We start from the raw sequence: 55,185 nt of genomic DNA on the forward strand, positions 1-55,185 counted from the left end.
CGCCGGTGCGCCCGCCCGCCACCCGCCCGGTGACCCGGCCGCCCACGCCGTCCAGGCCCGCCGCGGTCGCGGCCCGGCAGACCGGCCTGGTCGGCTGGGGCACCCGCGACGGCGGCACCAGCGGCGGCACCAGTGGCTCGACCGTCACGGTGACCAGCCTCGCCCAGCTCACCGAGCAGGCGAAGTCGTCGGCCGCCCTCACGATCCGGGTGAACGGCACCTTCACCTGCGACGACGACGTACGGGTGACGTCGAACAAGTCGATCCTCGGGGTCGGCGCGGGCTCGGGGCTGACCGGCTGCGGGCTGAGCATCGTCAACGCGAGCAACGTGGTCATCCGCAACCTGCGCATCGCCAAGGTGCGCGCGGAGGCCGGCAACGGCGACGCCATCCACGTGCAGAACGCGACCCGGATCTGGATCGACCACAACGACCTGTCCAGCGACACCACGCACGACAGCGCCTACTACGACGGGTTGATCGACCTCACGCACGCGGTCGACTACGTCACCATCAGTTGGAACGTTTTACACGACCATCAGAAGTGCTCGTTGGTCGGCCACAGCGACGACAACGCCGACGAGGACACCGGGCGCCTGCGGATCACGTTCCACCACAACGTGTTCCGCGACTGCGGCCAGCGCAGCCCCCGGGTCCGCTTCGGCAACCCGGTCCACGTCTACAACAACTACTTCGTCCAGACGAAGGACTTCGACTACAGCTACGGCATCGCCACCACGATGGACGCGGGCGTGCTGCTGGAGGCGAACTACTTCGAGAACATCCCGGAGCCCGTCCACCTCGGCGAGGGCGACAGCGACGCCGGCAACCTCGTCGCCCGCGACAACTACGCCGTGAAGTCGGGGAAGATCCTGACGTCGGGCAGCGTGGCCGCCGTGCCGTATTCGTACCAGCCCGACAGGGCGGCCGACGTGAAGACGATCGTCACCGGGTATGCCGGCACCGGGAAGATAAAGCCCTGATCAGAGGCGTCGCACCCGGCGCACGACCACGACGAGCAGCAGCGCGGCCAGGCCGGCGAACAGGCCCGCCTCGATCAGCTGGAACGACCAGAACCGTCCGGTCGGCTGGTAGGTCACCCACCGGTGGTAGCCCTCGTCATGCAGGACCGTCGTCGGGTCCAACCCCGCCGCCATGGCCTTGTGCTGCACCATGGCGCCCTCCAGGTCGCTGAGGTGCCGGCCCGCCGGGTCCACCACACCCTGGCTGATGATCCCGTCGCGCAGGTCGGCCGTGCCGGTGCGGACCTCGCCCGAGCCGGCCGGGATGTCCTCGACCAGGGTCACCGGTGCGCGGTAGTGCGGACGCACCCAGCCGGCGACCGCCACCCGCACGGCGACGAACACGACCAGCGCCGCGCCGAGCGCCGGCAGGCTCCGGCGCAGCAGGGCACCGGCCGCGGTGGCCAGCGCGAACGCGAACAGCCCGTACCCGAGCGGGGCGATGCCGGACACGTCGAACCCGTCGATCAGGAAGCGGCCGAACAGGTCGAACGGCTGCCGGTACCACCCGACGAGGGCGGCGAAGGCGGCGTTGAGCGCCACGGTCAGCGCGCCGAGCGCGGCGAGCTTCACGGCCAGCCAGCGGGCCCGGGGCACCGACTGCGTCCAGGCCAGCTGCCAGGTGCCGGACTCCAGCTCGCGGGCGAGCATCGGCGCGCCGAGGAACGCCCCGATCGCGAACGGCACGAAGTTCAACAGGATCAGCATCGGCAGGGCGTACCCGCGAAGTTCCCGCAGTTGAGCGAAGCCGACCCGGCACGCCTGGTCGAGCGGCGGCGCCGCGCACCGGGCCACGCCCGAGGGGAAGAGCGCGTGCAGCGGCCCGGCGAGCACGACCACGACCACCCCGAGCGCGGCAACGAGCAGCGCGAGTACGAGCGCCTCGGCCCGGTGCTGGCGCCACACCAACCAGGTCATGCGTCTGCCCTCGCAAGGTCGCGGCGCAGGTAGGCCAGGACCAGGTCCTCCAGGCTCACCGGATGGGTCTGCCAGCCCGGCAGCACCGGCCCGCCGCCGTCGCGGACCAGCAGGGTCGTCTGCCGGCCGCCGTGGGTCGCCTCGACGACGGTGCCGGCGACGTCGGCCTCGACGCGCGGCCCGACCAGCAGGCGGTGCTCGGCGAGCAGGTCGTCGATGTCGCCGGCGAGCGCGACCCGGCCGTGCCGGAGCACGACCAGGTGGTCGCAGACGCGCTCCAGCTCGTGCACCGCGTGCGAGGAGAACAGCACGGTCATTCCCGTGTCGGCCACGGCGCCCATGAGTGCGCCCTGGAACTCGCGCCGGGCCACCGGATCGAGGCTGGCCAGCGGTTCGTCGAGGAGGAGCAGGTCGGGGCGCTTCGCCAGGGCCAGCGCGAGCGCCACCTGCGCCTGCTGCCCGCCCGACAGCGCGCCCGCGCGCTGGTTGACCGGGATGTCCAGCGCGGCCAGCCGCTGCTCGGCGAGGCCTTGATCGAAGCGCGGGTTGCAGGAGCGCCCGAAGCGGAGCAGGTCAGCCACCGTGAAGTGACGGTAGAGCGGGTGGTCCTGGGCCAGGAAGCCGACGCGGGCCAGGACCTCGGGCGTGTTCGCCGTGGGGGAGTCGCCGAAGACGGTCACCGACCCCTCGGTCGGCGTGAGCAGCCCCGCCGCCAGGCGCAGCAGGGTGGTCTTGCCGGCGCCGTTCGGCCCCACGAGCGCGATCACCCGGCCGGCGGGCATGGCCAGCGTGCAGTCCCGCAAGGCCCATGCGCCGCGGTAACGCCTGGCCAGGCCGTCAGTCCGCAACGCGATCATGCCGCCTCGTCCCGGGTCTCGCGGTGGACCGTGGTGAACAGCGCCGTGACGGCCCGCTCGTCGAGGCCGGCCTCGTAGGCGCGCCGCAGCCAGGAGGCCAGGCCGCGGCGCAGCGCCGTGTACGCCGCCGGGGACAGCCCCGCCGACGGGGCCTCGTTGACGAACGTGCCCTGACCCGGCCGCCCGGTGACCAGTTGCTCCTGCTCCAACTGCCGGTAGGCCTTGGCGACAGTGTTCGGGTTGATCGCGAGCGTCTCGACGACCTCGCGGATGAGCGGCAGCCGGTCACCCGGCCGGAGGAACCCCAGCAGCACGGCCTGGCGGACCTGGTGGACGAGCTGAAGATACGGCGGCACGCCGGAGCCGGAGTCGAGCCGGAACACGAACACCCTGCCTCCTTTACTAGGTCCCTAGTAAAGCACGAGGGTGGCTGGCTGCGGAATCTGCCAACAGCAGAGTTCCTTAGCTTCTGGCAGATTGCGTTGCCGCCCGCCGCCCCGGCGGCCGATCGTGGACCGCATCGGACCCCGACGCGGGAGGTAACCCATGAACACGGCGCTCATCGGCGCGGGCACGCTCGACGACCAGTTGGCGGCCCGGCTGCTGCACCAGCGCATCATCGTCCTCGGCGCCGAGGTCGACGACCCGGTCGCCAACCGGCTCTGCGCGCAGCTGCTGCTGCTCTCGGCCGAGGACCCGCGCAGCGACATCAGCCTGTACATCAACTCGCCCGGCGGCTCGGTGAGCGCGGGCCTGGCCATCTACGACACGATGCGGCTCATCCCCAACGACGTCAGCACCCTGGCGATCGGGTTCGCGGCCAGCATGGGCCAGTTCCTGCTCACCGCGGGCACCCGGGGCAAGCGGTTCAGCCTGCCGAACGCGCAGATCCTCATGCACCAGGGCTCCGCGGGCTTCGGCGGCACGGCCGCCGACGTGGAGATCTACGCCCAGCAGCTCGAGCGGGTGGGCGCCACGCTGCTGCGCCTGACGGCCGAACAGACCGGCCAGTCGGTGGCCACTGTCGAGCGCGACAGTCGCCGTGACCGGTGGTTCAGCGCCACCGAAGCCCTGGAGTACGGCCTCATCGACCACATCGTCGAGACCGTCACGGACGTGCGTCCGTCGCTGGCCCGCCAGATCGGCATCGCGGCATGAGTGGCTATGTCATCCCGACCGTGGTGGAGAGGACGCCCAACGGCGAGCGGGCCTACGACGTCTACTCCCGGCTGCTGTCCGAGCGGATCGTGTTCATCGGTACGGAGATCGACGACGGGGTCGCCAACGTGGTGATGGCCCAGCTGCTCTACCTGGAGTCGGCCAGCGAGCAGGAGATCGGCCTCTACATCAACTCGCCGGGCGGGTCGTTCAGCGCGCTCACCGCCATCTACGACACCATGCGCTTCATCCGGTGCGACGTGGCCACGATCTGCCTCGGCCAGGCCGCGACCGCCGCCGCGGTGCTGCTCGCGGCCGGCACGCCCGGCAAACGGTCCGTGCTGCGGCACGCGCGGGTCACCCTGCACCAGCCGTCCAGCCAGGCCCGGGGCACCCTGCCGGATCTGGCCGTGCAGGCCAAGGAGGTGGCCAAGGTGCGGGCGGAGATGGAGGAGATCCTCGCCGAGCACACGGGCCACCCCACGGCGAAGATCAAGGACGACATCGACCGGAGCCGCACGTTCTCCGCCCGGGAGGCCGTCGAGTACGGCCTGGCCGACCACGTGATCACCCGACGTGGCGCCGGCGCACCCGCCCTGGCCGGCGTGGGCTGATCAGGCGGCGAGCAGCAGCGCGTCCCCGGGCCGGTGGGCCAGGCGCCCGGGGGCGGGCGCCGAGATCCCGGGCGCGAGCCGCAGGACCGCGGCCCGGTTGCCGACGAGGTCGCGGCCGACCTCGGTCAGCACGTCGCCGAGCTCGACGCCCAGCGCGTCGCAGACGGCGGCGAGCACCTCGGAGCTGGCCTCTTTGCGGCCCCGTTCCAGTTCGGACAGATAGGGCATCGAGACGCGGGCGTCGCGCGCCACGTCGGCGAGCGTGCGTCGCTGGCTGCGTCGGTGGCGGCGCAGCGCGGCGCCGAGCGCCGTGCGCAGCAGGGGACGCCGTTCGCGGTCGCCCGGACCGATGTGTGCCACCTCCGCCATGTGGTCACGATACCGACAGCCGGGACGCGGTGTGCCCGCTTGACGTCGCGTTTCGCCGGCAGCGTAAGGCGGTGCCGCAAGGACAACTTCGCCGCCGACCGCGGGATGGCGCAGGGCATCGAGGGCGCGATCCCCAGCATCCGGTCCATGGCGTTGGCCAACCGCGACTTCGTGCTCCGCGCGGTCGAGTTCCGCACCCGCGAGCGGGCATCCGCCAGTTCATCGACATCGGCACGGGCATCCCGGCGAGCCCCAACGTGCACGAGGCGGCGCACGGCTGACGACCTGTCACGCCGCCGGCGTCACCAAACCACTCTCGTACGCGAAGATGACCGCCTGGACGCGGTCGCGCAGCTCCAGCTTGGCCAGGATCCGGGCGACGTGCGTCTTCACCGTGGCCTCCCCGAGGTGCAGCTCGGCGGCCAGCTCCGCGTTGGACAGCCCACGCGCGAGCAGCACCAGCACCTCACGCTCGCGGGCGGTGAGCGCCGACAGGCCGCCGAAGTCCTCCCGTACCCGGGTGGGGGTGGAGAAACGGTCGATGAGCCGGCGGGTGATGGCGGGCGCCAGCAGCGCGTCCCCGTCGCGCGCCAGGCGCACCGCGTGCACGAGGTGGTCGGGCGTGACGTCCTTGAGCAGGAACCCGCTCGCGCCGGCGCGCAACGCCGCGTAGACGTACTCGTCCAGGTCGAAGGTGGTGAGGATGATGACCCGCGTGGGCTCACCGGTCGTCGTGGTCAGGCCCGTGGCGAGCAGGCGGCGGGTGGCCTCGAGGCCGTCCATGACGGGCATCCGGATGTCCATGAGCACCACGTCGGGGCGCAGCCGGCGCGCCGTGGCCAGGGCGGCCTCCCCGTCGGGCGCCTCGCCGACCACCTCCATGCCGGCCGCGGTGAGGATCATCGTGAACCCGGATCGGACGAGCGCCTGATCGTCCGCGACCACCACTTTCAAGGTCATGCCGTCGCCTCCACTGATTCGCTCGCTGACGGTCGCTCATGTGGGGATCCTTGCCGTGAGGCGGAAGCCGCCGCCGAGGGTGCGCTGGGTGTCCAGGGTGCCGTTGTGCAGGCGGACGCGCTCGCCGAGGCCGAGCAGACCCCGGCCGGCGCCCTGCACGGCCGGGTCGACGGGCGGCGCGGCCGCGTTGCGGACCTCGACCACCAGGTCGTCGGAGTCGCGGCGGATGTCCACGTCGGTGGCCGCGCCGGGCGCGTAGCGCAGCGCGTTGGTCAGGCCCTCCTGCACCACCCGGTACGCCGTGAGGTCGACGCTGGGCGGCACCTCCGCATCGTCGCGGCTCAGCGTGACGGGCTGACCGGCGGCCCGCACCGCGTCGATGAGGACGTCGAGGTCGGCGAGGCCCGGCTGGGGGGCCAGCCGGTCGTCGGCCGGCGTCATGAGGCCCAACAGCTGGCGCAGCTCGGTCATGGCCTCCCGGCCGCTCGCCTCGATCGCGGTCAGCGCGCCCTGCGCCAGGTCAGGCCGGGTCTGGATGACCTTGCCGGCGGCGCCCGCCTGGATGACCATCACGCTGACGTGGTGACTGACGACGTCGTGCAGCTCGCGGGCGATACGGGCGCGCTCCTCGGCGATGGCGGCGCGGGCGGCGGTCGCCTGCTCCTGCTCCAGCGCGGCGGCCCGCCGGGCGGCCGCGTCGGCGCGGGCGCGGGCGTTACGTAGCGCGACGGCGGCGAGGCCGACGACGGCGAACACGACGATCGGCCCGAGCCAGCCGGGCAGCGACGGGATCGACCGGTCGAACGTCGCCGACGCGGCGATCGCGGCGGCGGCCAGCAGCGCCAGCCCGAGCACGGCGGACCGCCCGTAGGTCACCGCGGAGTACGCGCAGATCAGGATGGCCACGAACCCGGGCCAGAGCAGGCCCTCCTGGATGATGAAGATCCCGCCGATGGCGACGAGGAACGCCGTGTACGGCAGCCGGCGCCGCACCGCCAGCGCGGCGCCCGCGATGACGCTGGCGAGCGGGTCGAACTGCTCCGACTCCTCGTGGACGGGCGGCATCGGGACCGCCACCGGACCCTCGACCCGGAAGCGGATCGGCCCCTGCACGTCGCCCGACCCGGCCGCATCCGCCGCGATCAGCGCGGCCACGATGAAGACGGCCGCCAGCGCGAGATCGGTCCATCCGATCCCGATCCGGTCGAGCAGGCGGTTGAGGCGACGGCGCACGCCACCCATTGTGCCCAGGTCACCGGGGGTCGGCGTCCGCCGCGTTGCGGACCCGCGTCATCCCTGCGGCGGGCCGGGCGCGCCCGGTTGGTCCCCGCGCCGGACGCGATCGAGGCCGCCCGGTCCCTACGGTCGGTGTCGACCACACGACCGGGAGGAATGTGAGACATGAGTGAATTGATCCGGTTAGCCGGAGTGGAGAAGGCGTACGAGTCGGCCGGGCCGCCCGCCCTCGCCGGGGTTGACCTGTCCGTCGCGCGGGGAGAGGCGGTCGCCGTCATGGGCCCGTCCGGCAGCGGCAAGTCGACCCTGCTCAACGTCATCGCCGGCCTCGACCGCCCGACGGCGGGCGCCGTCGAGGTCGTGGGGGAGCGGGTCGACCAGCTCTCCGAGACCGCCCTGGCCCGGTTCCGCCGGGCCCATATCGGGATCATCTTCCAGTTCTTCCACCTGCTCGACGAGATGACCGTCCGGGACAACGTCGTGCTGCCGGGGCGCCTCGCCGGGGCACGTCCGGGCGTGGTGCGCCGCCGTGCCGACGAGCTGCTCGACCGGCTCGGCATCGCCGACAAGGCCGACGCGTACCCGGCCCGGCTGTCGGGCGGGCAGCGCCAGCGCGTCGCCATCGCCCGCGCGCTGGTCAATTCGCCGGAGCTGCTGCTGGCCGACGAGCCCACGGGCGCCGTCGACCAGGCGGCCGCCGAGGGCGTGCGGGAACTGCTCGGTGAGCTGTCCGCCGACGGCCTGACCCTGCTGCTGGTGACCCACGACCCGGCGCTGGCCGCCGCCTCGGGCCGCCGCCTCATCACCATGCGCGACGGCCACGCCAACGAGGCGGTTCCAGCATGAGCGAGCGCCAGCGAGCGAATCATCAGCTCAGGTTTGACCCACGGCGGCGCCGGAGCGAAGCGGAGGGGGACGGCGTGAGCGCCGTGTGGGCCGCCGCCCGGGCCGCGGTCACGCGCCGGCGGGTGCAGACCGTGATCATCGGGATGGTCGTGCTGTTCACCTCGGCTACCGGGGTGCTCGCCGTCGGCCTGGCGGCCGCGTCGCACGGGCCGTTCGACAAGGCGTTCGCGGCCGCCCAGGGCGCCCACGTCGCCGCGAACATCAGCGCCAAGGTCCCGGCGGACCAGGTCGCGCGGACCGCGACCGCGTCCGGCGTGACGGCGGCGGCCGGCCCGTTCGACACGGTCAACGCCGGCGTCGACGGCCCGGGTGGTGTCCACCGCTCCGACGGCCTGATCGTCGGCCGGTCCGAGGCGGGTGGTGCCATCGACAAGCTCTCCCTCGACGAGGGCAGCTGGCTGACCGGCCCGGGCCAGATCGTGATGTCGCGGCGGTACGCCGGCCCGCGCGGCAACGTCGGCGACACCGTCACCGTCGGCACGGTTTCGCTGAAGGTCGTCGGCATCGGCACCTCGGCCACGGGCACCGGCGACGCGTGGGTCTGGCCGACCCAGACCGACGTGCTGACCGGCGCGGGGCTGGCGCGGCAGATGCTGTACCGCTTCGCCGCGCACGACACCGACGCGCAGCTGCGCGACGCGCTGGCCACCGCCACGGCGGGCCTGCCGGCCGGGTCCGTCGAGTCGAGCACCAGCTACCTCACGGTCCGCACGGCGACCAACCGGGCGATCTCCGCGTTCGTGCCGTTCGTCGTGGCGTTCGCCGTGCTGGGCATCATCCTGTCGGTCCTCATCACCGCCAACGTGGTGTCGGGCGCGGTGGTCGCCGGGTACCGGACCATCGGCGTACTCAAGACGGTGGGGTTCACGCCGGCGCACGTCGTCGCGGCGTACGTGGTCCAGGTCGTGACGCCGGCCGTGGTCGGCGCCGCGATCGGCGTGCCGCTGGGCATCGCGGTCGCCCAGCCGCTGCTCGCCAAGACCGACCGCGTCTACGACGTGGCCTCCGGGCAGGGCGGCGTCCCCGTATGGGCGATCGTCACCGTGCTCCTGGCCGCGCCGGCGCTCGTCGCGGTCTCGGCCATCGGCCCCGCGCTGCGGGCCGGTCGGCTGGCCGCCAACCAGGCGATCAGCGTCGGCCGGGCGCCCCGCCTGGGGCGCGGCTTCCGGGCCCGACGCGCGCTCACGGCGAGCCCGCTACCGCGTCCCGTCGCCCTCGGGCTCGGCCTGCCGCTGGCCCGTCCGTCGCGGGCCGCCGGCACAGTGGTAGCGATCCTGCTCGGCGCGACCACGCTCGTCTTCGCGGTCGGCCTGGCGGCGTCGGTCCTGCGGGTGGACAGCGCGTTCACCCGCCGCGACGCGGTCCAGATCACCGCGGACGTACTGCCGGCCGGCGGGCCGGTGCGGACGATCGAGGGGCAGGGACAGTCCGTGCCGGAGGGCGGTCCGGGCGGGCCGCCGGGGATCACGGACCCCACCGACCCGGCCGTCGTGCTGAGCGCGGTCCGGGCGATGGACGGCACCGCGCACGCGACGATCGCCCGGCTCGGCCTGGTCAAGGCAACCGGCATCGCCCAGGAGATAGACCTTTCCGGGTACGTCGGCGACGCGCGCTGGACGGGCTGGCCCATCGTGTCGGGCCGCTGGTACTCCGGCGCGGGGGAGGTTGTCGTGTCGTCGTACTTCCTGCGGACGACGGGCCACCAGGTGGGCGACCAGCTGACGTTCGAGGGCGACCACGTCGTGACGATCGTCGGGGAGGTGCTCGCCGGCACCGGGAACCTGTTCGTGGTCGGCGACGCCACCCTGGTCGACAAGCCGGAGCACACGGTCGTCGAGATCGGTCTCACGGACGGCACCGACGCCGGGGCCTACGCGGCGGCCCTGCAGGAACAGTACCCCGACAGCAGGGGCGTCATCGTCGAGGACCGCAGCAGCGACTTCGACTCGGAGACGTTCATCGTCCTGGAGGCGCTGATCGCCACCCTCGCCCTGCTGCTCAGCTCGGTGGCGGCGCTCGGCGTGCTCAACACGGTGGTGCTCACCACCCGCGAGCGCGTCCAGGAGATCGGGGTACTCAAGGCGCTGGGCATGACCCCGCGCCAGACGCGGACGATGGTGATCACCTCGATGGTGGGTCTCGGCCTGGTCGGCGGCGTGATCGCGGTGCCGGCCGGCGTCGCCCTGCACCACTGGATCGTGCCGATCATGGGCGAGGGTGCCGGTACGCCGCTGCCCGACTCCGTGCTGGCCGTCTACGGCGTCCCGCAACTGCTCCTGCTCGGCTGCGCCGGCATCGTGCTGGCGGTGCTCGGCGCCCTGCTGCCCGCCGGCTGGGCCGCCCGCACCCGGGTGGCCACGGCCCTACGGGCCGAATGACGTGAGCCGGCGGCCCCTTCCGCGCACCTGGGGCCGCCGCCTCACCGGTATCCGGGGCCAGGGGCCCGCAGCGCGACCACGAAACCACAATGGACGCCAAGTCGGGCGCGCTTCGCGGTCTTGACGGGCGGTCCGCGTCACCGAACGCGGGCCGTCGGGCATCCACTTTGGATGATCACATTTGGGTGGGGGTGGAGATGCCGAGGAGGTCCAGGCTCCGGGCTAGGGTGCGGGCGGTGAGGTCGCAGAGCGCCAGGCGGCTCGACCGGGTCGCGGCGTCGGATCTGAGGACGGGACACCGGTCGAAGAACGTGGTGAACGCGCCCGCGAGATCCTGCAGGTAGCCGGTCAGCTTGTGGAACTGCAGCGTCTCGGCCACCTCGGCGACGACCGCCGGGAAGGCGAGCAGTTCCAGGGCGAGAGCGTGTTCGGCCGGGTCCTTGATCGTGATTACCGCCGAGGCGTCGGGGGAGACGTCGCCCCTGCGGAAGATCGACTGGATCCGGACGTAGGAGTACTGCAGGTAGGCGGCGGTGTCGCCCGTTGTGGCGAGCATCCGGTCCCAGGCGAAGACGTAGTCCTTGATCCGGTCGCTGGACAGGTCGGCGTACTTGATGGCCCCGATGCCGACCGCGTGCGCGACCGCCGCGCGGTGCGCCGTACCCAGGGAGGGGTTCTTGTTCTCGACGATCGACGCGGCCCGGTCGACGGCCTCGGACAGCAGCTCCGCGAGCTTCACCGTGCCGCCGGCCCGGGACGCGAGCTTGCGCCCGTCGGCGCCGAGGACCTGGCCGAACCCGATGTGCGCGGCCCGCGCCGGGGGCGCGAGCCAGCCGGCCTCCCGCGCGGTGGTGAACACCATCTCGAAGTGCCGCTGCTGCGGCGAGCCGACCACGTAGAGCAGCCGGGTGGCCTTGAGCTCCTGGGTCCGGTACCGGATCGCGGCGAGGTCCGTCGCGCCGTAGCCGTAGCCGCCGTCGCTCTTGCGGACGATGAGCGGCAGCGGCTCGCCGTCGCGGCCGACCTGGCCGGCCGGGAAGACCACCTTCGCGCCGTCGCTGTCGTGCAGCAGGCCCAGCGCCGCCAACTCCTCGACGACGGGTGCCAGCGTGGGGTTGTAGAAGCTCTCGCCGAGGAAGTCGGCACTGGTCAGCAGTGCGCCGAGCGTGTCGTAGGTGGCGAGGAGGTGCCGCTCGCTCTCGGCCACGAGCAGCCGCCACAGCCGCAGCGTCGCCTCGTCGCCCGACTGCAGCGCCACCACCCGCGCCCGGGACCGCGCCGCGAACGCCTCATCCGCGTCGAACTTCGCCCGGGCGGCCTGGTAGAACTCGTCGAGGTCGCGCAGCGACAGTTCGTGGACCGCCTCGCCCAGGTCGACCAGGTGCTCGATGAGCATGCCGAACGGGGTGCCCCAGTCGCCGACGTGGTTGACCCGGATCACCCGGTGCCCCAGCCAGCCCAGCAGCCGCGCGCAGGCGTCGCCGATCACCGTGGACCGCAGGTGCCCGACGTGCATCTCCTTGGCCACGTTCGGTCCGGAGTAGTCGACGACGACCGTCTCCGGGTCCTCGGTGACGCCGACGCCGAGCCGTTGATCCGCCCGTGCGGCGGTGACCAGGGTGGCCAGCGCGCCGTCGGCGACGGTGACGTTGATGAAGCCGGGCCCCGAGACGACGGCCTCCGCGATCAGGTCCGCGGCGCCGACCCGGGAGAGCACCTCGGCGGCGATGTCGCGCGGCGCCCGTCCCAGTACCCGGGCCAGCGGTAGCGCGCCGTCGATCTGGAAGTCCGCGTGCTGGGAGCGCCGCACCACCGGATCGGCGGGCGTGCCGGCGACCGCCGCGAAGGCGGGCGCGAAAACGTCAACGACAGCCTGTTCCAGACTGGTCATGGTGAACACCTCTACGAGTCGACGACGGCAGGATCCCGGGGGCGGTCCCGGGTCGTCGTCGCTCGTTCGCGGTGGTCATGCGGCGCAGCGTAACCGCACGGCAATCCGGGGGCACCCGAATAAACCGCGAAGCGCCTGAACGGCTGAGGACCCGGGTGACGGGGATCGATACTGTGGCGCGGTGAGTGCGCGAGCAGACGAGGTGGCCCTCGCGGCCGCTGCGGTCGCGGGTGTCGTCGCGATCGCCGTGGCCGATGGACCGTACGAGCCCTTCGAGTCGGTGATGGGCGTGGTGCTCGCCATCCTTCTGGCGGTGCTCTACCGCCCGCCGACGCCCGAGAGCGGGACGACCGCGTGGGTGAAGGCGGCCGCCGCCGCGGCCGTGGGCGCCCTGGTGCTGTGCCTGGTCCTGTCGTTCCCGGTCGACCAGGCGGTGCGTGCCGTCGCCGCCGACGGCGGCAACACCGACCTCAGCGTCAGCTGGGTGCTGTCCGCCCTGTGGCTGATCGGATTCCTGAACCTGCTGGTCGCGCTGCGTTTCACCGTGCTGCGCGTGCCGGCGGCGGCCGAGGACCCCGACAAGGACGCGCTCACGTCCGTGTGAACGCCGCGCGCTGCGGCCGTTACCGACATACCGTCGAAAGCGGACAGCAGTCACGCGACCTTCCCCGGGGGTGGCCATGAAAGACTTCTTCATCGCACTGCTCATCGTGATCGCCATCGCCTCGTTCATCGTCGCCCAGGACTCGAACCACGCGAAGTCCAAGCCCGCGCGGTGCGAGACGTCACAATGCTGATATGTCCGTAATCGACGACTACCTGGCGGGCCTCGACGCCGACGCGCGCGCCGCGTTCGAGCGGGTGCGGGACGTCGCGCTCGAGGAGGCCCCCGACGCACAGCCGGGCACGAGCTACGGCCTGGCCGCGTTGATCATCAACGGTAAGCCGCTGCTCGGGTTCAAGGCCGCGCGGGCGCACCTGAGCGTCTACCCGTTCAGCCCGCAGGCCGTGGCCGCGGCGCGCGCCGAGCTGGACGGGTTTGACCTGGCCAAGGGCACCGTGCGGTTCACGGCGGCGAAGCCGCTGCCCGACGGGGCCGTGCGGACCCTGGTGCGCGCCCGCCTCGCCGAGATCACCGCCTGAGGGGTAGCCGCAGGTCAGGCGTCCGTCTAGGGTGCCCCGCATGTCGACCTTCATGGCCTTCGCCAGCGTGGACCTGCGCTCGGCCGCCGACGCGGACGCCTTCCTGGCCGCCCTGCGCGACGCGGTCGCCGCCAACCGCGACGCCGACCGCCCGCTGCAGGCGCACCTTGACGGCGCGCGGGCCACGCTGCACGCCGACTACGGCAACATCTGGCTCGGCCACGTCCTGGCCCGGGTGGCCGAGAACACGGGCGTGGTGCGGCGCGCGGTCCTCGCCCTCGACCATGACGAGTACGGCGCGGAGCACGTGGTCCTCGACGGCACCGTGGGCGGGCTGCGCCGCGTCCAGCACGTGTACGTCTTCCCGCACGGCGAGCCCGACGAGGACCTCGGCCTGACCATCGCCGACGTGCCGGCCCACCCGGACGTGCCGGCCGGTGACAACGGCATGCTCGACGGCCCGGCCGCGTGGGCGGTGGCGGCCGCGCTCTACGACGTCCCCGTGGCCCGGTTGGCGGCGGCCGCGCGCCGGCAGGAGACCGCGTACGAGCACCTCGGGGCGGTCTTCAGCCCGTTCGAGGGGTGGTGGGACGCGCTCGGCGCCCCGTACGCCGGCGGCCCGGGCGGGCACGTCGTCACCATCGGCGGCTGAGATCCGCCGGGAACCCGGGCGCCGCCGCGGACAGGTACAGGTATGACCATGTCGCTGCGAGCCCGCCTGCGCGCGGGCGAGTCGGCCGCGTTCGGGGAGGTCTTCGACGAGCACGCCGACGCGATCCTCCGGTACGCCGCGCGCACGCTGGGGGACCGGGCGGGCGCCGAGGACGTCGTCTCGCTGACCTTCCTGGAGGCCTGGCGCCTGCGGGAACGCCTGCTGCCCGAGGGGGAGAGCGTCCGGCCCTGGCTGTTCGGCATCGCCACCAACGTGCTGCGCAACACCGCCCGGCGGGCACGCCGGCACCGGGCGGCGCTGGACTGGCTGCCGCCGCCCGACACCGTGCCCGACCCGGCCGACGAGGGGGCCGACCGGCTCGACGACGCCGAGCGGCTGGCCGCCGCGCGTCGCGCGATGGATGCCCTCAAACCGCACGAACGGGAGGTCTTCGTGCTGTGCGTGTGGGAGGAACTGGACTACGCGGCCGCCGCCGAGGCGCTCGGCGTGCCGGTCGGCACCGTGCGCTCCCGGCTCGCCCGCGCCCGCGCCCGGCTGCGCCTCGAAACCCACGGGAAGTCGCCCGCCCGACCGGACAGCTACCAGGTGACCGCGAGAACGCGGTTCGGTCTCAACCAGGAGGGAGCCCGATGAGCGAGCGCAGCGAGCGAATCATCAGGCTCGGCGCTGACACATGTCGGCGCCGGAGCGCAGCGGAGGTGGCGGCATGAACGAGCGTGAGCCACTGCCGGCCCCGGCGGTGCCAGGCCTGGGTCGCGACCGACACCGGACGTTGAGGGAGCACCTGATGCAGGAGATGGACGGCGCCACCGCGCCCGTGCCGCGGCGTACCCGTAGGAGGTTGTGGTGGAGCCTGGCCCCGACGGCGGTGGCGGCGGCCGCGGTGGCCGTGGCCCTCGTAGCTGGCGCCGGCGCGCCCGACGTGCCGACCACGACGGAGATCGGCCAGGTCAGCGACCAGGCGGCGGCGCCGCTGCTGCAGCAGTTCGCGCTGGTCGCCGAGCAGCAGCCGACCGGCCAGGTCCGCGACGAGCAGTACGTGTACGTGAAGAGCCTGGTGTCCTTCAGCAGTTTCCGGTTCGCCTCCGACGGGACGCAGACGGTGACGCGGGACGCGCCGCATGAGCGGGAGATCTGGGTGGCCGTCGACGGCAGCCGAGCCGGCCGGCTCGCCGGAGGCAACGGGCCGACCACGCTGGACCCGAACCCGACGCCGGATGTGGGCTCGCCGACCTACCGCTTCCTGGAGAGCCTGCCGACGGACCCGGCCAGGCTGCTCGCGAAGATCTACGCCGACACCAAGGGGCAGGGCAACACGCCCGACCAGCAGGCGTTCACGACGATCGGCGACCTGCTCCGCGAGTCGGTGGCCCCGCCGAAGGTGACCGCGGCCCTCTACCGGGCGGCGGCGCGCATCCCGGGCGTCGTCGTCGTCAACGACGTCGTCGACGCGGCCGGCCGGCACGGCGTCGGCGTCGCCCGCCTCGACGAGACGACCGGCTCCCGCACCGAATGGATCTTCGACCGCGACGAGAGCACCTTCCTCGGCGAGCGCGAGGTCCAGGTCGTGAAGAGCCCCGAGGGCCTCAAGCCCGGCACCCTGATCGGCATCTCAGCGGTCCTTACCCGGGCCATCGTCGACACCACCGACACACGGGGCTGACGCCCAGCGCTGTCTGCCGCTCAGCTTGCAGGTTCTGCTGCTACCGCCAGTCCGGGTAGCCGCAGAACCTGCAAGCCACGTCGTTGTCATGTGCCTACGTCGCGGTGCCGGTGCGATCGGCGAGTGATTTCTTCTGGACCTTGCCCATGGCGTTGCGGGGGAGGGACGGGACGAAGTGGATGCGGCGGGGGCGTTTGTGCGTTGACAGGCGGGCCGCGACGAAGTCGATGAGCTCGCGTTCGGCGACCCGCTCCGCGACCACGAAGGCCGTCACCACCTCGCCGAGGTCGGTGTCCGGGACGCCGATCACGGCGGCTTCCGCCACGGCCGGGTGCGCGAGGAGCGCGTCCTCCACCTCGCCGGCCCCGATCCGGTACCCGCCGCTCTTGATCAGATCGGTGGACGCGCGGCCCACGATCCGGTGCCAGCCGTCCGGGCCGATCGTGGCGACGTCGCCCGTCGCGAACCACCCGTCCGCCGTCATCGGCAGCCCGCCCGCCCGGCCCCAGTAGCCGCTCGCCAGCATCGGGCCGCGTACCTGCAGCTCACCGACCGATCCACCGTCGCGCGCCGCCGGCCCGCCGTCCTCGCCGACGAGGCGGGTCGACACGCCCGCCAAGGGGAGCCCCACGTGGCCCGGCCGGCGGGCGCCGTCCGCGCGGCTGCTGACCGTGATGAGCGTTTCCGTCATGCCGTACCGCTCAATGGGTTGATGTCCGGTGAGTGCCCGCAGCCGGTCGAAAACCGGCGCGGGCAGCGCGGCGCTGCCGGACACCAGCAGCCGCGCGCGGGTCAATGCCCGCGCGGCGGCCGGCGCCGCGCACACCCTCGACCACACCGTGGGTACGCCGAAGTAGAGCGTCCCGCCGGCCGCCGCGTAGGCCTCCGGGCGGGGGCGACCCGTGTGCCGCAGTCGGCCGCCCACCCGCAGCGGCCCGAGCACGCCGAGCACCAGTCCGTGCACGTGGAACAGGGGCAACCCGTGCACGAGGATGTCGTCGGGCGTCCACGCCCACGCGTCGACGAGCGCGTCGATCCCGGCCGCGAGCGCGCCGTGCGCCACCACCACACCCTTGGGGGGCCCGGTCGTCCCGCTCGTATACATGATCAGACCGGGGTGGTCGGGCGTGACGTCCGGACGGCTGGTCGCCGAGCGGCGGGTCGCGTCCACGGGCAGCGCCGGTGGCGTCGCGGCCGGCGGCGCGGTTCCGATGCGGTGCAGCAGAAGTTCAGCGCCCGAGTCGCGCAGGATGTGCGCCCGCTCGTCGACGCCGGCGTCGGGCGGCACCGGCACCACGGGCACCCCCGCCAGGAGGGCGCCCACCACGCCGACGACGGTCTCAAGCGCCGGCTCGGCGTGCACCGCCACCGCCGCCGCGCCCGCGACCTCGTCGGCGACCGCCGACGCGGCGCCGAGCAGGGCCTCGCCGGACATGACCCGCCCGGCGACCGAGACGGCGTCGGCCCGGTCCGGCAGGCCGTTGAGCAAGGACAGCACACCGCCATCATGCGCGCGCGGGTTGATCACCCCTTGGCGGGATGCCGATCAAGCCGGCATGATGCGGCGGTGACACAGGTGAACGTCTTCACACGTCCGTCCTTCTGGTGGCGGGTGGCGCTGGTCGCCGCCGGCCTGCTGGGCATCCTGTCCGGCAGCCACCGGCTGAACTTCTACACCGCCCAGAGCGCCGTGCTGACCGTCGGCTACTTCGGCGGCGTCGTGTACTGGATGGTCCGCCGCCGCACCACCGAACCTGCCGCGCCCCGGCTGCGCGGCGCGGTGACGCTGTGGATCCTGGTGACCGGTCTTGTGTCGCACTTCGTCAACAACCACGGGGAGAGCCCGATCCCCGGTCTGCTCGACGGCGACCCGGCGTCGCTGGTCGCGCGCCGGTCGGTGTTCCTGCTGCACTACGTGCTGCCGGTGATGGTGTTCGTCGACTGGGTCGCGTTCGGCCCGCGCCGCGTGTCGCCGTGGCGAGACCTGCCGCTGTGGCTGATCTTCCCGCTGTTCTACGTGGTGACCTCGATCGCCCGGGCGAACCTGCTCCCGGCCGCGCCCGACCGGTACCCGTACGCGTTCCTCAACCCGACCGCCCACGGCTACGGCTGGGTCGCGTGGTGGCTGGTCAAGCTCACCATCGGCATCACGCTGCTCGGCGCGCTCCTGCTCGGCCTCGACCGCCTCCTGGCCCGTCCCGGTCACTCATCGCCGTCCGACGGCCCGGCCGGGGCGGATGACCCGGCCGGGCCGTGGCCGGTCAGCGACGCGACCGCGAGCGCGCCGGCGGCGTGATGCGCACCCGCTCGGTCTGCGGGCGGGTCTCGATGTCGGTCAGTTGGGCGGTGACGGTCGCGCGCAGCTCCTCGTAGTCGTCGAAGGCGTGCTCCTGGAACAGGGTGTAGGCGGCCCACATGAGGTTGGCGCACACCTGCGGCGGCACCTTGCCCGTGGCGGCGCCCATGCCGACCAGCGCCACCGAGGCGATGCTGCCGGGCTGGCGCGCGTTCTGCATGTGGATGGCCTGGAACGCGGCGGCGCACGCCAGCGCGACGTTCAGCGTCTCGCGGACGTTCTCGACCGAGTGGGTCATCGTCGGCGACGAGATGAGGAACTTCGGGTTCGCGGCCCCGGACGGCACGCAGACCGCGCTGCCCACCGGCAGCGCGTCGCCGAACCCGGCCCGGATCGCCTTCTGCACGCGCAGCTGGATGCCGGCGCCGAGGTGCCGCTTGACGACCGCGTCGACGCCGCCGTCCATGCTGCCGTGGGAGTTGGTCGGGCTGACCCAGGCGTCGACGTGCTGGTTGAGGATCGACCCCTTGGAGATCTCGACGTCGGGCGTGTCGGCGAAGGCCGACAGCCACGCCTGCACCACCTTCGGGTTGACGTCGGTCAGCACCACTCTGAGCTGCGGCTTCACGGTCACGGGCACTCCAAGGTCGAGGGATGGTGGCGGGCGAGCACGAACGTACCGAGCCGCACCGACAAAACGAGTTGTCGGTCGGTCGCTCTAATGTCGACCCGCGTCAGACCCCGACCGATCCGGAGACCACGATGAGCGACACGCCAGACCCGAACGACCCGCTCGCCCTCGCCGAGCTCTTCGCCGGCGGCGGCGAGCCGTGGTTGCCGCTGCTCAAGCCGGTCATCGAGCGGCAGCCGGCCGCGGCGACGTTCATCGGCCCGGGCCGCGGCCCGCGGGTCGTGCCCGTACGGGAGCTGACCTTCCAGGCGCTCAAGCCGAACCCGCCGCACAAGTGGAAGGTCGTCGTCTTCGGCCAGAACCCGTACCCGCGGCCGGAGAGCGCCACCGGCATCGCCATGTTCGACAACACCTTCCACGACTGGGCCGACAGCCAGTTCGGCAAGGTGATCAGCATCCGCTGCATCATCAAGGCGGCGGCCATGTGGAAGCACGGCATCGGAAAGAAGACGCCGATCGCCGACATCCGTGCGCTGCTGCGCCAGCACGACACCGTGCAGCCGCCGGAGTGGTTCCAGGCGATGCTGACGCAGGGCGTCCTGCTGCTCAACGCGTCGCTCACGGCCAGCAGCGACGGTGCGATGGCCACCGACCAGCACACCGCGTTCTGGCGGCCCGTCGTCGAGAAGCTGGTGGAGGAGATCCTGCGCGCCAAGCAGGACGCCGAGGACGAGCAGGACCGGGGCGTGGTGTTCGCCTGGTGGGGCGCGCACGCCCGCAACCTCAAGAGCCTCGTGCTGCGCCTGCAGAAGAAGTACCCCGACGTCGAGGTGCTGCACATCGACCACCCGAACCCGGCGGCGCAGGGCGACATCTTCTGCGACGGCGACCACTTCGGCGCGGTCAACGAGGCGTTGCGCACCCTCGGTGCCGACGAGATCGACTGGCTGCCGAGCAAGGGTTGGAACGCCGGCGCCGGCGAGGCCGATCGGATGGGCGCGTTCATCGCCTCCACGATGGAGCTGCACAAGCTCTACCTGGAGCGCCTCGAGAGCGTCAAGGACGAGGGCCTGGCGCTGCCGGCGATCACCGGCGTGTTCGACACCCCGATCATGGACTTCCGGGAGGCCATCGCCCCGGCCGCGAAGGTGCTGTCGGGACTCGACTGGCACGTGGACCGGTCGCACCAGTTCGGCCGCAAGCACGCCGACGACGCGACCGAGGGCCCGTCGGCCGACGAGGTGGCGGCGCTGTACCTCTACACCTGCGAGTCCGCGTTCTACCGCCAGATCAACGCTGCCCTGCGCAGCCCCGACCGCACCCGGGTCGTGCCCTATCTGCCGTACCTGCGGCTGCTGTTCTCGGCCGTGTCGCGCCTGCCGGTGCGCAGGGACCCGCTGTGGCGCGGCGTGCGCCTGGACCTGCGGTCGCAGTACCCGGTCAACCAGACCGTGACGTGGTGGGGCGTGTCCTCGTGCACGTCGAAGCTCAGCGTCGCGCAGGCGTTCATGGGCGGGCGCGGCAAGCGGACCCTGTTCGAGGTCACCCCCGTGCGGGCCGTCGGCATCCGCAGCTTCTCGGCGTTCACCGGCGAGGAGGAGTTTATCCTGGCCCCGGGCACGCAGCTCACGGTGACCGACGTGAAGACCGAGCGCGGTGGCCTGTGCACCGTGAAGCTCACGGAGCTGCCGGACCAGACCATGGTGGCGTAACCGCTCCACGATCCGGCTACCTGGCCGTCCAGTAGTCCTCGGGGTCGCGGCCGGGGCGGAAGCCGTGGGCCTCGACCATGTCCCTCGCCTCGGCGAAGCCGTGCGCCAGCACCGCGGGGAAGTGGGCGTCGCTGCCGAACGTGACCGTCGACCCGCCCTCCTCGCGCCAACAGTGGAGGATGGCCGGGTCCAGCGGCAGCTTCGTGTTGACCTCCAGCGTGCGGCCGCTGTCGGCGAGCAGGCGCAGCGCGTGGCGGAACTCGTCCTCGAACGCGCGCACGTCGGCCGGCCCGGCGTCCGCCGGCCAGGTGCGCAGCGGGTAGTCGATGTGGGCCAGCACCTCGAACACGTCGCTGCTCGTGACCAGCTCGGCGACCTCGGCCAGGTAGCGGCGTATGACGTCGGCGGCGGCGTGCCGGCGGACGTGGCCGGGCGGCTCGGCGAACACGTCGCCGTCCGGCAGGGCGTGCACCGAGCCGAGGATCCGGTCGAACGGGCCCGCGCCGAGGACCGCCGCCGTCGCCGCCACGTGCCGGTGCGGTTCGCCGATCTCCAGGCCGCTGAGGATCCGCAGGCCCGGGAAGCGCTCGCGGCAGTGCTCGATCGAGGCCAGGTACCCGGCCGCGTCGAACGGCAGGGGCGTGATCGACCCGTCCGGCTTGGCGAGTGACGCGAGGTGCTCGCTCAGCTGGAGGACCTCGGGGGTCGCGACCCACACCGTGTGGTCGAGGTGCTCGGTGAACGCGATCGCCGGCAGACCGATCTCCACCGCCCGCGCGCAGGTCTGCTCCATGGCGCCGAGCGGCGCGTCCCACGACCACTCGCTGTGTACGTGACTGTCGGCCGGCAACGACATGACGTCCCCGTTTCGTTGGTGCGGCTCAAGTGACTGCCAAGTCGGCTCTGGTCGATGCCAAGCCGACGTCAAGCGCTCCCGGTGATGCTCTCCCCGTCGAAAGCAACCGCGTCCATTGAGGAGCATCGCATGAAAACTCTCACCGCCAAGATTGGTCGGGCCGTGGCGGTCGTCACCGTCGCGCTGTGCGCCACGCTGACCGTCGGCGCCACCGCCGCGCACGCCGACGATCCCGTCAAACGCACGATGGTGGTCAGCTCGGTGACTCTGGAGACGACCCAGGCCCCCTGTTCGGCCACGGCCGTCTGGGGTGTTGCCGCGGGGGACAGCGAGGCCGCCAAGTGGGGCAACTACCAGGTCTGCTGGTACCCGCGCAGCATCGTCGGGTCGGGCGTCGACTTCAGCGGCTTCGGTGGCCAGGCGGGCGCCGACCTGCTGACGGAGTTCCGCCGTCAGGCCCCCGAGACGGGTCCCCTGGGCGACGGCGTCAGCTACTGCGTCTACCGCATGCCGGCGGGCCCGAACCGCGCCGCGCTGATCACCTACCGCAACAAGCTCTACAGCGCGGTCGTGACCGACACCTACGCCGACGGCCACCGCGTCGTCCACCCGGCGGTGACCGGCACGTTCCGCGTCCAGCCGACGATCGCCTGGAACCCGGGCTGCTGGACCTGACGCCCGAGGGCTGTCGCGCAGTCGAACGCGGATGGATCTGGTCGCGATGACCGGATCCATCCGCGGTCAGGTCGTCAGCAGAAGACGATCGCGCAACCGCTGCGGAGGCTCGCCTGGCAGGCCCCGTGCATGGCCAGCCACACCGTCGACTCGACCCGGAAGTTGTCGTCGCCGGGCAGGTCGTGCAGGCGCTCGGTTTCGGCCTCCGGTAGTGAACCGTCCGGCGACAGCGTGATGCCGAGCGCGGGGGCGCAGCGGCGCAGCTCGGTCAACAGGCCCTGGGTCGAGCCGACCATCCCGCCGGACTCCTGTGGGAGGAAGAGCGGTTCGTCGAAGTAGACCGGCACATAGAAGCCGTGGTCGTCGGCGTGGCAGAGCAGATGCGAAGAGAACATCTCGGACACCTCCTCGACAACCTCCCGGTCCGCCTCCACCGGATGCGTCTCGTCGACGGGGGTGACCGGCAGGTCGCGGTCCACCAGCGCCAGCACGCGGCGCAGATGGTGCAGCCACGAGTACGGGAAACCGGCGCTGAAGGACTCGTCGGTCGTGGCCGGCTCGGACCAGGTCACACCCTCCTCAGCCAGCGCGTCACTCAGCGTGCGCAACTCGTTGAGCTCGTCATCCTCGGCGTAGCCGACCACAATCCCCAGTCCCACGGCGGGCACTGTACAAGCCCGGGTCACGGGTCCCGGGTGTCGCCGCGGAGCAGCATCGCGACGGTCCGTTCGATGCGGCGGGCGCGCGTGTCCGGCCGTTTGGCCTCCTCGATCCGGCCGATGATGGCGTGACGTTTGCTGCGGCTGACGGTGGCGAAGAACGCCGCCGCGTCCGGACTGGCGTCGAGGGCGCGCTGGAGATCCTCCGGCGGCGCGGGCAGCGGGAAGGCGTTGTCCCAGCGCTCCAGCTCGACCGCGAGTACATCCGCCACGAACTGATCCACCGTCCTGCGTGACAACTCGGCGGCCGACGCGACCTTTTCCACAACCTCCGTCGGCAACTCCAGGGTGAGTCGAACGCTGGCGCGACGTGGACGTTCGACCATGCCCACGAATCTAGTTGAACCACGCGTCCCGACGAGGCGGGATGGCTACGAGCGGCGGCGTCAGGTCGTCGACGAATGGACGCCCAGTCGTGGACGACTGAGGCGCCTATCCCGTCGGTCGGTCTGCTGGACCGCCGATGCGCCCATGTGCGAGCGCCTTCCGGCGGACTGTCGGACCCGAGCGACGACTGTGTCGGTGTTGCTGATCGCCATATTCTGCAACGGTTTCGGGCCGTGTCGGTGGGAGGGCCATGAGAGTTGTTTCGGTAATCAACTTCAAAGGTGGCGTAGGTAAAACGACGCTCACGTCCAACCTAGGCACCGAGTTGGCACGCCGTGGCCTCCGGGTGCTTCTCGTGGATCTCGATCCACAGAGCAGCCTGACGTTCAGTTTCTATTCCCCGGACATGGCCGCCGGCCGCCTCCCGCCGGACCGGACATTGAAGTCGTGGTACGACAGCTTCATCAAGGGCGTGCCGCACAGCCAGCTCGCGGAGTGCGTCGTCGAGCCCGCCGCCGTCAACGACGCGCTGGCTTCACCCGACGGATTTGTGCACCTCATTCCGTCGACGCTGCACTTGGTCAACCACGAGTTGTCGCTGCTGTCGAACGTCGGCCTCGGTGGAGTGGCCGCGGATGTGGAGATGTTTCGGCTACGGGGCGCGTTGAGCGAGGCTCTCCGCGATCCGCACTTCGCCGCCTGCTACGACATTGTGCTCATCGACTGCCCACCGAATTTCAACATCGTGACGCAGAGTGCGATCGTGGCCAGCGACGGCATTCTGGTGCCGTCCCGGCCGGACTACCTGTCGACGCTCGGCATCGAGGCGCTGTTCCATAACGTCCGCAGGCTCACGGAGATGCACAACCACGGGGTCAAGGACTTCGCGCCCGATCGGCCCGATCTGCTCATCGCACCGAAGGCACTGGGCGTCGTCTTCGCGATGGTCCAGTTCTGGTCGGGGGAGCCCATCGCCGCGCACCGCTACTACATGGACATGACGCGGACGCGTAGCCCGGGCGTGCCGATCTTTACGTCGACCATCAGGGATAGCAACGTCTTCGGTGCGCAGAACCCTGATGGCGTTCCCGTCATTCTCCGGGTGAACGTGACCGAGCGTATCTACATCGAGCTCATGGGGCTCGCGACGGAGTTTCTCAACAGTGTCCACATGAAAGTGGGAGCGGCAGCATGAGTGACGTGGCCAAGCAATCGTTGGCGGTGTTGCGGCGCATCACCGAGTTTCTCGAGTATCTCCCGCAGGATCAGGTCGACGACCTGGCCGAGGGTCGGGCCCGGCTGACGCTGATTCCCTGGGGTTCGAACGATCCGGTGGTACCGGCGTCGGCGAAGCCCGCGCGGGTGGCCAAATCGGCCAAGGCCGCGCCGATCGTCGATGTCGCGACGGTCAAGGCCGCGCTCGACGCGGCGGCGTCGCGGGACGAGGCCGCCACGGTGCTCGCGCCCTTCGGGGTGGGCGAGCTTCGTGTGATCGCTGCCGAACTGGGGCTGGGGGGCGTTTCCAAGACACCGAAGGCAGCCCTGGCGAAGCAGCTCGTGGATTTCACGGCGGGTGCCCGTCTCAGTGGCGCGGCCATTCGCGGCATGTAGGACGTTCCTGCGGCGGCCCGCCCCGGCAGGGACGGGCCGCCGTGACGTCATGGTGTGAGGCCTGACTTGAGCGCTGTGCGCCGGACCGCGTTGAGAGTCGGGTTCGATCCGTCCGGCAGTGCGACCCGCCAGAACGTCCAGCCGTTCCACGAGCCCCGGTTGAGGGCCCCACCAGCTGCCGACGACGGCGAGTCGAACAGTTCGCCGGAGTCGAGTCGGATCTGGCCGTCGTGGGTAACCCGGGCGTGGTAGTCGAGGTCCCTGAAGGTCCCGACCAGCGCTGCCTCCGGCGGGATGAACCCGCGCTCCATCAGACGCGAGATGGAGATGCCGAAGTGCGCTCGGGTGCGCTCGGTCCGGTGCCGGACCATCGGGGCCGCGACCGCCAGGCCGTACTGCGCCGGATCCCACACCAGGTGGCACAGCCGCTGATAGAGCGCCTGCCGTTGCGCGATGGCGTGTTCGTCGAACGCCGACTCGTAAGCCCGGAATGGCAGGTCGTAGTGCTCGATGACCTTGCGGAAGCCGGGGTTGAGGCGGTAACACTCGGGATGCAGGGACTTGGCGAGCATGGTGCCCTGGCCCCAGTACTGGTCGACCTTGTCCGCGTAGGGTTTGGCGCCGTAGGCGGCGTTGAACGGCTTCGTCAGCAGGAGCAGCCCGCCGAAGCTGTTGCGGAACTGATCGAACTGACGGGGCTTCACCTGGGGCTGGAGCTCGGGCTTGTTGGCCCAGATGTGTTCGATCTCGTACGACATGAATTTCTTCAGCAGCGGGCCGAACGCGGGCTCCGTGGTGATGCCGTCGTGCTGGATCTCCAGCCAGGCCGTCATGCGCGCGAGCAGGTACCGGACCCGGGTGTGATTGCGGGCCCGCAGCCCGTACGCGCCGACGGCGTCGAAGGTCTCGGGCAGCGACGCGACCTCGTCGCCGAGGCGCTTGGCGAGGGTGTCCACGTCCAGCCCGCGGATCTCGCGGGCGAGGGAGAAGACGCCGCTCGCCATGGCGTCATAACCGTAGTCGCGCCAGTTGACCATCCGCCGCGCGACGACGATGTCGAGGTAGCCGCCGACCATCCGGGCCTTGCGGGCGAACGTCGCGGCGTCGTCGTCCGGGGTAAGGGTGGCCAGGATCAGCGGCAGTTGGAGCGTGACCGAGTTGCGGCCGTTGGCGTACACGACATCGAGGCCCGCCTGCGGCTCCTTGGCCGCGCTGAGCAGGTCGACGTACCGGCGGGACAGACGGTCCATCTCGGCCACGAACGTGATGAACTCGCCGGGGTAGCGCACCCCGACGTTGGCGTGCTCGCGGCGCACCCACTTGTCGAACGACTTGCTGATGTCCGTGTCGTCGGCCGCGGTCCGGGAGTACCTGGCGCGCAGCCAGGTGCGCATGAAGCCGACGTGAGCGTTGTTGTCGGCCTCGGTGAGTGCGGTCATTCGGGCGCGCCAGGTCCGGTTGACGTTGCCTTGGTCGGCGACCCCCACCTTGCTCAGGACGAAGCTCTTCAGCAGGTCAATCGGGTTGAGCCGCAGACCGCGGTCGTTCATGGTCTCGAACGTCTCGAGGGCGAGCGGACCGCTGGCCGTCGAGATCTCCACCAGGTGGACGCGGTCCAGCAACCAGTAGATGAACGCGGGCAGGGCGTCGCCACGCAGCGCGTCCGGGAACAGGTCGTCCAGGTCGTGGTAGCGCGCGACGAGGGTGCGGTTGGAACGTGACGTGAGCTGGGTCGGGTCCACGTCCGCACCCGTCATGAGCGCGGTGAGGCAGGCGCGGCGCTCGTCGTAGTCGTCCTCGGGCTCGACCGCGAACCGACGCTGGCCGAACAGGTCGAACACGATGAGCGGCTCGATCCCGGCGACGGCGTCGTCCCGGTCGGCCTGCAGTTCGTTCAGCCACATCAGAAGCAGCATGAGTACGGTGAGCCGCTGCTGCCCGTCGACGATCAGTGCGTTGGTCTGGCGGACGTGGGTGACGATCGGCCCGAGGAAGTACGGCGGATAGTTCACGACCTCGGACGGCTCGTGGTCGGATCGCCACCGGTCGAGGAACCGCTCGGACAGGTCGGTAAGCAGCTCCTTGAGGTGCTCCTTCTCCCACGCGAACTCGCGTTGGTAGTTGTCCAGCCCGTACCGCCGGCCGCTGAAGAGCTGCCGGATCGTCCACGCCTGCCCGTCGATACGTTCGATCGCCCCACCCGACACCTGGCCGCCCCTCCGTCGCCGTAGCTGTTGGACGACGAAACGCTACGGTGCGTGGTCGCGACGGGCATCGGCGGTTTCGGCGGCGCGTGCCGACGCTGGATGTCCACTATGGCCGATCATCCGCCGCCCGCCGCCTGATCGGACGGTGGCGGGCGGTCCTACGCCCGGTCATCAGGGGGTACGCCTCCGCAGCAGGTCGGCCGCCAGGTGTTCGAGGTTGACGAGGAACCGGTCCGCGTCCTCGACGGTGTGCTGGACCGACAGGGTCCACTGTTCGCACTTGCCCCACGGCGGCAGGAACACGCCGCCGTTGTGCTGGTAGAGCCAGTGGGCGTTGCCCCACTGGTCGGGATAGTCGAGGAAGTCGCGGTAGTTCCGCAGCTTCTCGTGGAAGATCACCGCGCCCTTCGCGCCGTACGCCCGCACGTGCCCCGGCAGGCCGTACCCGCGCAAAATGCGCGTCGCGCCGGTGACCATGCGGGCGCGCAGGCGGTCGAAGTGCGCGTACGCGTCGGCCGTGAGTACCTCGGTGAGCACCACCCGGGTCGCGGCCATCGTGAGCGGGTTGCCGTTGAACGTGCCGACCTGCTCGTACTCGCCGGTGGCGATGAGGCCCATGAGCGCGGGCACCCCGCCGATCGCCCCGCAGGGCAGCCCGCCGCCCAGCGCCTTGGCCAGGCACACGAGGTCGGGCATGACCCCCGACCACTCGACCGCGCCGCCCGGCGCGACGGCCAGCCCGGTCTTCACCTCGTCGTAGGCCAGGTACGCACCGTGCCGGTGCAGCAGGTCCCGCAACGACGCCAGGTAGCCGGGCGGCGGGGGCACCAGCCCGATGTTCATCATGATCGGCTCGATGATCATGCCGGCGATCTCGTCGCGGTGCTCGACCAGGGCCCGCTCGACCGCGCCCAGGTCGCCGAACGGCACCACCACGGTCAGGTCCGCGACGGCCGCCGGAATGGCCCGACTGCCCGGCACCGAGCGCGGCCGCGACGATGGGCCGGCCGCCGCCAGGCTCGGATAGACACTCACCTGCACGCTGTCGTGGTGCCCGTGGTACGTACCCTCGACTTTTATGATCTTCGGGCGGCCGGCGGCGACGCGCATCAGGTGGATGGCGTCCATGGTGGCCTCGGTGCCGGAGTTGTTGTAGCGCCACAGGGGCAGCCCGTAGCGGTTGGCCAGGGCGCGCGCGACGGCCGCCGCGTCGGCCGTGGGCTGGGCGAAGTGGGTGCCGCGGCGGACCCGGTCGGAGACGGCCGCCACGATCGCCGGGTGGGCGTGGCCGACGAGCGCGACGCCGAACCCGCCGTGCAGGTCCACGTACTCGGCACCGTCCACGTCGATGACGCGCGAGCCGGCGCCGTGGTCGATCCACACCGCGCCGGGCGGCGCGTCCTGCCAACTGGAGGCGACGCCGCCGGCGAGCACGTTCGCGCTGGCCTCGCGCATGCGCCGCGAATGGGCGGTACGGGCGAGAAAGAGCTGTTCCTGTTCGGTGATCAGATCGTCGAGGAGGTGGAGGTCGGTGACGAGTTCAGGTGCCGGTCTGTTGCCGGACATGGGAACCATTCCGATCGGAAGACGTGACCGCCGGCAGCGCGCCGTCGAGATACGCGCGCGCCAGCACGGCGATGGTCTGAAAAACGGTGTCCTCGTGGCCCGGCGACAACGGCCCGGGCCGGTACCCGCGGGACGCCACGCCGCGCTGCACGCCAGCGCACGCGGCCCAGTCCTGCCGGTTGGTGACGTCCCAGAAGTCCACCGCGTACGCCGGGTCGAACCCGTCGGCCGCGATCGTCTCCGGGGGGAACAGCCACTCGCACACGACGTTCGTGCGGTCGGGCGCGAGCGGTTCGAGCACGTGCGTCATCACATAGTCGGGATGCACGGACAGCAGCAGGTTGGGGAACAGCTGCAGGTAGACCACGTCGCGCAGCTGCCGCCCGGTCAGCGCGCGCATGGGCGGGGCACCCGCGCGGCCGTCGAGCGACATGGTCGCCACCCCGTCGAGCAGCTCCATGTCGCCCCCGATCCACAGCCCGTCCGGTTCGAACGAGCCGCCGCTGTCGGGGGAGGAGACCCGGCACAGCTCCGGGTGGATCGTGGAGCAGTGGTAGCACTCCTGGTAGTTCTCCACGAGCAGCTTCCAGTTGGCCTCCACCACGTACTCGTGCCGGCCGGCCACCTCGATTCTTTCCAGCTCGTAGGGCGCGAACCGGGTGTCGAGGCTCGGGCCCAGATAACGGTGCAGCGGTGGGGCACTGCCGGAGGCGTTGACGAACACGAACCCGTGCCACTCGGCGACCGCGACCGGCACCAGACCGAGCCCGTCGCGCGCCGCGTCGTCGATGCCGGAGGCCTCGGCATACGGCACCTTGTGCAGCCGCCCGGCGTTGTCATAGACCCAGCTGTGGTACGGGCAGGTGAGGAACCGACCCGTGCTCGACGTGCCGCAGGGCAGCAGCTCGTGGGCCCGGTGCCGGCACGTGTTGTAGAACCCGCGCAGCACCCCGTCGTCGTCACGCATCAGCAGCACGGCATCGTCGCCGACGCCGACCGCCCGCCGGGTGCGCGCGGGCACGTCACCCGCCCGGCCGACGCAGACCCAGCCGCCCGCGAAGACGACCTTCCGCTCCCAGTCCAGGACGGCCTGGTCGGTGTAGGCGCCCTGCGGCAGCATGGTGCCGCTGCCCGCCAGGCATGCCTCGACCGCCGCGCGATCGAGTGGGGCCGGGTTCACCGCCGCCACCACCGGCGGTCCGCGAGGACCTTGCGGCTGCACAGGTAGCCGGCGATGCCGGTCACCCCGCCGCCGCCGTGGGTGGCCGACGAGCACTGGTAGAGCCCCCGGATCGGGCTGGTGAAGTCGGCGTACCCGGGGGCGGGCCGCAGGTGGAACAGCTGGTCGGGGGTCAGCTCCCCGTGGAAGATGTTGCCCCCGATCAGCCCGTACTCGTGCTCCATCTCGTACGGGCCGATGACCTGGCGGTGCAGGATCAGGTCGGTGAAGCCCGGCGCGTGCGCCTCGAACTCCGCGATGACCCGGTCGGCATACGCCTCCAGTTCGTCGCGGTGCGGCTCGGTCGCCCAGGTGTGCGGCACCCACTGGGTGAACATCGACATGACGTGGGTGCCCTCGGGGCACAGCGTCGGGTCCAGCGTCGAGGGGATGGCGCAGTCCGCGAACGGCCGCGCGGCGGCGCGCCCCTCGCGGGCGTCGGTGAACGCCCGCTCCAGATAGTCGAGCGACGGGGCCAGCTCAATCGCCCCGGAGTAGTGCTCAAGCGGCATGTCGGGCGCCGCCGCGAACCGGGGCAGCCCGGACAACGCGACGTTGACCTTGACGGAGCCGCTGCGCGTACGCCACCGTTCTATGTCCGTCACGAAGTCCGACGGCAACTGGTCGCGTGCGATCTGGCGGAGGAAGGTGATGGCCGGGTGGGTCGCGGCGAGCACGATCGGCGCGTGGTACTCCCGGCCGTCCGTGGTCACGACACCGGTGACCCGGTTGTCGGCCACGAGGATCCGCTCGACGGACGAGTCCGTCAGAACCGTCGCGCCGAACGACTCCGCCGAGGCGCGGATCGCGGCGCTGACCGCGCCCATGCCCCCGACGGGGTAGCCCCACTGGCCCATCGCGCCGTCGCCGAGGTCGCCGATGGTGTGGTGCATCATCACGTACGCCGTGCCGGGCGCGCACGGCCCGGCCCACGTGCCGATGATGCCGTTGACCGCCATGACGCCCTTGAGCTGCTCCGAGGAGAACCACTCGTCGAGCACGTCGGCGATGCTCATGGTGAACAGCCGCACCGCGTCGGCGGCCCTACGGACGTCGAGCCCGCGCATGCCCCACACGAGCCGCAGCTGGTCGATCAGGTCGCCGGGGCGGCGCGAGGCCACCTTCGGCGGCGTGCGCATCAGCAGCGGCGCGAGGATCTCGCCGATGCCGCCCAGCCAGGCGTGGTAGCGGATCATCGCGTCCGCGTCGTGCCTGGAGAACGCGGCGATCTGGTCGTAGTCGCGCGCCGGGTCCTCGGTGAGCAGCAGCGACCGCTTGTCCTCGTACGGCACGAATGTCGGGCCCATCGGAATCACGCGGTAGCCGTGCTCGCGCAGCCGCAACTGGTCCACGATGGTCGGTGGCATGAGGCTCATGACGTACGACAGCGAGGTCATTTTGAACTCGGGGCCCCAGGGCGTGTCCGTGCGCGCGGCCCCACCGGTGTCGGGACGGGCCTCCAGGACGAGAGGCTTGAGCCCGGCCCGGGCAAGGAACGCGGCGGCGACCAGTCCATTGTGTCCACCGCCCACGACGATCGCGTCGACGTCGTTGCCGGGGTCTTGTGACGTGGCCCGCATGGGCGACAGATTAACTGAACAGCCAGTCAGTTTGGCAAGAGCGAGATGGGATACCAGATGCGGTTCCATCCCCGAGAGGGCCGCGGCCCCTCACCGACCCGACGCCAGTTTCTGCGGCTCGGCGGCCTATCGTTGGTCGCCGCGACGGGCGCGCTGGCGGGCTGCGAACGACCCGGTCGGGGCGGCGGCCCCGGCACGGCCACCGTCGACCCGGTCGCGCTGAGCCGACCGGACCGACCGGCGCGCCTGCCGCTCTACCCCGACGCGCCCGCCATCGCCGACGGGCTGTCGCCCGAGAAGGGCGGCACGTTCAAGATCTTCAACTACGCCGAGTACCTCTCCCCGGACGTGACCAAGGCCTTCGGCAAGAAGTACGGCGTGACCGTCGAGGTGACCACGTTCACCACGCAGGACGAGGCCGTTGCCAAGCTGCGCACCGCGGGCAGCGCCTTCGACGTGTACTTCCCGACGCCCGATATCCTCGGCCGTCTCGCGGCCGGCAAGCTGCTGCAGCCGCTCAACCACACGTACCTGCCGAACTTGAAGAACGCGTGGCCGCAGCTGCAGGACCCGTTCTACGACCAGGGCGCGCAGTACACGGTGCCCTACACCGCCTACACCACCGGCGTGGGCTACCGCGCCGACAAGGTGAAGTCGGTGCCGGCCAACGGCTGGGACCTGCTCTGGGACCCCGCCTACAAGGGCAGGGCGTACGTCCTCGACGACTACCGCGAGGCCCTGAGCATGGCGCTGCTGCGCGCCGGCAACAAGGACCTCAACACCGAGGACCCGGCGGCTCTCAAGGCGGCCGGCGACGCGTTGCGTCAGCTCGTCGACGCGGTCAACATCAAGATCGGCATCGCGGCCTACCAGACGGTGCCGGAGGGCCAGGCCACGGTGCACCACTGCTGGTCCGGCGACATCATCAACGCCCAGTACTACCTGCCCAAGGACGTCGACGCGAGCGTCCTCGGCTACTGGTACCCCGCGGATCTGGCCGGGCCGGTGGGCACCGACTGCATGGCGATCCCGAAGGCCGCGACCAAGCCGGTGCTCGCCCACCTGTTCCTCAACCACCTGCTCGACAACGACGTGGCGCTGGAGAACTTCTCCTTCACCGGCTACCAGCCGGCCCTGGCCGCGGCCACGCCGGAGAAGCTGACCGCTGACGAGTTCATCGCGCCCAACCTCACCTCCGCCGTCGTCACCGCCGACCACTACGCCAAGGGCCTGCAGGAGCTGCAGCTCAGCCTCGACGGGGAGACGACCTGGAACAACCAGTGGGCGGCCTTCAAGGCGGGTCGTTGAGCCGGAGCGTCCGCGGCCCGCAGCGTCTGTGGGCCGCGTTCGCGGCGCCCGGCACCGCCTGGCTGGTGGTGTTCTTCGCGGTGCCGTTCTACGCGATCGCCGCCGTCGCCTTCGGCTACCGCGACCCGGTCTTCGGCTCGCCGATCCCCGAGTGGATGCCCTGGTACTGGGACTTCGGCGCGTTCAACGCGGTGGTGTCCCGGGTCGTCGACGGCGACCTGCGCGACGTCTTCCTGCGCACCGGCCTGTTCGTGGGGCTGGCGCTCATCGGGTGCGTCCTCATCGGCTACCCGGTCGCGTACTACCTGGCCCGGCATGCCGGGCGGCGGCGCGGGCTGCTGCTCGCGCTCATCCTCGTGCCCTGGTGGATCAACTACATCACCCGGATGCTGGCCTGGGTGAGCCTGTTGCAGGACGACGGGTACGTCAACGACGTCCTGCGGTGGTTCAGCTTCGATCCGGTGAACTGGCTCGGCGGCAGCCCGTACACGGTGGTGCTCGCGCTCATCTACGGGTACATCCCGTTCTTCATCGTGCCGCTGTCGGCGACGCTCGACCGGATCGATCCCCGGCTGCTCGACGCGTCGCGGGATCTCGGCGTCGGCGGCGTGCGCACGTTCCTGCACGTCACCCTGCCGCTGAGCCGGCCGGGGCTGATGACCGCCTCGGCGATCACGGCGCTGCCGATGTTCGGCGACTACTACACGAACTCGATGGTCTCCGGCTCGCCCACGACCACGATGATCGGCAACGAGATCGAGTTCTACCTGCTGGGCGGCTCGCAGAAGCAGACGGGCGCGTCGCTCGTGCTCATCATGTCGCTGCTGCTGATAGCGCTCATGATCTACTACCTGGTCGCGTCCAGCCGCGACCGCAGGGAGTCGACCACATGAGGCGACGGCCGTTCGTGCTCGCGACCCTGACCTGGCTCTACGTGGTGTGGTCGCTGTTGCCCGTACTCGTGGCGGTGCAGTTCTCGTTCAACGCGGGCCGCTCGCGCAGCACGTGGCAGGGGTTCTCGTGGCGGTGGTATTTCGGCGACAGCGGCTCGGTCACCGCCGATCCGACGCTGCGGCTCGCGCTGTGGAACACGCTGGAGATCGCGGCCCTCACGACGGTCATCGCGACGCCGCTCGGCGTGGCGCTGGCGCTCGGCCTGACCCGGTGGCGCGGCCGCGGCGCCCGGGGCGCCGACGTGCTCACCCTGCTGCCGCTGGCCACCCCCGAGATCGTCATGGGCAGCGCGCTCTACCTGGTCATCACCACGCTCTACCAGTTCGTGCCGCTGGGCCAGCCCGCCCAGGTGCTCGGCCACGTCACGTTCTCCATCTCGTACGTGGTGGTGATCGTGTCGGCGCGCCTGCAGTCGATCGGCGGCGGGTACGAGGCGGCGGCCCGCGACCTGGGTGCCACCCCGATGCAGGCGCTGCGCACCGTCCTGCTCCCGCTGCTCGCGCCGGCCGTGGTCGCCAGCTCCCTGATCGTCTTCGCGTCGTCCCTGGACGACTTCGTGATCAGCTCGTTCCTGTCGGCGGACGCGTCGTCGGTGACGGTGCCGATCCGCCTCTACAGCTCCGTCCGCAACGCCCCGTCCCCGGCCCTCAACGCCCTTGCCACGCTCCTGCTGCTCGGCTCCGCGCTGACCCTTTTGCTCGCCTGGTTGGTGCTGCGCCGCATGCGCCGCGGCAACGGCTCCGCCGCCCTCCAGGAACTCGCCTCGATCGACGGGTAAACGGGCCGGCCGATGCATCGCGCCCTTTCGGGTTGTGCGACAAGAGTGCTACCGCTGTTCAGCAGAGGTTCGACAGAGGTGCGCGCTTACCCCGCCGCCGTAGCACGGTCGGCGGGGTAGGCACGTCCGGTCACGGGTAGGGCAGGACGTAGGTGCCGAAGGCCGAGTAGTTGCCGAACTTGTCGAAGGCCCGCACCGCGTAGGTCGTCGTCACCGTGGCGTTCGGCACGGAGATCAACGCGTTGGACGTGACCGTGCGGTAGAGCGTCCCGTTGATGTAGACCTCGTAGCCGGACAGGCCCCAGTCGTCGGTCGAGGCCGACCATTTGAGGGTTGTGCCGGTGCCGACGCCCGGCCAGGTGGCCCGCCGGGCGATCACGTCTGCGGGGACGGTCGGCGGCTGCGTGTCGGTCAGCACGCTGTACGCGCACGGGTTCCCGTCGATCGTGCAGTTGGTCGGGTCCGCGGTGACGGCGCCAATGGGGACGTGGATGGTGAAGGTGGTGCCCGCGACCATCGGACTCGTGGACCGGTAGGTGCCGACCCAGTGGTTGGTGCCGGGGGTCTTGAACATGGGCAGACCGGTCCAGTTCAGCGTCCCGGCCCCGGGGGGCAGGTCGAACTCCAGCCGCCATTCGGTCGTCGGCGCGTTGTGGTCGTACGTGACGGTGACGCGGAGGGTGTAGCCGATGGTTCCTGGTAGTTGGGGCAGTCGGGACACGGAGCCCGTGGACGCGTAGGCGGGCGATCCGATGGCGAGGGTCGTGGCCGTTGCGAGGACGGTGGCAAGGGCGAGAATCCGCCCGCGCGCGCGAAGGCGTGAACCATTCATGAGCATCAATGTATGAGGTTCGAGGAATGCTGAGCATCGGTCGGATGGTCGCCCATACAGGACGGTCACCCGGTGTACCGGCGGGGCCGCGTTATGCGATGGGCCGGCGGTGGGATCAGGTTCCCGGTCAGCGCTGCGCCGGCATGACCGATACGTTGGTCCGATGCGGATAACGCACGAACCAGAGGGATACCGGTGTCCGCTGTGCGATCTGCTGGCCGGGCAGCCCGATGGGATCAACGTGGTCGAGGACATCGTGCGGCGAACCGAGCGCGCGGCCGCGCTGATAGCGCCGCGCTGGTGGCCCAACAACCCCGGGCACGTGATTGTCGTTCCGATCGGGCACCACGAGCATCTCTATGCCATCCCGGCCGAGGACTACCGGGCGGTCGGCGACCTGGTGCGCGAGGTCGCCATTGCGATCCGCGAAACGTACGGCTGCGACGGGGTCTCCACCCGCCAGCACAACGAGCCCGCCGGTAACCAGGACGTCTGGCACCTCCACGTGCACGTGTTCCCGCGGTACGAGGGCGATGACCTCTACCGCTCGCAGGCCCTGCCAGGGTGGCGCACACTCGATGAGCGTCAGCTGTATGCCAGGCGCCTGAAGACGTACTTCGACCGGTAACGTCAGGTGAACGCCTAGACGGACAGCGCCCCGCCCAGGTCGCCGGGAGCGTCAAGCGTTCGCGAGGTCGGCCGGATCGAGGCCGATCTCGCGCGCGGTGGCAACCCGGACGTGCTCCAGCACGCGGGCGTGGGTGACCGCGTCGGGGTGCAGGGTGAGGCGCACGATCAGGCCGTCGAGCATGGCGTCGACGCGTTCGGCCGCGGCGGCCGGGTCGACGCAGGTGAACTCGCCCTGCTCGACGCCCTCCCGGATGACGCGCTCGACCGCGTGGATCCAGGCCAGCTCCAGCTCCTCCAGGATGACCCGCAGGGCCGGCGTGCGCAGGCCGGCGGCCCACGCCTCGATCCAGAGCATCCAGCTCTGGTCGGTGCCCTCGCCCGGAATGTACTGCCGGATCACCCGGTCGAGCCGGTGCAGCGCGGTGCCCGGGCTGCCCACGATCTCGTCGAGCTGCGCGCGCTCGATGTCGGAGGTGGCCCGCAGCATGGCGACCATCAGGTCGTCCTTGGTGGCGAAGTGGTAATGGATCAGACCGCCGCTGACCCGTGTCTCCTTGGCGATGTCGGCGACGCGGGTGCTGGCGATGCCGCGCTCGACCACCACCTTGCGGGCGGCGCGCAGCAGCTCGGCGCGGCGCCGGTCGGCGAGGTGGGCGCGCGGGTTGTTCGGCGCGTCCGGATCCTTCAACACGGCGTGAGGATACCGCGCCGTAACATGGTCGGACCCCGTCCGCTTACTGGCTGTCAGTCAGCTTCCGCGGCGTGGACGGCCTGCCTAGACTTGCCCGCCATGACGGCAACCCCGGCCGGCGGCGCGATCGAGCTGCAGGGCCTGCGCAAGCGGCACGGCGACGCGGTCGCCGTTGACGGCATCGACCTGTGCGTCGAGGCGGGCGAGTTGTTCTCCCTGCTCGGGCCGTCCGGTTGCGGGAAGACCACCACGCTGCGGCTGATCGGCGGCTTCGACGAGCCGACCGAGGGGCGCGTCCTGCTCGACGGGGTCGACCTGGCCGGCACGCCGGCCCACCGGCGCCCGATCAACACGGTGTTCCAGAGCTACGCCCTGTTCCCGCACCTCACCGTCGCCGACAACATCGCGTACGGGCTGCGCTGGCGGCCGGGCGTCGACCGGGCCGAACGCCGGCGACGCGTCGGCGAGGCCCTGGAGCTGGTCCGGCTGACGAAGCTCGCCGAACGGCGCCCGCACCAGCTCTCCGGCGGCGAGCAGCAGCGCGTGGCGCTGGCCCGGGCACTGGTCTGCGAGCCGAGTGTGCTCCTGCTCGACGAGCCGTTCGGCGCGCTCGACGCCAAGCTGCGCAAGACGCTGCGCGCCGAGCTGAGGACGCTGCAGCGCGCGGTCGGCACCACCTTCATCTTCGTGACGCACGACCAGGAGGAGGCGCTGGAGATGTCCGACCGGCTCGCCGTCCTCGACGGCGGCCAGGTCGTGCAGTGCGGCACCCCCAAGCAGGTGTACGGCGCACCGCGCACCGAGTTCGTGGCCGACTTCCTGGGCCTCGCCAACCTGCTCGACGTGGAGTGCCTCGGCCCGGCCGGCGACGGCCGGGCCAGCGTGCGCCTGGGTTCCGAGACTCTCACCGCGACCTGCACGGACGCCGGCACGCCGGGTCCTGGGCGGGTGGTCATCCGTCCGGAGCGGGTGCGGCTGGGGCCGGCCGACGCGGCGGGCGAGAACACGCTGACCGCGTCAGTGTCGCAGGTCGTCTACGTCGGCGCCACGACGCAGGTGGTCACGCGGCTGCCCAACGGCGCGACCGTGCAGGCGCTGGTCGTCAACGACGCGGACGTCGACGACGGGCTGCGGCCCGGCACGCCGGTGACGGTGACGCTGCCGGCCGACGCCGTGTGCCTGCTCGAAAGGTGAGGTGTCATACCGGCGTGGTGGGGTGGCGACCGTGGTGATCAAAGATGCCGGCGTGTGGGCGACCGGCGAAACCCTCGAGGACCTCTCCGTGTACGCGATGTCGGAGGGCGCCGAGGGGTACGACGTCGACGAAGTGCGGCTGTGCACCTGCGCGGCCTGCGGCGGTCAGGTGTTCGGCCTCCATGGCGATCTCGAGGAGCAGGCGGCGAAGCGCATCTGCCGCGGCTGCGGTGCGGCGCATTTCATTGCGGACAGCGGCGAATACTGGGATGACGACCGGTTCGGCATCATGGTCTGCGAGTGCGACGGCGACGGCGACGAGGAGGACTTCAACCTCGCCGTCGGGTATTCGCTCTACGCGGACCGCGCCGGCATCCGCGCGCTTGCCATCACCAGCCGTTGCGTCGCCTGCAACCGCCTCGGTCACTGGGACGATTGGATGATCCGCACCGGCGACCTGGGTCTGCTGGATCTCGCTTAAGTGAGTGTTGAGAAGCCGGGCGGCGAGTCAGTCCGTTCTCGAACACCTACCAAGGGCTACCGCCATGCCGTGACAAGGGCAGCCAGCATGTCGGACCGGTGCGTGTCGCCGATGGTCAGGTGGTCCTCGCCCGGGAAGATGACGAGCTCGGCGGTGGGGATCCCGTCGGCGTACCAACGCCCGTATGCCACGGGGCAGGCTTCGTCCGCGTCCCCGTACCAGAGCAGGGTCGGCGCCCGGACGGCGCCGAGGTCGAAGTCCCAGCCGCCGCCGTGGGCGAGCCCGTCGTACACCGCGCCTTCGGTGCCCTCCAGCACCGCGCGCATGGCCTCCGCCATGAGCGCCCGGTAGGCCTCGTCGCCGGCCCGCGGATCGTCGCCGAGCCAGGCGTCGAGACGGGCGCTGTCGTCGGGCTCGCGGCGCAACCCCGCCTGCCAGACGTTCTCGACGAGGTGACGCATGCCGGCGCGGGCGCCGACGAGGTCGCCGTCGTCCAGGCGTGCCAGGCACGCCCGCTCCTCCGGCTCCACCGACGGGTCGGCCAGCTCCCGCCACGGACCGGCGCCCGCGATGACGCCGACGGCCCGCACCCGCTGGGGGTCGACGGCCGCGGTCGCGACGGAGAAGGGCCCGCCCCCCGACGCCCCGACCACGGCGTACTCCTCAAGGTTGAGCAGGGTGGCGAGGGCGGCAATGTCGCGGCCCGCTGCCGACAGGCTCGGCCGGCCGACGACCGGGGTCGACCCGCCGTAGCCCGGCCGGTTCACGCTGATGAGCCTGACCCCGGCGGCCACCGCCGCCGGGTGCCACAGTCTGCCCATGATGCGCGTGTTCGGGGTTCCCGGCTGATGGATGATCGGCGGCCCGGACGGATCGCCACCATCGAAAATCTCGACAATCCGGCCATCGGGCAATGTCAGGCTCGCGTCGTCCCCGCTGCTCATGACCACACGCTAGGCGGACCGCCCGGCCGCTTCAAGGTCACCTGCGTAGGCCGACATCGTGACTGTCGGCGTCGGGCGGGGCACCCGACACCCTGTCCGTGTCGTTATTTCGTCGATCATTGATTGGCGGCCGGTAACTAGGATTCCGTCGCGGGGCCGCCCGCTCGGCCACCCCTGACCACGGCTACAACCCGCGAGTAGAGCCGCGGTGGCGCCGGGCCGACGAGAGTGGTACACCGATGACGCTACCCGGCGTTGGCGTCCCGTCGAGGAGGCCCGAGGACACGTTCTGTAACCCCACCGAGGTCATCATCGGTCGCGGCTACGACCTCCACGTCTTTCACTGCCCGCAGGACTACGCCCACCCGCCCGCGACAACGATGCAGTTCTAGCGGGGTTCCCGCCGCGTCAGCGAGGAAAATAGCTGGCCGCTCGTGGGGGCGCGGTGATAGACACCCGGGGGTGCACGAGAACCTGCAGTTCACGGACCTACTGCGACTGATCGACGAACGATCGACCGCCTTCCGCGCCGCGGTCGCCGCCGCGCCCAGACTCGACGTCCAGGTGCCGACGTGCCCCGACTGGACGCTGCTGGACCTGGTGCAACACCTGGGCGAGGGACGCCGCGTCTGGGCGGCCACCATCGCCGCAGGTGCGGACGCCGCGGAAAAGGCCGAGCCGCAGGGCGACCCCGCCGCGCCCGAGGAGCGCGAGGCCCTGTTGGCCTGGTTGGCCGCGTCGACGCGGCAGTTGCTGGACGCCCTGCGGGAGGCCGGCCCGGATCGCGGTTGCTGGACGTGGTGGGGTCGGTCGCAGTCGCCGCGGACCTGCGCTGCCGTCGCCCGACGTCAGCTTCACGAGATCGCGGTACACACCTACGACGCCCAACTCACCGTGGGCGCGCCGCAGCCGATGCCGGACGAGGTCGCCGTCGACGGTGTCGAGGAGTTCCTGTCCACCTTCTGCACCACGACGGTCGCCTGGCCCCATGAGCCCGCCGTCGTCCACTACGCGGTCACCGAGGGCCGTGCCTGGCGTAACACACTCTCCGACGACGGTGCCCGGCTCGCCCGCCTCGCCACGCCCGGCACAGGGTCCGACGCCTCCGCCTACGGCACGGCCAACGAGCTGGTGCTCGCCTTCTACGGCCGGATCCCCTTGGACTCCCTGAAGCTGGACGGCAACCGACGTATCTTCGACCAACTCGTGGACTGGGACCCGGAGCGGTAGGTGCTCCCGTTAGAAACGCCGGATCACCCTCCGCGCTGTCGCGTTCAGCGAGACCCCTGTAGCCCGTGGGCGAATAGGTGTTCTACCTGCCGACGGGTCGGCTTGATCGTGAAGTGGTCCTCCGTGACGCGGGCACGATACGGCCGGCGCTAGGCTCCGCGCGTGGCGGAAGAGTTGTGGAAAGGCGTTCGGGAGCGGGTGTCGCGCCTCGCGGACAGGGTGGGCCCGGCTGAGGTGTTCGGCGCGGGTGCGCACGGGTTCGCCGTCGAGCCGCCGTTGACCGGGGACGCGGTCGAGGACGCGGAGCGGGCCCTCGGCGTCCGCCTGCCGGAGGAGTACCGCGGCTTCCTGTTGGAGGTCGGCGCCGGCGGCGCGGGTCCCGCGTACGGCGTGTTCGCGTTGAACCAGGTGGCGGGCGGCTGGGAGTGGGCGGCCAAGGACACGCACCGCACCGACACCGACCGGCTGCGCGAGCCGTTCACGCCGCAGCACATCGGCGGGAGGGCCATCGAGCCGCTCGACCTTCGCGCGCCGCACCGGTACGACTTCGAGTACCGCGGCGACTACGAGTCGGCGTACGGGCGGTGGGCGGACGCGTTCTGGCACCCCGACCGCACCGCCGGCGCGATCTGCGTGTGCGACGAGGGCTGCCTGCGGCGCTACTGGCTGGTCGTCACCGGCGCCGAACGCGGGACGATCTGGCGGGACTACCGCACGGACGGCCTGGATCTGGCGCCCCTGTTCGATGTGGACGGCGGCCGGCTGACGTTCGGTCGGTGGTACCTCGCCTGGCTCGACGAGGCGGAGCGGCGCTGACAAGCGGTTCGCGTGTCGGCGTTCTGTCATTGTCCGGCGAAGGTCACGTTTCGTAGTGTCCTCCTCACGCACTGATGGAGATGGAGGGCCGAATGTCCGAGCTCGTCGCCCCGCAACTCGTCGTGAACAGCAGGATGATCTATTTCGGCTGGCTCCCCGCCGATCCGGACGCGGTCGCGAAGCTCGTTCCGGACGGCCTCACGCCCATTGCCAACAAGCAGATCTTCATGAACCAGTACGTCGTCGACCGGCCCGAACAGACCTCCGGCTTCGGGGCGTACTCACTGACGTACATCGGGGCTGACCTTGATCTTTTCGCCCCGGACGGGGTGACCCCCGGGCGCTGGTGGACCCACTACTTCAACTCGAGCCCGGTCGTGCGCGGCTACGCCAGCCAGCGCGGCGTCCCGGCCACGCCCGGCTCGACCACCATCGAGATCGACGGCACGACGCTGGTCGCGACGACCGAGTCCGACGGCGTGCCGGTGATCCGCACGACGGCCCGGGTCGGCGCGGTCAGCTCGACGACAAGCCGCGGCCAGCTGCGCTACCTGACCGCGTCGAACGGCTCGTTCCTGAGCGGCAACTACCCGTTCATCGCCGAGCCGGTGGACGACTTCGAGGTCGTCTCCCTGGAGTTCCTCGAACCCGACCATCCGGTGTACGCGCTGCGCCCGACCGACCCGCTCGAAGTGACCTGGGGCTTCTACACGCCCCGATCGTCGTTCGTGTATCCGGGCGGGGAGGCCGTTCTGGACGTCGAGTAACGGCACGTCAGTACTCGACCCAGTGTGCGCCGAACAGCGCCCACAGCCGGGGGTACCGACGTGATGTCTCGGCGCCCTTCAGGTGTCGCCACTCGATGTCGGCCGGGTCGGGGTCGGAGCGGACGCGGACACCGCGCTCCTCGCTGAGTACGTCGCGGATGTCGCCCTCGACGTCGTTGCGGTGCTCGCCCACCTTCAACGCGACGTACTCCAGCGTCTCCCAGTCCGGAAAGTCCTCGTCCGCCCACGGCCTCGGCCGGGAGGCCAGCCAGCGCGCCTCCGGCGTCGTGGCAAGGTTGTCGGGGTCGGCGATCGCGGCGTCGTAGGCGTTGCGGCCGAGCCCGACCAGCCACATCTGGAAGTAGTGGAACGAGTCCGTGCCGCAGCCGTCGCCGTAGATGAGGTCGGCGGCGTTCCACAGCCGGTACGTGTTGGCTGGCTCGCGGGTCGCGGCCAGGTGCTCAACGAAGTCGAGCAGGTGGGCGCGGGAGATGCGCAACAGCCGCCCGCCCAGGTAGGACTCGCGCGCTTCGCGCGTCGCTCCGGCGTGGCGCGACGCCTCGATGAAACCCCAGAACTCGTCCACGTTCACGCCATGATCCTAAAGACGTGGACGAGCTGAAGCGTGGCCAGCGTAGGGTCGGCGGCGTAGGCGATGCGGGTCCGGCCGTCCGGACAATGAGGAGTGGCCCTCCCTGCTCGACAGCGTGTGACCGTGTGAATCCCGAATGGATCGTGATGCCTGGTGGATGACCCGCAGCCGGCGCCGGACCCCTTCCGGCGGGCGACCGACCGTGCCCGCGCGGCCGCGTTCGCGGCGGCACGGCACGCGATCAGCCTGGGCCACCGCCAGACCACTCCGGAGCATCTACTTCTCGGGATCATTTCGGCCGACGAGAGCATCGCCGTCATGGTGCTGGCGGCACTGGGCATCCCACCATCCGCTCTGCGGGAGCGGATCGAGGCGGGCCTTGCAGGCCGACAGGACGGCGCCACCAAGCATCCCCCGAAATCGGACGACTATACGGAGGTCCTGTGGCGGGCGCGGCGGCGCGCGGACCAGTTCGGCTCCGAGTACGTCAGCACCGATCACCTGCTGGTGGCCCTGGGGGAGGGCGAGGGCGCCGTCCGTGACGCACTGGTCGCCCTGGGCGCAACGCCCGACCGGGTCGCCGCCGAAGCGTGGCGCATGTTGCGGCGGTACACCCACGGTCGGCCCTGGCCCGGTCACGAGCCGAGCGCTGACCAGTTGGTCGGGGCGCGCCGTCTGGTGGTGCCGCGGGAGTGGCGCGCGTACCCGACGAGGATCGCGGAGGTGCGTGGGGACAAGGAAGCCGCCATTGAAGCCGGCGACTTCGAGCGGGCGGCGCTGCTGCGCGAGACGGAGAAGCGGCTGTTGGTCGAACGTGCGGAGCTGGCGCGCGCGTGGATCGCGGAGGTCGGTCCCGTGCTGGTCGTCAGCGAACTTGATCGGCTCTACGCGGAGACCGACGTCCCGGACGCGTGAGCTACGCGTCGCGGACGACCTGGAGCGTGCCCAACGTCGGGTCTGCCGCGTACGCGATGCGGGTTCCCGCGTCACGGGCCGCGCGCAGGCCCGCCAGCAGACTTTCGGTGACCACCTCACCCGGGACCAGGACCGGGACGCCGGGTGGATAGGGGGCGACGACCTCGGCGCACACCCGGCCGACCGCGCGATCCGCCGGGACCGTCTCGTGGTCGGCGAAGAACGCGTCCCGGGGCGTCATGGCGGCCTCCGCCGGCGCTCCCCACTGGATGGCCAGCCCGACCGGCCGTGCCGGCCCGCGATGACGCTCGACCAGGCCCACCAGCGCGTCGACCAGGCGGTCCACCGACTCGCGCGTGTCGGCCAGGGTGACGATCGGGACGATGGTGTCCCGGTCGGCCATCTCCACGGGTACGCCCGCCGCGATGAGGTCGCGTTCCACCGCGATGCCGTCGGCGCCCGTGCCGGAGAGGATCACCACGAGCTTGGCGGGGTCGAAGCGGCCCGCCGGGAAGCTCTCCGGGCCGGGCACCAGCAGCCCCGCCGTCCGGCGCAGCCGCGCGTGGGCGTCCGCCACCAGGCTGAGGAGCGAGTCGAGCAGTTGCGGGCCACGGGCGGCGAGCAGGGCGCGCGCGGCGTCCGTACTCGCCAGGATGGAACCGGCGGGGGAGGTGGTGTTGCCGGCCTCGAAGGCCCGGTCCAGGCGGTCCGGGTCGAGGCGGTCGGTGCGGGCGAGCAGCAGCGACGCCTGGCTGTACGCCGGCAACGTCTTGTGGGCGCTGGTGACCAGCGCGGCGGCGCCGACCTGCAGCGCGTGCGGCGGCAGCGACGGGTGGAAGCCGAAGTGGGCGCCCCACGCCTGGTCGACGATCACCGGGACGTCCGACGCGGCGATGAGTGCGGGCAGGTCGCTCACCGTGCCCAGGTAGCTGGGCTCGACGAGGAACACGGCACGGGCCGACGGGTGCGCGGCGAGCGCACCACGCAACGCTTCCGGAGATACACCCGAGGGGATGCCGAAGCGTGGGTCCACCGTCGTGGGCAGCCATACCGGGTTCAGGCCCGCGAGCACCAGGCCGAGCAGCGTCGACCGGTGCGCCGAGCGCGTGACCAGGACCGTGTCGCCCGGGCGCCCGACGGCCAGGGCGATCGCCTGGTTGGCGTGGGTGGAGCCGCCCGTGGAGAAGCGGCACCAGTCGGCGCCCCACAGCGCGGCGGCCCGGGCCTCGGCGTCGGCGAGCGTGCCCCCGGCCAGCTTGACGGTGTCGAGGCCGCCGAACAGCGGCACGTCGCTGGCCACGGCCGCGCCCAGCGCGGGCCACAGGCGCGCGGCGGCCCGCTTGTGGCCGGGGATGGTGAACGGCGTGACGCCGCCGTCGACGTAGGCGTGCCACGCGGCCAGCAGCGGGGCGTCGTTGATCTCCACGCCCGCAGCGTAGGCCTATCCGGCCGGAGGTGGCTTCGGGGCGAACCGTGGTAGTGCCGCGATCGCGCCGAAGACCAGCACGAACAGGGCCCCGATCACGATCCGGGCGCCCGTGCCGTCGACATGTCGCGACATCAGCAGGCTCGCGACGCACATGGCCAGCAGGCTGACCGGCAGGCCGATCATCGCGATCACGTGCGGGCGGCGCAGCCGGAGGAACCGTCCGACCAGCCAGGCCCCGCCGACCGAGGCCGGGATGCCGATGCCGAGCGCGAGGAGGACCATGATGCCCAGGTAGGCGGAGTCGCTCTCCACCGACGGCAGCCCTCGGCCGATCACGTCGCCGGCCCAGAGCGCGAGCGGGACGGCGATGAGCATGGCGCCCGCGGCGACGAGGCCCATGACCGCGCCGCGCCATGCGCGCGAGAGCGGGGCACCGGGGGTCACGCGGCAATTATGGCAATGGATGTCCACGGGTACGCTCGTGGGCATGTTGCACGGGGACAACGTGGCGTTGCGGCCGGCGGTGCTGGCGGACCTGCCGGAACTGGGCCGCATCCAGGCCACACCGGAGGTCGCGGCCCAGTGGGGACACGACGCCATCACGGCGGCCGACCTCGACGAGCCGGACACGGAGGTCTTCGTCGTCCTGCTCGACGACCGGATCGTCGGGGCCATCCAGTGGTACGAGCACGCCGACCCCGACTTCCGCCACGCCGGCATCGACATCTACCTCGACCCGGCCGTCCACGGGAAGGGCCTGGGCACGGACGCGGTCCGCACGATGGCCCGCTACCTGATCACCGCGAAGGCGTTCCACCGGCTCATCATCGACCCGGCGGCGGCGAACGCCCGCGCGATCCGCTGTTACACGAAGGTGGGTTTCCGCCCCGTCGGGATCATGCGCCAGTACTGGCGCGACCCCGAGGGCGTGTGGCGCGACGGCCTGCTCATGGATCTGCTGGCCCACGAGCTGACGTAGGGCCTACGCGACGGAGCGCACCCGGTAGATGAACACGCCGCCGAGGAGCGTGACGACCGCGGTGAGCCCGTACAGCACGGGGTAGCCGCCGAGGCTCGTGACGATCGGGCCGGCCAGCGCCGGCGCGAGCACCTGCGGCGCCGAGTTCGCGATGTTGATGATGCCGAGGTCCTTCGCGCGGCCCGTGGCGGTCGGCAGGACCTGGGTGATGAGCGCGGCGTCGACGGCGAGGTAGATGCCGTACCCACCGCCGAGGACCGCCGCCGCCACGACGGCGACCGGCCAGGTCGGCGCGACCGCGAGCAGCACGGCCGCGACGGTCATCACCACTCCGGACGTCACCACGTAGGAGCGCCGGCGACCCGAGCGGTCCGAGCGTCGGCCGGCGAGCACGGTCGTCGCCATGAGACCGCCCGTGTAGACGAGGATCAGGATCAGCAGGCCGGTGTCCGGGTCGGCCAGTCCCACCGCGTCGGTGAGGAAGTACAGCAGGTAGAGGGTGCCCAGCGCGTTGCCGAGCTGGACCAGGAAGCGGGTGCCGAACGCCCAGGCGAAGTCCGGGTGCCGGCGCGGGCTGATCCAGAACGTCCGCGGCGAGAACGGCGGCCGCTCGTCGCGGGCCAGCGGGTCGTCGGCGGTGAACAGCGGGAACGGCAGGGTCAGCACCGCAACGGCGATCGCGGCGGCGAGGTAGCCGGCGGTGACCCCGGAGACGACGACGGTGACCAGGATCGTGCCGAGGACGACGCCGAGGACCTGCGGTATGCCGATCCAGCCGGACACCGCGCCGCGCTGCGTCACGGGCACCCGGTCGGGCACGGCGGCGGTGAGCGAGGCGAGCATGGCGTTGAGGCAGACCTGCACGAAGATCCAGCCGACGGCCACGCCGGCGACGGTGCGCGGCAGGGTCAGCAGCACCAGGCCCAGCGCCCCGAACAGGCCGCCGAACAGGGTCCACGGGTGCCGCCGGCCGAACCGGCCCGTCGTGCGGTCCGACAGCGCGCCCGCGAGGGGGTTGACGACGACGGCGGCCAGCGCGCCGAGGCCGGTGACCCAGGCGAGCGCCGTCTCCTTGCCGCCCGGCGCGATCCCGGCGAGCTGCTCGGGCAGCAGCACCTGGATCGGGGTGAAGAAGCCCAGCCACACGGCCAGGTTCGTCAGGGTCAGCAGGGCCACCCACCGGCCCCGGACCGGGGTCGTCGGCTCGGCGAGGGCGCTCACCGGTGGGCCGCGATGTGCTCGCGCAGCCACGCATACGACGCCTTGGGCGTGCGTACCAGGGTGGTGAAGTCCACGTGGACGAGGCCGAACCGCTTGCTGTAGCCCTCGGCCCACTCGAAGTTGTCCAGAATGGACCAGACGAAGTACCCGCGCACGTCGACGCCTTGGGAACGCGCGGCGGAGACGGCGCCGATGTGGCCGGCGAGGTAGTCGATGCGCCGCTGGTCGTTCGGGCTCTCGGCGTAGGCGCAACCGCTCTCGGTGACGTACATCGGCAGGCCGTAGTCGGCGTGCAGGCGGCCGAGCAGCTGGCGCAGGCCCTCCGGCACGACCGGCCAGTCGAAGTCGGTGACCGGGTAGCCCTCCAGCGCCACGATGTCGAACGGCAGCCCGCCGTCCGGGTCGCCCGGCGCCCGTACCCCGGTGGGGTTGTAGTAGTTGACGCCCAGCGCGTCGAGGGGCGCCGCGATGATCTCCAGGTCCCCGTCGCGGACCGGAAGATCAAATCCTTCGGGGTACCCGCGACCGGTCAGCGGATCGGTGAAGAGCCGGTTGTGCAGGGCGTCGTAGGCCGCCCCGGCCCGGTGGTCCGCCTCGGTGTCGCCGAGGACGACGACGGGGGAGTAGTTGTTGGCGAGGGTGACCGGGGCGCTGGTGCGCCCGCGCAGGGCGGCGACCGCCAGGCCGTGGCCGAGGAGCTGGTGGTGGGCCGTCGGCAGCGCGTCGAACATCAGCGTCTGCCCGGGGGCGTGCACCCCGAACGCGTGCCCGAAGACCGTGTGCACGAACGGCTCGTTCAGCGTGATCCACATGCCGACCCGGTCGCCGAGCCGGGCCGCGACCAGGTCCGCGTACTCGGCGAACCGGTACGCGGTGTCGCGGTTGAACCAGCCGCCGTCGTCCTGCAGCGCCTGCGGCAGGTCCCAGTGGAACAGCGTCACGACCGGGTCGACGCCCTTGGCCAGCAGCGTGTCGACGAGCCGGTCGTAGAACGCCAGGCCAGCCTCGTTGGCCGGGCCCTTCCCGTCGGGCTGCACGCGCGGCCAGGCCACCGAGAAGCGGTAGGCGTCCACGCCCAGGTTCGCGATGAGGTCGACGTCCTCGGCGTACCGGTGGTAGTGGTCGCAGGCCACGTCGCCGGTCTCCCCGGTGACCACGCGTCCGGGCTCGTGCGCGAACGTGTCCCAGATCGAACGGCCCCGCCCGTCCTCGTCGACCGCGCCCTCAATCTGGTACGAGGCGGTCGAAACACCCCACACGAACCCGTCGCGCATCCGTGACACCCCTCACCACAATGTGAATAGTGCTCGGATGTTAGCTACGGGTGTGGCTAGTTGAACAGGGACGAGTCGCGGGTCGCGGCGATCACGCCGAACAGCGACGCGGTCAGCGCGATGGCGCCCAGGCCCACCAGTAGGAAGACGGTCACCCACGCCCCGCCGGACAGCGGGGTCAGCCGGGCGAGCTGGTCCGCGTCCGACGAGCGCGCCTGCCCGCGCCGCCGCTGCGCCTGCAGCTCGAACACCGGCCGGATCCCGCCGATGACCAGGAACCACACCCCGGTGTACGCGAACGCGGCCTGCCACGTCGAGTCCGCGTACCAGGACACGGCGAACAGGACGCCGCCCGTCACGAGCACGGACAGCACCCCGTAGAAGTTTCGGATCATCACCAGCATGAGTACGGCCAGCAGAATGCCCAGCCAGAGCAGCAGCGTGAGCCGGCCGGTCGCCAGCAGGGCCGCCCCGGCCGCGCCGAGCAGCGACGGCGCCGTGTAGCCGGCGGCGAGACTCAGCACCATGCCCGGTCCCCGGTCACGCCCACGGGTGAAGGTCAGCCCGGACGTGTCCGAGTGCAGCCGGATGCCCTCCAGACGACGGCCGCACAGCACCGCCATCAGGGCGTGACCGCCCTCATGCGCGATCGTGACGGCGTTGCGGACCCAGCGCCACGACCGGCGCCACATCACCAGCACCAGGGCGATGGCCAGGGTGGCGACGACGGTGCTCATCGGTGGCGCGGGCTGCACGCGCAGCACCCGGTCGAGGAGGTCGAACATCGCCACACCGTACACATCGGCGCTCGACGCCGGATGCCCTGGCGGCCGCCCGACTGGCATGATCGTCGGGTGAGCGAACTCCCCTTCCACGCACACCTGCCCATCGGCGAGCAGCTCGCGCCGCCCACCGACGGCATCCCGTACTGGGAGATCTGTCCCTACGACGGTGACCTGCGCATCAAGGTGCTCGACGAGCCCGTGCTGCCGGAGCCGCCGCGCCACGGCGAGGCCGGCGCCGACGACTGCAACTGCACCAAGTCGCCCGACGAGCGGGTGATCTGGACGGACGGCCAGTGGGTCGTGCGGCACATGGGCGAGCCCGGCACGGTGCCGACCGTGATGCTGTCGTCGGTCGGGCATTTCGACCTGAGCGACATGCCGGCCGAGGTCGCCGCGACCATGGGCACGATGATCCAGCGACTGGAGCGGGCCGTGCTGAGCCTCGGCGGGCTCGGCCGCGTCCACATCAACCGGTGGGGCGACGGCGGCGCCCATTTCCACATGTGGTTCTTCGGCCGGCCGATCGGCATGATGCAGCTGCGCGGCACGTGCCTGCCGCTGTGGGAGGACGTGCTGCCCAACATGCCGCACGACCTGTGGGTGTCCGCCATGACCGCTGTCGGCGAGGCGCTGGCGGCCGGCGGGGGCGAGGCCCGCCCGGTTTAGCCGGGCAGGATCTCGACGTACCCCTCGGTTCCGTGCACGCGGATGCGTTGCCCGTCGCGGATCAACCGGGTGGCGTCGACCACGCCGACGACGGCCGGCAGGCCGTACTCGCGGGCGATGACCGCGCCGTGGGTCATCATGCCACCGACCTCCGTCACCAGGCCCGCGATGGCGACGAAGAGGGGGGTCCAGCTGGGGTCCGTGTAGGGCGTGACGAGGATGTCGCCCGGCTCGAGGTCGGCCTGCGCCAGGTCGTGGATGACGCGGGCCCGTCCCTCCACGGTCCCGGCGGAGACCGGCAGGCCGACCAGAGCGCCGGCCGGCAGGTCGTCGCGTCGGTACGCACCGGTGATGGCCTCACCCTCCGAGGTGAGCACCCGCGGCGGCGTGAGCGACTGGTACGACCGGAACGCGTCCCTGCGCCGGTCGATGAGGTCGTCATCGACGCGGTTCGTCCGCATGACGTCGTACAGCTCGGCGAACGTCAGGTAGAAGATGTCCTCCCGCTCGCGGAGCACGCCGGCCCGCACGAGGCGCCCGGCGTCCGCCAACAGGGCCTTCTTGTACACGAAATAGCGGCTGACCATGCCGTACTTCGGGTACTCCCGGTACCCGATGAAGGTGCGTACCAGGTCGATCTTCTGCTTCGTCTGCTCGGCCCTACGCTCGCCGTCCGGCAGGGCGCGCAGGCGCTCCAGCAGCTCCTGCTCCTTCTGCCGGGCCTCCTGCCGGCCCTGCTCGAAGTGCCGCGCGCCGGCTCCCGGCTCGAAGGCGCGGACGTTGCCGAGGATCAGGGGCACGAGCGTGTCGGGGCGTTCGCGCCACCGCGGCCGGGTGATGTCGATCTCGCCGACGCAGCGCATCCCGTACCGGTCGAGCCAGGCCTCGATGGCGTCGCGCGCCTCCCGCCCGCCCGCGAGTCTGGGCAGCTCGTCCAGGAAGCCCTCGTCCTCGACCTGCCGCAGGAACGCCACCACGTCCGGATGCGGGCGGATCACGTCGGCGACGTCGAGCAGCGCCAGCCCCATCTCCGAGGTGACGTTGTGGGGCACGGACTGCGTGAGCGTGTCCGCGGCGTTCTGCACGCCCAGCCACTCCGCCAGGTGCTCGTTGAGCCACCACGTGGCCTCCATCGCCGACATGAACACCTGGTGGCTGCGCCGGTCGAACAGGACCCGCCGCAGCTCCTGGATATCGTCCCGGATGAAGTCGAGCAGCGCCTCGCCCGACAGCGTCGCGATGCCCCGTTCCGCGGCGGCGATGGACGCCTGGGTGCCCTCGATCAGTTCGGTGACGATGGCCGGGTCGGGCTCGATCGGGGCCGGCGCACCGCCAGCGAGGGGCCCGGGGGAGCCCTCGCCGTCCAGCGGTCGGATGAAGCCGTCGCGCGCCAGGACGGTCCGGATCGCGTCGGTGGTCAGAGGGTCGGACTTCCCCATGAGCTCCAGGAGGGCGGCCCGGCTCGCCGGCGCGGCCAGCCGCTGGGTGACGTCGACGAACAGGCGGCCGCCGGCCTCGGCCATGGGCGCGGGGGTCGTCAGCTGCCAGAACGAGAGCCCCAGGGGCTTCATGGCGTCGGTCATCATCTGCTGGTGGCCGACGGAGACGTAGACGTGGTTCTCCTGGTCGTTCGCCTCGGGGATGGGGAACAGCGTGGTGATCGGCCGGCTCTGCACGATCTGGAAGTCGTCGTCGACCAGGCACCATTCGATGTCCTGCGGGCGGCCGAAGTGCGCCTCGATCCGCCGGCCGAGCCGCGCGAGCCGCACGACCTGCGCGTCCGTCAGCGCCGGCTCCCGCTGCCGCTCGGGCTCAATCGCCACGTCGCGCGTCCCGCCCGCCGCCGCGGCGACGATCGCCCGCTGCTTGGTGCCGACCGTCCGGTCGACGACCCGGCCGTCACGCACCTTGTAGACGTCCGGGTTCGCGAGGCCGGAGACCAGGGCCTCGCCGAGACCGAAGCCGGCCTCCACGGAGGCGACCTTCCGGTTGCCCGTGACCGGGTCGGCGGTGAACAGGATGCCGGCCGCCTGCGGGAGGACCATCCGCTGCACGACCACGGCCATCCGGACCGCGCGGTGGTCGATGCCGTTGCGCCGGCGGTAGGTCACGGCGCGCTCGGTGAACAGCGACGCCCAGCACCGGCTGACGTGGCGGAGCACCGCGGTGGGGCCGATGACGTTCAGGTAGGTGTCCTGCTGGCCGGCGAAAGAGGCCGTCGGCAGGTCCTCCGCCGTGGCGCTGGACCGGACAGCGTAGGCGGCCTGCTCGCCGAGCCCGGCGAGCGCGCCGGTGATCGCCGCCGCGAGATCGTCCGGGATGGCGGTCTCTTCGATGGTCCGGCGGATCTCCGCGCTGACGGTGCGGATCGCCTCCCGGTCTTCCGTGTACAGCCGGTCGTCGATCGACGGCACCTCCGCCATGATCCGTCGGAAGGCGTCCGTCGTCACGCAGAAGCCGGCCGGCACGTCGACGCCGTCGATCCGCGACAGCGCGCCCAGGTGCGCGCCCTTGCCGCCGACGACCGCGACGCGCGTCTCGTCAACCTCGTGCAGACCCACGACGTACTGATCGCTCACCGTGCCCCCCATGGCCGACGATTCTGCGACCCGCCCCGGGTCTTGCCGCAAGGCCCCCGCAGCGATATACGTTAAGGGTGGCAGGGAGTTCACTCTCCCTGCCTTATTTGTGCCGCGACATCTGGGCGCGGGACCAGGTCGGCGGCGGCGACGCGCGTCCACGGCGCGCCCGCCACTGCCACACCACGTCGCGCCCGAACGACTCCACCAGCAGGGCCAGCGCCACCACCAGCGCGACCGTCGCCGCCGGGCCGGGCAACGCGGCGGCCGCGACCAGCACGATCCCCACCGTCGCCGCGACGACCTTGCGCCAGTAGCGCGGCGGCAGCCGCAGCCGTAGCCACGGCAGCGCCCAGCTCGCCGCCACGTACGCGTACCGCATCGCGCCCAGGGCCAGCACCCACGCGCCCGCCGACCGGGCCACGTACGCGCTGAGCACCATGATGAGGAACGCGTCGGTCTCCATGTCGAACCGCGCGCCCAGCTCGGACACGGTGCCGGTGCGCCGGGCGACCTGCCCGTCCACGGCGTCCAGCACCAGGGCCACGATCGACAGCCCGACCACCACGCCAACCGGGACGAGCCGGAAGAACGAGTCCGCGACCAGCGCGGCGACGCCACCGACCAGCACGGCCCGGGTCAGGGTCACCGCGTCGGCCGGGCCGAGCCGGCGTACTCCCCGGAGGTTGAGGCCGCGCGTGAGCGCGGCGCACGTGACCAGGGCGCAGGCCAGCCCGGCGGCCCAGCCCGCCGGCCCCAGGCCGACGGTGACGGCGAGGCCCGTGAGCACCACGACCTGCCCGGGTACGCCGAAGAGCGGATCTCGCCGAACCGTCAGCATGGCGCCTCCGTTATGTCGGGTGACAACCTCTGCGGGGACACGCGTCCCGCCGCGACCCGGTTCGAGGGAGGCCCGTGACGATCCCCGCGCGCGCGTACTGGCTCGCCTCGCCCGGTGTCGGCGAGATCCGGTCCGCGACGGTGCCCGAGCCCGGCCCCGACGAGGTGCTCGTGCGGACCAGGTACACCGGCGTGAGCCGGGGCACGGAGACGCTGGTCTTCCACGGTCGGGTGCCCGGGAGCCAGCACGAGATCATGCGCGCGCCGTTCCAGGAGGGACAGTTCCCCGGGCCGGTCAAGTACGGCTACCTTAACGTCGGCGTCGTCGAACGCGGGCCCGCCGCGCTGCTCGGGCGTACCGTGTTCTGTCTGTACCCGCATCAGAGCGCCTACGTCGTCCCGGCCGACGCGGTGACCGTGGTGCCCGACGGGGTTCCGGCCCGCCGGGCCGTGCTCGCCGGCACGGTCGAGACCGCCGTGAACGCCCTGTGGGACACCCCGCCGCTGCTCGGCGACCGGGTCACCGTGGTCGGCGCGGGCATGGTGGGCTGCTGCGTCGCCGCGCTCGCCGCGCGGGTGCCCGGCGTGCGGGTGGAGCTGGTCGACATCAACCCCGACCGGGCCGCCGTGGCCGCCGCGCTCGCCGCCGGCTTCGCCGCGCCCGAGCGGGCCGCACGCGGACGCGACCTCGTCTTCCACGCCAGCGCGACGTCCGCCGGGCTGACCCTGTCGCTCGACCTGCTGCGCGCGGAGGGCACGGTCACAGAACTTTCCTGGTACGGCGACCGCGAGGTGACCGTGGCGCTCGGCGGGGCGTTCCACTCGCGACGGCTGGGCATCCGGGCCAGTCAGGTCGGCACGGTGTCGCCGGCGCGGGCCGACCGGTCCTATGGTGACCGGTTGGCGCTCGCGCTGGAGCTGCTGCGGGATCCGGCGTTCGACGCGCTGCTCACGGGGGAATCGCCGCTGGCGCGGCTGCCGGAGATCCTGGCCGACGACGCGCGCGCGGATCTGGTCCACGTCATCACCTACGACGGAGAGTGAGCCCCAGATGTTCAGCGTCACGGTCCGCGATCACATGATGATCGCTCACAGCTTCCGGGGCGAGGTCTTCGGACCCGCGCAGCGGCTGCACGGCGCGACGTTCATCGTCGACGCCACGTTCCGCCGCGCGGAGCTGGACGCGGACAACATCGTCGTGGACATCGCCCGCGCGGCCGAGGAGCTCAGCCACGTCGTCGGCGCCTTCAACCTGCGCAACCTCGACGACGACCCGGCGCTGGCCGGCATGAACACGACGACCGAGGCCCTCGCCAAGGTGATCGCCGACCGGCTGGTCGACCGGGTGCACGCCGGCGCGCTCGGCGCGGGCGCGCACGGCCTGGCCGGCATCTCGGTGACGCTGCACGAGTCGCACATCGCGTGGGCGAGCTACGAGCGCGCGTTGTGAAGGCCGCGCACCTCGTCGTCCCCGCGGGCGTGGCCGATCCGGCCGCGCCGAGCGGCGGCAACGTCTACGACCGGCGGGTCGCCCGCGGGCTGGCGGACGCCGGCTGGTCGGTGCGCGGGCATCCGGTCGGCGGCGGCTGGCCCCGTCCGGATCCGGCGGCGCGGTCGGCGCTGTCCGGCGTGCTCGGCGGGCTGCCGGACGGGTCGGTCGTTCTGGTCGACGGCATCGTCGCGTCGGCCGCGCCGGCCGAGCTGGCCGCGCACGCGGGGCGGTTACGGCTGGTCGGGCTGGTGCACATGGTCTTCGGCGACGCGTGGGCGGACCTGCGCGCGGGCGAGCGCGAGGCACTGTCCACCATGGCCGCCGTGGTGACCACGAGCGGATGGAGCCGCGACCGGCTCGGCGCCGCCTACGGGATCCCGTGGGGCCGGCTGCACGTCGCGCCGCCCGGCGTGGACGCCGCGCCGGTGGCGCCCGGGTCCCCGTCGGGCGGTGAGCTGCTCTGCGTGGCCGTCGTCGCCCCGCACAAGGGCCACGACGTGCTCGTCTCCGCGCTGGCGCGGCTGGGCGGGCTGTCCTGGCGCCTCGTGTGTGTCGGCGCGCTCGACCGCGATCCGGCCTTCGTCGACGGGCTGAGCCGGCG

Annotated in this window: 58 protein-coding genes and 1 pseudogene (1 of these 59 only partly in view); 32 read left to right on the top strand and 27 right to left on the bottom strand. The window is 71.7% G+C overall.

The window, feature by feature from the left end; genetic code table 11:
• The coding region (locus tag ABD211_RS30535; protein ID WP_344139294.1) for a pectate lyase family protein at window positions 1-983 on the top strand (983 nt) is incomplete at its 5' end.
• Here ABD211_RS30535 and ABD211_RS30540 read toward each other — a convergent pair.
• Genes ABD211_RS30540 through ABD211_RS30550 form a run of 3 tightly spaced genes read right to left on the bottom strand, consistent with a single transcriptional unit; the run spans window position 984 to window position 3,186 of the window.
• Window positions 984-1,940 (bottom strand): transporter, encoded by a 957-nt coding sequence (locus tag ABD211_RS30540; RefSeq protein WP_344139296.1) that lies wholly within the window; start codon window positions 1,938-1,940, stop codon window positions 984-986. It abuts the gene before it with no gap.
• Window positions 1,937-2,797, bottom strand: a complete 861-nt coding sequence (locus ABD211_RS30545; protein WP_344139298.1) for an ATP-binding cassette domain-containing protein — start codon at window positions 2,795-2,797, stop codon at window positions 1,937-1,939. The genes ABD211_RS30540 and ABD211_RS30545 overlap by 4 nt, the downstream gene beginning before the upstream one ends.
• On the bottom strand, window positions 2,794-3,186 hold the full coding sequence (locus ABD211_RS30550) for a GntR family transcriptional regulator (protein ID WP_344139300.1): 393 nt from the start codon (window positions 3,184-3,186) through the stop codon (window positions 2,794-2,796). The genes ABD211_RS30545 and ABD211_RS30550 overlap by 4 nt, the downstream gene beginning before the upstream one ends.
• Before the next feature lie 157 nt (window positions 3,187-3,343).
• Between ABD211_RS30550 and ABD211_RS30555 the strand changes: the two genes are divergently transcribed.
• Together ABD211_RS30555 and ABD211_RS30560 are read left to right on the top strand one after the other, a co-directional pair.
• Window positions 3,344-3,955, top strand: a complete 612-nt coding sequence (locus tag ABD211_RS30555) for a ClpP family protease (protein WP_344139302.1) — start codon at window positions 3,344-3,346, stop codon at window positions 3,953-3,955.
• Window positions 3,952-4,569 carry a ClpP family protease gene (locus ABD211_RS30560; protein ID WP_344139304.1) on the top strand — a complete coding sequence of 206 codons (618 nt, stop codon included), beginning with the start codon at window positions 3,952-3,954 and terminating at the stop codon, window positions 4,567-4,569. Before ABD211_RS30555 ends, ABD211_RS30560 begins: the two co-directional genes overlap by 4 nt.
• 105 nt (window positions 4,570-4,674) lie before the next feature.
• On the opposite strand, the pseudogene ABD211_RS30565 reads toward ABD211_RS30560, so the two are convergent.
• Window positions 4,675-4,938 (bottom strand): annotated as a pseudogene (locus tag ABD211_RS30565) (helix-turn-helix domain-containing protein); the annotation flags it as partial.
• 71 nt (window positions 4,939-5,009) lie between these two features.
• On the opposite strand from ABD211_RS30565, the gene ABD211_RS30570 reads away from it, so the two are divergent.
• Complete coding sequence (locus ABD211_RS30570) at window positions 5,010-5,219, top strand: SAM-dependent methyltransferase (RefSeq protein ID WP_425560571.1); 210 nt, start codon at window positions 5,010-5,012, stop codon at window positions 5,217-5,219.
• A gap of 7 nt (window positions 5,220-5,226) precedes the next feature.
• On the opposite strand, the gene ABD211_RS30575 is transcribed toward ABD211_RS30570, so the two are convergent.
• Both ABD211_RS30575 and ABD211_RS30580 read right to left on the bottom strand, forming a co-directional pair.
• Entirely contained in the window at window positions 5,227-5,898 is a 672-nt protein-coding gene (locus tag ABD211_RS30575; protein WP_344139306.1) for a response regulator, read from the bottom strand.
• Window positions 5,899-5,934: 36 nt separating this feature from the next.
• Window positions 5,935-7,131: a sensor histidine kinase gene (locus ABD211_RS30580; protein WP_344139308.1), complete on the bottom strand. Its 1,197-nt coding sequence runs from the start codon at window positions 7,129-7,131 to the stop codon at window positions 5,935-5,937.
• Window positions 7,132-7,299: 168 nt separating this feature from the next.
• Here ABD211_RS30580 and ABD211_RS30585 point away from each other — a divergent pair, with 168 nt between their 5' ends.
• A complete protein-coding gene (locus ABD211_RS30585; RefSeq protein ID WP_344139310.1) occupies window positions 7,300-7,980 on the top strand; it encodes an ABC transporter ATP-binding protein in 681 nt (226 codons plus the stop codon).
• Window positions 7,981-8,054: 74 nt separating this feature from the next.
• Window positions 8,055-10,418: an ABC transporter permease gene (locus ABD211_RS30590; RefSeq protein WP_344139312.1), complete on the top strand. Its 2,364-nt coding sequence runs from the start codon at window positions 8,055-8,057 to the stop codon at window positions 10,416-10,418.
• Window positions 10,419-10,593: 175 nt separating this feature from the next.
• On the opposite strand, the gene argS is transcribed toward ABD211_RS30590, so the two are convergent.
• Window positions 10,594-12,309 (bottom strand): arginine--tRNA ligase, encoded by a 1,716-nt coding sequence (gene argS / locus ABD211_RS30595; RefSeq protein WP_344139314.1) that lies wholly within the window; start codon window positions 12,307-12,309, stop codon window positions 10,594-10,596.
• A gap of 181 nt (window positions 12,310-12,490) precedes the next feature.
• Here argS and ABD211_RS30600 point away from each other — a divergent pair, with 181 nt between their 5' ends.
• From ABD211_RS30600 to ABD211_RS30620, 5 genes are all read left to right on the top strand, one after another.
• Window positions 12,491-12,913 carry a hypothetical protein gene (locus ABD211_RS30600; RefSeq protein ID WP_344139316.1) on the top strand — a complete coding sequence of 141 codons (423 nt, stop codon included), beginning with the start codon at window positions 12,491-12,493 and terminating at the stop codon, window positions 12,911-12,913.
• A 194-nt stretch (window positions 12,914-13,107) separates the two neighbouring features.
• The gene (locus tag ABD211_RS30605) at window positions 13,108-13,452 is read left to right on the top strand and encodes an iron chaperone (protein ID WP_344139318.1); all 345 of its coding nucleotides are present in this window, start codon (window positions 13,108-13,110) and stop codon (window positions 13,450-13,452) included.
• A gap of 40 nt (window positions 13,453-13,492) precedes the next feature.
• Complete coding sequence (locus ABD211_RS30610; protein ID WP_344139320.1) at window positions 13,493-14,104, top strand: hypothetical protein; 612 nt, start codon at window positions 13,493-13,495, stop codon at window positions 14,102-14,104.
• Between the two features lie 48 nt (window positions 14,105-14,152).
• Window positions 14,153-14,758, top strand: a complete 606-nt coding sequence (locus ABD211_RS30615; RefSeq protein ID WP_344139322.1) for an RNA polymerase sigma factor — start codon at window positions 14,153-14,155, stop codon at window positions 14,756-14,758.
• Between the two features lie 73 nt (window positions 14,759-14,831).
• Window positions 14,832-15,788, top strand: a complete 957-nt coding sequence (locus tag ABD211_RS30620; protein WP_344139324.1) for a CU044_5270 family protein — start codon at window positions 14,832-14,834, stop codon at window positions 15,786-15,788.
• A gap of 94 nt (window positions 15,789-15,882) precedes the next feature.
• Here ABD211_RS30620 and ABD211_RS30625 read toward each other — a convergent pair whose 3' ends face one another.
• A complete protein-coding gene (locus ABD211_RS30625; RefSeq protein WP_344139327.1) occupies window positions 15,883-17,286 on the bottom strand; it encodes an AMP-binding protein in 1,404 nt (467 codons plus the stop codon).
• A 69-nt stretch (window positions 17,287-17,355) separates the two neighbouring features.
• Between ABD211_RS30625 and ABD211_RS30630 the strand changes: the two genes are divergently transcribed.
• Window positions 17,356-18,084 (top strand): Pr6Pr family membrane protein, encoded by a 729-nt coding sequence (locus ABD211_RS30630; RefSeq protein ID WP_344139330.1) that lies wholly within the window; start codon window positions 17,356-17,358, stop codon window positions 18,082-18,084.
• Here ABD211_RS30630 and ABD211_RS30635 read toward each other — a convergent pair.
• The gene (locus ABD211_RS30635; protein ID WP_344139333.1) at window positions 18,050-18,718 is read right to left on the bottom strand and encodes a macro domain-containing protein; all 669 of its coding nucleotides are present in this window, start codon (window positions 18,716-18,718) and stop codon (window positions 18,050-18,052) included. The two genes, ABD211_RS30630 and ABD211_RS30635, sit on opposite strands and share 35 nt — an antisense overlap.
• A gap of 128 nt (window positions 18,719-18,846) precedes the next feature.
• Between ABD211_RS30635 and ABD211_RS30640 the strand changes: the two genes are divergently transcribed.
• Window positions 18,847-20,427, top strand: coding sequence for an ADP-ribosyltransferase domain-containing protein (locus tag ABD211_RS30640; protein ID WP_344139336.1), 1,581 nt, complete (start codon window positions 18,847-18,849; stop codon window positions 20,425-20,427).
• A 16-nt stretch (window positions 20,428-20,443) separates the two neighbouring features.
• Here the strand turns inward: ABD211_RS30640 and ABD211_RS30645 are convergent, their stop codons facing one another.
• A complete protein-coding gene (locus ABD211_RS30645) occupies window positions 20,444-21,283 on the bottom strand; it encodes a PHP domain-containing protein (RefSeq protein WP_344139339.1) in 840 nt (279 codons plus the stop codon).
• A 129-nt stretch (window positions 21,284-21,412) separates the two neighbouring features.
• Here ABD211_RS30645 and ABD211_RS30650 point away from each other — a divergent pair, with 129 nt between their 5' ends.
• The gene (locus ABD211_RS30650) at window positions 21,413-21,958 is read left to right on the top strand and encodes a hypothetical protein (RefSeq protein WP_344139342.1); all 546 of its coding nucleotides are present in this window, start codon (window positions 21,413-21,415) and stop codon (window positions 21,956-21,958) included.
• Between the two features lie 74 nt (window positions 21,959-22,032).
• Here the strand turns inward: ABD211_RS30650 and ABD211_RS30655 are convergent, their stop codons facing one another.
• Both ABD211_RS30655 and ABD211_RS30660 read right to left on the bottom strand, forming a co-directional pair.
• Window positions 22,033-22,617 (bottom strand): hypothetical protein, encoded by a 585-nt coding sequence (locus ABD211_RS30655; protein ID WP_344139344.1) that lies wholly within the window; start codon window positions 22,615-22,617, stop codon window positions 22,033-22,035.
• Window positions 22,618-22,640: 23 nt separating this feature from the next.
• Window positions 22,641-23,003 carry a YdeI/OmpD-associated family protein gene (locus ABD211_RS30660; RefSeq protein ID WP_344139347.1) on the bottom strand — a complete coding sequence of 121 codons (363 nt, stop codon included), beginning with the start codon at window positions 23,001-23,003 and terminating at the stop codon, window positions 22,641-22,643.
• Between the two features lie 251 nt (window positions 23,004-23,254).
• On the opposite strand from ABD211_RS30660, the gene ABD211_RS30665 reads away from it, so the two are divergent.
• A complete protein-coding gene (locus ABD211_RS30665; RefSeq protein ID WP_344139350.1) occupies window positions 23,255-24,199 on the top strand; it encodes a ParA family protein in 945 nt (314 codons plus the stop codon).
• Entirely contained in the window at window positions 24,196-24,615 is a 420-nt protein-coding gene (locus tag ABD211_RS30670) for a hypothetical protein (RefSeq protein ID WP_344139353.1), read from the top strand. Before ABD211_RS30665 ends, ABD211_RS30670 begins: the two co-directional genes overlap by 4 nt.
• A 47-nt stretch (window positions 24,616-24,662) precedes the next feature.
• On the opposite strand, the gene ABD211_RS30675 is transcribed toward ABD211_RS30670, so the two are convergent.
• The 4 genes from ABD211_RS30675 to ABD211_RS30690 all read right to left on the bottom strand — a co-directional run bounded on the left by ABD211_RS30675 (window position 24,663) and on the right by ABD211_RS30690 (window position 31,187).
• Window positions 24,663-26,822 carry a GmrSD restriction endonuclease domain-containing protein gene (locus ABD211_RS30675; RefSeq protein ID WP_344139356.1) on the bottom strand — a complete coding sequence of 720 codons (2,160 nt, stop codon included), beginning with the start codon at window positions 26,820-26,822 and terminating at the stop codon, window positions 24,663-24,665.
• A 171-nt stretch (window positions 26,823-26,993) separates the two neighbouring features.
• A complete protein-coding gene (locus ABD211_RS30680; protein WP_344139359.1) occupies window positions 26,994-28,388 on the bottom strand; it encodes an aspartate aminotransferase family protein in 1,395 nt (464 codons plus the stop codon).
• The gene (locus tag ABD211_RS30685; protein ID WP_344139362.1) at window positions 28,363-29,568 is read right to left on the bottom strand and encodes an aromatic ring-hydroxylating oxygenase subunit alpha; all 1,206 of its coding nucleotides are present in this window, start codon (window positions 29,566-29,568) and stop codon (window positions 28,363-28,365) included. Before ABD211_RS30685 ends, ABD211_RS30680 begins: the two co-directional genes overlap by 26 nt.
• A complete protein-coding gene (locus ABD211_RS30690; RefSeq protein ID WP_344139365.1) occupies window positions 29,565-31,187 on the bottom strand; it encodes a phytoene desaturase family protein in 1,623 nt (540 codons plus the stop codon). Before ABD211_RS30690 ends, ABD211_RS30685 begins: the two co-directional genes overlap by 4 nt.
• 57 nt (window positions 31,188-31,244) lie before the next feature.
• Between ABD211_RS30690 and ABD211_RS30695 the strand changes: the two genes are divergently transcribed.
• From ABD211_RS30695 to ABD211_RS30705, 3 genes are read left to right on the top strand one after another with little or no spacing between them, the layout of a single operon-like run.
• Window positions 31,245-32,495, top strand: coding sequence for a polyamine ABC transporter substrate-binding protein (locus ABD211_RS30695; protein WP_344139368.1), 1,251 nt, complete (start codon window positions 31,245-31,247; stop codon window positions 32,493-32,495).
• The gene (locus tag ABD211_RS30700; protein ID WP_344139371.1) at window positions 32,492-33,388 is read left to right on the top strand and encodes an ABC transporter permease; all 897 of its coding nucleotides are present in this window, start codon (window positions 32,492-32,494) and stop codon (window positions 33,386-33,388) included. Before ABD211_RS30695 ends, ABD211_RS30700 begins: the two co-directional genes overlap by 4 nt.
• Window positions 33,385-34,227, top strand: a complete 843-nt coding sequence (locus ABD211_RS30705; RefSeq protein ID WP_344139374.1) for an ABC transporter permease — start codon at window positions 33,385-33,387, stop codon at window positions 34,225-34,227. The genes ABD211_RS30700 and ABD211_RS30705 overlap by 4 nt, the downstream gene beginning before the upstream one ends.
• A gap of 130 nt (window positions 34,228-34,357) precedes the next feature.
• Here ABD211_RS30705 and ABD211_RS30710 read toward each other — a convergent pair whose 3' ends face one another.
• Window positions 34,358-35,059, bottom strand: a complete 702-nt coding sequence (locus ABD211_RS30710) for a hypothetical protein (RefSeq protein WP_344139377.1) — start codon at window positions 35,057-35,059, stop codon at window positions 34,358-34,360.
• Between the two features lie 241 nt (window positions 35,060-35,300).
• Here ABD211_RS30710 and ABD211_RS30715 point away from each other — a divergent pair, with 241 nt between their 5' ends.
• Window positions 35,301-35,687, top strand: a complete 387-nt coding sequence (locus ABD211_RS30715) for an HIT family protein (RefSeq protein WP_344139380.1) — start codon at window positions 35,301-35,303, stop codon at window positions 35,685-35,687.
• Between the two features lie 51 nt (window positions 35,688-35,738).
• On the opposite strand, the gene ABD211_RS30720 is transcribed toward ABD211_RS30715, so the two are convergent.
• Window positions 35,739-36,380 (bottom strand): TetR/AcrR family transcriptional regulator, encoded by a 642-nt coding sequence (locus tag ABD211_RS30720; RefSeq protein WP_344139383.1) that lies wholly within the window; start codon window positions 36,378-36,380, stop codon window positions 35,739-35,741.
• Window positions 36,381-36,479: 99 nt separating this feature from the next.
• On the opposite strand from ABD211_RS30720, the gene ABD211_RS30725 reads away from it, so the two are divergent.
• Entirely contained in the window at window positions 36,480-37,574 is a 1,095-nt protein-coding gene (locus ABD211_RS30725) for an ABC transporter ATP-binding protein (protein WP_344139386.1), read from the top strand.
• Window positions 37,575-37,596: 22 nt separating this feature from the next.
• Window positions 37,597-38,055 carry a hypothetical protein gene (locus ABD211_RS30730; protein ID WP_344139388.1) on the top strand — a complete coding sequence of 153 codons (459 nt, stop codon included), beginning with the start codon at window positions 37,597-37,599 and terminating at the stop codon, window positions 38,053-38,055.
• 56 nt (window positions 38,056-38,111) lie between these two features.
• On the opposite strand, the gene ABD211_RS30735 is transcribed toward ABD211_RS30730, so the two are convergent.
• The gene (locus ABD211_RS30735; RefSeq protein ID WP_344139391.1) at window positions 38,112-38,999 is read right to left on the bottom strand and encodes an alpha/beta fold hydrolase; all 888 of its coding nucleotides are present in this window, start codon (window positions 38,997-38,999) and stop codon (window positions 38,112-38,114) included.
• A gap of 239 nt (window positions 39,000-39,238) precedes the next feature.
• On the opposite strand from ABD211_RS30735, the gene ABD211_RS30740 reads away from it, so the two are divergent.
• The 4 genes from ABD211_RS30740 (at window position 39,239) to ABD211_RS30755 (ending at window position 41,812) form a co-directional block, all read left to right on the top strand.
• Window positions 39,239-39,391, top strand: a complete 153-nt coding sequence (locus ABD211_RS30740) for a hypothetical protein (protein ID WP_344139394.1) — start codon at window positions 39,239-39,241, stop codon at window positions 39,389-39,391.
• Window positions 39,392-39,461: 70 nt separating this feature from the next.
• Window positions 39,462-40,229, top strand: coding sequence for a maleylpyruvate isomerase family mycothiol-dependent enzyme (locus ABD211_RS30745; protein WP_344139397.1), 768 nt, complete (start codon window positions 39,462-39,464; stop codon window positions 40,227-40,229).
• A 162-nt stretch (window positions 40,230-40,391) separates the two neighbouring features.
• Window positions 40,392-41,045 (top strand): SMI1/KNR4 family protein, encoded by a 654-nt coding sequence (locus ABD211_RS30750; RefSeq protein ID WP_344139400.1) that lies wholly within the window; start codon window positions 40,392-40,394, stop codon window positions 41,043-41,045.
• Window positions 41,046-41,137: 92 nt separating this feature from the next.
• Window positions 41,138-41,812: a hypothetical protein gene (locus ABD211_RS30755; RefSeq protein WP_344139403.1), complete on the top strand. Its 675-nt coding sequence runs from the start codon at window positions 41,138-41,140 to the stop codon at window positions 41,810-41,812.
• Between the two features lie 7 nt (window positions 41,813-41,819).
• On the opposite strand, the gene ABD211_RS30760 is transcribed toward ABD211_RS30755, so the two are convergent.
• Window positions 41,820-42,404: a DUF4240 domain-containing protein gene (locus ABD211_RS30760; RefSeq protein WP_344139406.1), complete on the bottom strand. Its 585-nt coding sequence runs from the start codon at window positions 42,402-42,404 to the stop codon at window positions 41,820-41,822.
• A 153-nt stretch (window positions 42,405-42,557) separates the two neighbouring features.
• On the opposite strand from ABD211_RS30760, the gene ABD211_RS30765 reads away from it, so the two are divergent.
• The gene (locus tag ABD211_RS30765) at window positions 42,558-43,319 is read left to right on the top strand and encodes a UvrB/UvrC motif-containing protein (RefSeq protein WP_344139409.1); all 762 of its coding nucleotides are present in this window, start codon (window positions 42,558-42,560) and stop codon (window positions 43,317-43,319) included.
• 1 nt (window position 43,320) lies between these two features.
• On the opposite strand, the gene ABD211_RS30770 is transcribed toward ABD211_RS30765, so the two are convergent.
• Window positions 43,321-44,745: an aminotransferase class I/II-fold pyridoxal phosphate-dependent enzyme gene (locus ABD211_RS30770; RefSeq protein ID WP_344139412.1), complete on the bottom strand. Its 1,425-nt coding sequence runs from the start codon at window positions 44,743-44,745 to the stop codon at window positions 43,321-43,323.
• A 15-nt stretch (window positions 44,746-44,760) separates the two neighbouring features.
• Window positions 44,761-45,192, bottom strand: coding sequence for a hypothetical protein (locus tag ABD211_RS30775; protein WP_344139415.1), 432 nt, complete (start codon window positions 45,190-45,192; stop codon window positions 44,761-44,763).
• Between the two features lie 43 nt (window positions 45,193-45,235).
• Here ABD211_RS30775 and ABD211_RS30780 point away from each other — a divergent pair, with 43 nt between their 5' ends.
• A complete protein-coding gene (locus ABD211_RS30780; RefSeq protein ID WP_344139418.1) occupies window positions 45,236-45,727 on the top strand; it encodes a GNAT family N-acetyltransferase in 492 nt (163 codons plus the stop codon).
• A 3-nt stretch (window positions 45,728-45,730) separates the two neighbouring features.
• Here ABD211_RS30780 and ABD211_RS30785 read toward each other — a convergent pair whose 3' ends face one another.
• The 3 genes from ABD211_RS30785 to ABD211_RS30795 are packed head-to-tail and all read right to left on the bottom strand — an operon-like array spanning window position 45,731 to window position 49,007.
• Entirely contained in the window at window positions 45,731-46,948 is a 1,218-nt protein-coding gene (locus ABD211_RS30785; RefSeq protein ID WP_344139421.1) for an MFS transporter, read from the bottom strand.
• Window positions 46,945-48,222, bottom strand: a complete 1,278-nt coding sequence (locus ABD211_RS30790; protein WP_344139424.1) for a GH1 family beta-glucosidase — start codon at window positions 48,220-48,222, stop codon at window positions 46,945-46,947. Before ABD211_RS30790 ends, ABD211_RS30785 begins: the two co-directional genes overlap by 4 nt.
• A 56-nt stretch (window positions 48,223-48,278) precedes the next feature.
• On the bottom strand, window positions 48,279-49,007 hold the full coding sequence (locus ABD211_RS30795; RefSeq protein ID WP_344139427.1) for a M50 family metallopeptidase: 729 nt from the start codon (window positions 49,005-49,007) through the stop codon (window positions 48,279-48,281).
• Window positions 49,008-49,076: 69 nt separating this feature from the next.
• On the opposite strand from ABD211_RS30795, the gene ABD211_RS30800 reads away from it, so the two are divergent.
• A complete protein-coding gene (locus tag ABD211_RS30800) occupies window positions 49,077-49,673 on the top strand; it encodes a hypothetical protein (protein ID WP_344139430.1) in 597 nt (198 codons plus the stop codon).
• On the opposite strand, the gene rph is transcribed toward ABD211_RS30800, so the two are convergent.
• Window positions 49,670-52,264, bottom strand: a complete 2,595-nt coding sequence (rph, locus tag ABD211_RS30805; RefSeq protein WP_344139433.1) for a rifamycin-inactivating phosphotransferase — start codon at window positions 52,262-52,264, stop codon at window positions 49,670-49,672. The genes ABD211_RS30800 and rph overlap by 4 nt on opposite strands.
• 91 nt (window positions 52,265-52,355) lie before the next feature.
• Window positions 52,356-53,093, bottom strand: coding sequence for a CDP-alcohol phosphatidyltransferase family protein (locus ABD211_RS30810; protein WP_344139436.1), 738 nt, complete (start codon window positions 53,091-53,093; stop codon window positions 52,356-52,358).
• Between the two features lie 74 nt (window positions 53,094-53,167).
• Here ABD211_RS30810 and ABD211_RS30815 point away from each other — a divergent pair, with 74 nt between their 5' ends.
• The 3 genes in view from ABD211_RS30815 to ABD211_RS30825 are tightly spaced (at most 7 nt apart) and all read left to right on the top strand, a layout consistent with a single transcriptional unit that may run on beyond the window.
• Window positions 53,168-54,136 (top strand): zinc-dependent alcohol dehydrogenase, encoded by a 969-nt coding sequence (locus ABD211_RS30815; protein WP_344139439.1) that lies wholly within the window; start codon window positions 53,168-53,170, stop codon window positions 54,134-54,136.
• Between the two features lie 7 nt (window positions 54,137-54,143).
• Complete coding sequence (locus tag ABD211_RS30820; protein ID WP_344139443.1) at window positions 54,144-54,542, top strand: 6-pyruvoyl trahydropterin synthase family protein; 399 nt, start codon at window positions 54,144-54,146, stop codon at window positions 54,540-54,542.
• Window positions 54,539-55,185, top strand: the 5' portion of a protein-coding gene (locus tag ABD211_RS30825; protein WP_344139446.1) for a glycosyltransferase family 4 protein. 424 nt of this gene lie beyond the right edge of the window; the window shows 647 of its 1,071 coding nt (coding positions 1-647); its start codon is at window positions 54,539-54,541; the stop codon falls past the right edge of the window. The genes ABD211_RS30820 and ABD211_RS30825 overlap by 4 nt, the downstream gene beginning before the upstream one ends.

The sequence above is a fragment of the Luedemannella flava genome, from assembly GCF_039528515.1.
Lineage (GTDB): Bacteria > Actinomycetota > Actinomycetes > Mycobacteriales > Micromonosporaceae > Luedemannella > Luedemannella flava.

What these genes read in the sequence shown, in the direction of transcription:
- ABD211_RS30670 (WP_344139353.1), top strand. Translation starts at nt 24,196, where the DNA reads ATGAGTGACGTGGCCAAGCAATCGTTGGCGGTGTTGCGGCGCATCACC.
- ABD211_RS30575 (WP_344139306.1), bottom strand. Translation starts at nt 5,898, where the DNA reads ATGACCTTGAAAGTGGTGGTCGCGGACGATCAGGCGCTCGTCCGATCC.
- ABD211_RS30555 (WP_344139302.1), top strand. Translation starts at nt 3,344, where the DNA reads ATGAACACGGCGCTCATCGGCGCGGGCACGCTCGACGACCAGTTGGCG.
- ABD211_RS30755 (WP_344139403.1), top strand. Translation starts at nt 41,138, where the DNA reads ATGTCCGAGCTCGTCGCCCCGCAACTCGTCGTGAACAGCAGGATGATC.
- ABD211_RS30650 (WP_344139342.1), top strand. Translation starts at nt 21,413, where the DNA reads ATGAAAACTCTCACCGCCAAGATTGGTCGGGCCGTGGCGGTCGTCACC.
- ABD211_RS30695 (WP_344139368.1), top strand. Translation starts at nt 31,245, where the DNA reads ATGCGGTTCCATCCCCGAGAGGGCCGCGGCCCCTCACCGACCCGACGC.
- ABD211_RS30780 (WP_344139418.1), top strand. Translation starts at nt 45,236, where the DNA reads ATGTTGCACGGGGACAACGTGGCGTTGCGGCCGGCGGTGCTGGCGGAC.
- ABD211_RS30640 (WP_344139336.1), top strand. Translation starts at nt 18,847, where the DNA reads ATGAGCGACACGCCAGACCCGAACGACCCGCTCGCCCTCGCCGAGCTC.
- ABD211_RS30810 (WP_344139436.1), bottom strand. Translation starts at nt 53,093, where the DNA reads ATGCTGACGGTTCGGCGAGATCCGCTCTTCGGCGTACCCGGGCAGGTC.
- ABD211_RS30735 (WP_344139391.1), bottom strand. Translation starts at nt 38,999, where the DNA reads ATGAGCAGCGGGGACGACGCGAGCCTGACATTGCCCGATGGCCGGATT.
- ABD211_RS30665 (WP_344139350.1), top strand. Translation starts at nt 23,255, where the DNA reads ATGAGAGTTGTTTCGGTAATCAACTTCAAAGGTGGCGTAGGTAAAACG.
- argS (WP_344139314.1), bottom strand. Translation starts at nt 12,309, where the DNA reads ATGACCAGTCTGGAACAGGCTGTCGTTGACGTTTTCGCGCCCGCCTTC.
- ABD211_RS30615 (WP_344139322.1), top strand. Translation starts at nt 14,153, where the DNA reads ATGTCGCTGCGAGCCCGCCTGCGCGCGGGCGAGTCGGCCGCGTTCGGG.
- ABD211_RS30545 (WP_344139298.1), bottom strand. Translation starts at nt 2,797, where the DNA reads ATGATCGCGTTGCGGACTGACGGCCTGGCCAGGCGTTACCGCGGCGCA.
- ABD211_RS30795 (WP_344139427.1), bottom strand. Translation starts at nt 49,007, where the DNA reads ATGTTCGACCTCCTCGACCGGGTGCTGCGCGTGCAGCCCGCGCCACCG.
- ABD211_RS30790 (WP_344139424.1), bottom strand. Translation starts at nt 48,222, where the DNA reads ATGCGCGACGGGTTCGTGTGGGGTGTTTCGACCGCCTCGTACCAGATT.
- ABD211_RS30540 (WP_344139296.1), bottom strand. Translation starts at nt 1,940, where the DNA reads ATGACCTGGTTGGTGTGGCGCCAGCACCGGGCCGAGGCGCTCGTACTC.
- ABD211_RS30740 (WP_344139394.1), top strand. Translation starts at nt 39,239, where the DNA reads ATGACGCTACCCGGCGTTGGCGTCCCGTCGAGGAGGCCCGAGGACACG.
- ABD211_RS30620 (WP_344139324.1), top strand. Translation starts at nt 14,832, where the DNA reads ATGAACGAGCGTGAGCCACTGCCGGCCCCGGCGGTGCCAGGCCTGGGT.
- ABD211_RS30560 (WP_344139304.1), top strand. Translation starts at nt 3,952, where the DNA reads ATGAGTGGCTATGTCATCCCGACCGTGGTGGAGAGGACGCCCAACGGC.
- ABD211_RS30585 (WP_344139310.1), top strand. Translation starts at nt 7,300, where the DNA reads ATGAGTGAATTGATCCGGTTAGCCGGAGTGGAGAAGGCGTACGAGTCG.
- ABD211_RS30645 (WP_344139339.1), bottom strand. Translation starts at nt 21,283, where the DNA reads ATGTCGTTGCCGGCCGACAGTCACGTACACAGCGAGTGGTCGTGGGAC.
- ABD211_RS30690 (WP_344139365.1), bottom strand. Translation starts at nt 31,187, where the DNA reads ATGCGGGCCACGTCACAAGACCCCGGCAACGACGTCGACGCGATCGTC.
- rph (WP_344139433.1), bottom strand. Translation starts at nt 52,264, where the DNA reads ATGGGGGGCACGGTGAGCGATCAGTACGTCGTGGGTCTGCACGAGGTT.
- ABD211_RS30660 (WP_344139347.1), bottom strand. Translation starts at nt 23,003, where the DNA reads ATGGTCGAACGTCCACGTCGCGCCAGCGTTCGACTCACCCTGGAGTTG.
- ABD211_RS30710 (WP_344139377.1), bottom strand. Translation starts at nt 35,059, where the DNA reads ATGAATGGTTCACGCCTTCGCGCGCGCGGGCGGATTCTCGCCCTTGCC.
- ABD211_RS30725 (WP_344139386.1), top strand. Translation starts at nt 36,480, where the DNA reads ATGACGGCAACCCCGGCCGGCGGCGCGATCGAGCTGCAGGGCCTGCGC.
- ABD211_RS30605 (WP_344139318.1), top strand. Translation starts at nt 13,108, where the DNA reads ATGTCCGTAATCGACGACTACCTGGCGGGCCTCGACGCCGACGCGCGC.
- ABD211_RS30680 (WP_344139359.1), bottom strand. Translation starts at nt 28,388, where the DNA reads ATGTCCGGCAACAGACCGGCACCTGAACTCGTCACCGACCTCCACCTC.
- ABD211_RS30610 (WP_344139320.1), top strand. Translation starts at nt 13,493, where the DNA reads ATGTCGACCTTCATGGCCTTCGCCAGCGTGGACCTGCGCTCGGCCGCC.
- ABD211_RS30705 (WP_344139374.1), top strand. Translation starts at nt 33,385, where the DNA reads ATGAGGCGACGGCCGTTCGTGCTCGCGACCCTGACCTGGCTCTACGTG.
- ABD211_RS30820 (WP_344139443.1), top strand. Translation starts at nt 54,144, where the DNA reads ATGTTCAGCGTCACGGTCCGCGATCACATGATGATCGCTCACAGCTTC.